This is a genomic window from Cupriavidus sp. 09_S30 (assembly GCF_056930435.1).
Map to the genome: position 1 here is coordinate 500,309 of NZ_JBXOWI010000001.1, position 56,664 is coordinate 556,972.

At 68.7% G+C, this 56,664-nt stretch carries 47 protein-coding genes, 1 other RNA gene and 1 riboswitch (2 of these 49 only partly in view); of the genes, 24 read left to right on the forward strand and 24 right to left on the reverse strand.

From position 1 onward, the window contains the following. Positions 1-1,155 carry the 5' portion of a dihydroxy-acid dehydratase gene (ilvD, locus tag AC1Z3O_RS02415; RefSeq protein ID WP_483513237.1) on the reverse strand. It extends 519 nt beyond the left edge of the window, so the window shows 1,155 of its 1,674 coding nt (coding positions 1-1,155); it begins with the start codon at positions 1,153-1,155; its stop codon lies beyond the left edge, outside the window. A 220-nt stretch (positions 1,156-1,375) separates the two neighbouring features. On the opposite strand from ilvD, the gene AC1Z3O_RS02420 reads away from it, so the two are divergent. Both AC1Z3O_RS02420 and lgt read left to right on the forward strand, forming a co-directional pair. Then, positions 1,376-2,407, forward strand: coding sequence for a LysR substrate-binding domain-containing protein (locus tag AC1Z3O_RS02420; RefSeq protein WP_483513239.1), 1,032 nt, complete (start codon positions 1,376-1,378; stop codon positions 2,405-2,407). Positions 2,408-2,487: 80 nt separating this feature from the next. Next, positions 2,488-3,312 carry a prolipoprotein diacylglyceryl transferase gene (lgt, locus tag AC1Z3O_RS02425; RefSeq protein WP_483513241.1) on the forward strand — a complete coding sequence of 275 codons (825 nt, stop codon included), beginning with the start codon at positions 2,488-2,490 and terminating at the stop codon, positions 3,310-3,312. Between the two features lie 68 nt (positions 3,313-3,380). Here the strand turns inward: lgt and AC1Z3O_RS02430 are convergent, their stop codons facing one another. Both AC1Z3O_RS02430 and AC1Z3O_RS02435 read right to left on the reverse strand, forming a co-directional pair. Then, on the reverse strand, positions 3,381-4,433 hold the full coding sequence (locus AC1Z3O_RS02430) for a M48 family metallopeptidase (protein WP_483513243.1): 1,053 nt from the start codon (positions 4,431-4,433) through the stop codon (positions 3,381-3,383). Between the two features lie 39 nt (positions 4,434-4,472). Continuing rightward, positions 4,473-5,552: a YjgN family protein gene (locus AC1Z3O_RS02435; protein WP_483513244.1), complete on the reverse strand. Its 1,080-nt coding sequence runs from the start codon at positions 5,550-5,552 to the stop codon at positions 4,473-4,475. Between the two features lie 739 nt (positions 5,553-6,291). Here AC1Z3O_RS02435 and AC1Z3O_RS02440 point away from each other — a divergent pair. From AC1Z3O_RS02440 to AC1Z3O_RS02460, 5 genes are all read left to right on the forward strand, one after another. Next, positions 6,292-6,963, forward strand: coding sequence for a GntR family transcriptional regulator (locus AC1Z3O_RS02440; protein WP_483513245.1), 672 nt, complete (start codon positions 6,292-6,294; stop codon positions 6,961-6,963). Between the two features lie 52 nt (positions 6,964-7,015). Then, positions 7,016-8,473: a malonyl-CoA decarboxylase domain-containing protein gene (locus AC1Z3O_RS02445; protein ID WP_483513247.1), complete on the forward strand. Its 1,458-nt coding sequence runs from the start codon at positions 7,016-7,018 to the stop codon at positions 8,471-8,473. An 87-nt stretch (positions 8,474-8,560) separates the two neighbouring features. Further along, on the forward strand, positions 8,561-9,556 hold the full coding sequence (locus AC1Z3O_RS02450; RefSeq protein ID WP_483513248.1) for a Bug family tripartite tricarboxylate transporter substrate binding protein: 996 nt from the start codon (positions 8,561-8,563) through the stop codon (positions 9,554-9,556). A 94-nt stretch (positions 9,557-9,650) separates the two neighbouring features. Beyond that, positions 9,651-10,433 carry an enoyl-CoA hydratase/isomerase family protein gene (locus tag AC1Z3O_RS02455; protein ID WP_483513249.1) on the forward strand — a complete coding sequence of 261 codons (783 nt, stop codon included), beginning with the start codon at positions 9,651-9,653 and terminating at the stop codon, positions 10,431-10,433. A gap of 69 nt (positions 10,434-10,502) precedes the next feature. Next, positions 10,503-12,056, forward strand: a complete 1,554-nt coding sequence (locus AC1Z3O_RS02460) for a malonate--CoA ligase (RefSeq protein ID WP_483513251.1) — start codon at positions 10,503-10,505, stop codon at positions 12,054-12,056. A 98-nt stretch (positions 12,057-12,154) separates the two neighbouring features. On the opposite strand, the gene AC1Z3O_RS02465 is transcribed toward AC1Z3O_RS02460, so the two are convergent. The 6 genes from AC1Z3O_RS02465 to AC1Z3O_RS02490 form a co-directional block, all read right to left on the reverse strand. Next, positions 12,155-12,862 (reverse strand): SIMPL domain-containing protein, encoded by a 708-nt coding sequence (locus tag AC1Z3O_RS02465; RefSeq protein WP_483513253.1) that lies wholly within the window; start codon positions 12,860-12,862, stop codon positions 12,155-12,157. A 132-nt stretch (positions 12,863-12,994) separates the two neighbouring features. Then, positions 12,995-13,819, reverse strand: a complete 825-nt coding sequence (locus AC1Z3O_RS02470; protein ID WP_483513255.1) for a sulfite exporter TauE/SafE family protein — start codon at positions 13,817-13,819, stop codon at positions 12,995-12,997. 103 nt (positions 13,820-13,922) lie between these two features. Next, positions 13,923-14,417 (reverse strand): EVE domain-containing protein, encoded by a 495-nt coding sequence (locus AC1Z3O_RS02475; protein ID WP_483513256.1) that lies wholly within the window; start codon positions 14,415-14,417, stop codon positions 13,923-13,925. 128 nt (positions 14,418-14,545) lie between these two features. Then, a non-coding RNA gene (ssrS, locus tag AC1Z3O_RS02480) (6S RNA) lies at positions 14,546-14,763 on the reverse strand. 283 nt (positions 14,764-15,046) lie between these two features. Then, positions 15,047-15,388, reverse strand: coding sequence for a cell division protein ZapA (locus AC1Z3O_RS02485; RefSeq protein WP_483513258.1), 342 nt, complete (start codon positions 15,386-15,388; stop codon positions 15,047-15,049). Continuing rightward, positions 15,385-15,702 (reverse strand): hypothetical protein, encoded by a 318-nt coding sequence (locus AC1Z3O_RS02490; protein WP_483513260.1) that lies wholly within the window; start codon positions 15,700-15,702, stop codon positions 15,385-15,387. Before AC1Z3O_RS02490 ends, AC1Z3O_RS02485 begins: the two co-directional genes overlap by 4 nt. A gap of 199 nt (positions 15,703-15,901) precedes the next feature. After that, a riboswitch (cobalamin riboswitch) is annotated at positions 15,902-16,150 on the forward strand. Positions 16,151-16,223: 73 nt separating this feature from the next. Here AC1Z3O_RS02490 and AC1Z3O_RS02495 point away from each other — a divergent pair. The 7 genes from AC1Z3O_RS02495 to AC1Z3O_RS02525 all read left to right on the forward strand — a co-directional run bounded on the left by AC1Z3O_RS02495 (position 16,224) and on the right by AC1Z3O_RS02525 (position 23,284). Beyond that, on the forward strand, positions 16,224-18,140 hold the full coding sequence (locus AC1Z3O_RS02495) for a TonB-dependent receptor plug domain-containing protein (protein ID WP_483513261.1): 1,917 nt from the start codon (positions 16,224-16,226) through the stop codon (positions 18,138-18,140). A 21-nt stretch (positions 18,141-18,161) separates the two neighbouring features. After that, positions 18,162-19,166, forward strand: a complete 1,005-nt coding sequence (locus AC1Z3O_RS02500) for a FecCD family ABC transporter permease (protein ID WP_483513262.1) — start codon at positions 18,162-18,164, stop codon at positions 19,164-19,166. Further along, entirely contained in the window at positions 19,163-20,068 is a 906-nt protein-coding gene (locus AC1Z3O_RS02505) for an ABC transporter ATP-binding protein (protein WP_483513264.1), read from the forward strand. The genes AC1Z3O_RS02500 and AC1Z3O_RS02505 overlap by 4 nt, the downstream gene beginning before the upstream one ends. A gap of 2 nt (positions 20,069-20,070) precedes the next feature. Continuing rightward, positions 20,071-20,742, forward strand: a complete 672-nt coding sequence (gene cobO, locus AC1Z3O_RS02510; RefSeq protein WP_483513265.1) for a cob(I)yrinic acid a,c-diamide adenosyltransferase — start codon at positions 20,071-20,073, stop codon at positions 20,740-20,742. 61 nt (positions 20,743-20,803) lie between these two features. Beyond that, a complete protein-coding gene (gene cobT, locus AC1Z3O_RS02515) occupies positions 20,804-21,841 on the forward strand; it encodes a nicotinate-nucleotide--dimethylbenzimidazole phosphoribosyltransferase (RefSeq protein WP_483513267.1) in 1,038 nt (345 codons plus the stop codon). A 49-nt stretch (positions 21,842-21,890) separates the two neighbouring features. Further along, the gene (locus AC1Z3O_RS02520; protein WP_483513269.1) at positions 21,891-22,667 is read left to right on the forward strand and encodes an adenosylcobinamide-GDP ribazoletransferase; all 777 of its coding nucleotides are present in this window, start codon (positions 21,891-21,893) and stop codon (positions 22,665-22,667) included. Further along, positions 22,652-23,284 (forward strand): histidine phosphatase family protein, encoded by a 633-nt coding sequence (locus tag AC1Z3O_RS02525; protein ID WP_483513270.1) that lies wholly within the window; start codon positions 22,652-22,654, stop codon positions 23,282-23,284. Before AC1Z3O_RS02520 ends, AC1Z3O_RS02525 begins: the two co-directional genes overlap by 16 nt. 39 nt (positions 23,285-23,323) lie before the next feature. Here AC1Z3O_RS02525 and AC1Z3O_RS02530 read toward each other — a convergent pair whose 3' ends face one another. The 4 genes from AC1Z3O_RS02530 to cobU are packed head-to-tail and all read right to left on the reverse strand — an operon-like array spanning position 23,324 to position 27,042. Next, positions 23,324-24,271 (reverse strand): cobalamin-binding protein, encoded by a 948-nt coding sequence (locus AC1Z3O_RS02530; RefSeq protein WP_483513271.1) that lies wholly within the window; start codon positions 24,269-24,271, stop codon positions 23,324-23,326. A gap of 19 nt (positions 24,272-24,290) precedes the next feature. After that, positions 24,291-25,352 (reverse strand): threonine-phosphate decarboxylase CobD, encoded by a 1,062-nt coding sequence (gene cobD / locus AC1Z3O_RS02535; RefSeq protein WP_483513273.1) that lies wholly within the window; start codon positions 25,350-25,352, stop codon positions 24,291-24,293. Then, positions 25,349-26,383 (reverse strand): adenosylcobinamide-phosphate synthase CbiB, encoded by a 1,035-nt coding sequence (gene cbiB, locus AC1Z3O_RS02540; protein ID WP_483513274.1) that lies wholly within the window; start codon positions 26,381-26,383, stop codon positions 25,349-25,351. Before cbiB ends, cobD begins: the two co-directional genes overlap by 4 nt. Beyond that, on the reverse strand, positions 26,380-27,042 hold the full coding sequence (cobU, locus tag AC1Z3O_RS02545) for a bifunctional adenosylcobinamide kinase/adenosylcobinamide-phosphate guanylyltransferase (RefSeq protein ID WP_483513275.1): 663 nt from the start codon (positions 27,040-27,042) through the stop codon (positions 26,380-26,382). Before cobU ends, cbiB begins: the two co-directional genes overlap by 4 nt. 198 nt (positions 27,043-27,240) lie before the next feature. Between cobU and AC1Z3O_RS02550 the strand changes: the two genes are divergently transcribed. Together AC1Z3O_RS02550 and AC1Z3O_RS02555 are read left to right on the forward strand one after the other, a co-directional pair. Next, positions 27,241-28,722 carry a cobyric acid synthase gene (locus tag AC1Z3O_RS02550; RefSeq protein WP_483517499.1) on the forward strand — a complete coding sequence of 494 codons (1,482 nt, stop codon included), beginning with the start codon at positions 27,241-27,243 and terminating at the stop codon, positions 28,720-28,722. Between the two features lie 119 nt (positions 28,723-28,841). Next, complete coding sequence (locus tag AC1Z3O_RS02555; RefSeq protein WP_483513276.1) at positions 28,842-30,041, forward strand: PepSY-associated TM helix domain-containing protein; 1,200 nt, start codon at positions 28,842-28,844, stop codon at positions 30,039-30,041. A 161-nt stretch (positions 30,042-30,202) separates the two neighbouring features. On the opposite strand, the gene panC is transcribed toward AC1Z3O_RS02555, so the two are convergent. The 3 genes from panC to AC1Z3O_RS02570 all read right to left on the reverse strand — a co-directional run bounded on the left by panC (position 30,203) and on the right by AC1Z3O_RS02570 (position 32,350). Beyond that, a complete protein-coding gene (gene panC / locus AC1Z3O_RS02560; protein ID WP_483513277.1) occupies positions 30,203-31,051 on the reverse strand; it encodes a pantoate--beta-alanine ligase in 849 nt (282 codons plus the stop codon). A gap of 204 nt (positions 31,052-31,255) precedes the next feature. Continuing rightward, the gene (locus tag AC1Z3O_RS02565; RefSeq protein WP_483513278.1) at positions 31,256-32,137 is read right to left on the reverse strand and encodes a segregation and condensation protein A; all 882 of its coding nucleotides are present in this window, start codon (positions 32,135-32,137) and stop codon (positions 31,256-31,258) included. 24 nt (positions 32,138-32,161) lie between these two features. Then, positions 32,162-32,350 carry a DUF3460 family protein gene (locus AC1Z3O_RS02570; RefSeq protein WP_483513279.1) on the reverse strand — a complete coding sequence of 63 codons (189 nt, stop codon included), beginning with the start codon at positions 32,348-32,350 and terminating at the stop codon, positions 32,162-32,164. Between the two features lie 158 nt (positions 32,351-32,508). On the opposite strand from AC1Z3O_RS02570, the gene AC1Z3O_RS02575 reads away from it, so the two are divergent. From AC1Z3O_RS02575 to bamE, 3 genes are read left to right on the forward strand one after another with little or no spacing between them, the layout of a single operon-like run. Beyond that, on the forward strand, positions 32,509-34,326 hold the full coding sequence (locus tag AC1Z3O_RS02575; RefSeq protein ID WP_483513281.1) for an autotransporter assembly complex protein TamA: 1,818 nt from the start codon (positions 32,509-32,511) through the stop codon (positions 34,324-34,326). Positions 34,327-34,348: 22 nt separating this feature from the next. Continuing rightward, on the forward strand, positions 34,349-38,521 hold the full coding sequence (locus tag AC1Z3O_RS02580) for a translocation/assembly module TamB domain-containing protein (protein WP_483513283.1): 4,173 nt from the start codon (positions 34,349-34,351) through the stop codon (positions 38,519-38,521). 43 nt (positions 38,522-38,564) lie between these two features. Further along, positions 38,565-39,116 (forward strand): outer membrane protein assembly factor BamE domain-containing protein, encoded by a 552-nt coding sequence (gene bamE, locus AC1Z3O_RS02585; RefSeq protein ID WP_483513285.1) that lies wholly within the window; start codon positions 38,565-38,567, stop codon positions 39,114-39,116. Positions 39,117-39,353: 237 nt separating this feature from the next. On the opposite strand, the gene metG is transcribed toward bamE, so the two are convergent. Further along, a complete protein-coding gene (gene metG / locus AC1Z3O_RS02590; RefSeq protein WP_483513287.1) occupies positions 39,354-41,420 on the reverse strand; it encodes a methionine--tRNA ligase in 2,067 nt (688 codons plus the stop codon). Between the two features lie 312 nt (positions 41,421-41,732). After that, a complete protein-coding gene (locus tag AC1Z3O_RS02595; protein WP_483513289.1) occupies positions 41,733-42,371 on the reverse strand; it encodes a YiaD family glycine zipper/OmpA-like lipoprotein in 639 nt (212 codons plus the stop codon). Between the two features lie 324 nt (positions 42,372-42,695). Between AC1Z3O_RS02595 and apbC the strand changes: the two genes are divergently transcribed. From apbC to AC1Z3O_RS02615, 4 genes are all read left to right on the forward strand, one after another. Beyond that, a complete protein-coding gene (apbC, locus tag AC1Z3O_RS02600) occupies positions 42,696-43,784 on the forward strand; it encodes an iron-sulfur cluster carrier protein ApbC (RefSeq protein ID WP_483513290.1) in 1,089 nt (362 codons plus the stop codon). Between the two features lie 123 nt (positions 43,785-43,907). After that, positions 43,908-44,450 (forward strand): superoxide dismutase family protein, encoded by a 543-nt coding sequence (locus AC1Z3O_RS02605; protein ID WP_483513292.1) that lies wholly within the window; start codon positions 43,908-43,910, stop codon positions 44,448-44,450. 163 nt (positions 44,451-44,613) lie between these two features. After that, complete coding sequence (gene dcd / locus AC1Z3O_RS02610; protein ID WP_071014972.1) at positions 44,614-45,180, forward strand: dCTP deaminase; 567 nt, start codon at positions 44,614-44,616, stop codon at positions 45,178-45,180. Between the two features lie 150 nt (positions 45,181-45,330). Beyond that, a complete protein-coding gene (locus AC1Z3O_RS02615; RefSeq protein ID WP_483513294.1) occupies positions 45,331-47,592 on the forward strand; it encodes an Orn/Lys/Arg family decarboxylase in 2,262 nt (753 codons plus the stop codon). Positions 47,593-48,438: 846 nt separating this feature from the next. On the opposite strand, the gene AC1Z3O_RS02620 is transcribed toward AC1Z3O_RS02615, so the two are convergent. The 5 genes from AC1Z3O_RS02620 to AC1Z3O_RS02640 all read right to left on the reverse strand — a co-directional run bounded on the left by AC1Z3O_RS02620 (position 48,439) and on the right by AC1Z3O_RS02640 (position 53,841). Continuing rightward, the gene (locus AC1Z3O_RS02620) at positions 48,439-50,166 is read right to left on the reverse strand and encodes a TRAP transporter large permease (protein ID WP_483513295.1); all 1,728 of its coding nucleotides are present in this window, start codon (positions 50,164-50,166) and stop codon (positions 48,439-48,441) included. After that, positions 50,163-50,705, reverse strand: coding sequence for a TRAP transporter small permease subunit (locus AC1Z3O_RS02625; protein WP_483513297.1), 543 nt, complete (start codon positions 50,703-50,705; stop codon positions 50,163-50,165). Before AC1Z3O_RS02625 ends, AC1Z3O_RS02620 begins: the two co-directional genes overlap by 4 nt. Positions 50,706-50,923: 218 nt before the next feature. Next, the gene (gene argH / locus AC1Z3O_RS02630) at positions 50,924-52,336 is read right to left on the reverse strand and encodes an argininosuccinate lyase (protein WP_483513299.1); all 1,413 of its coding nucleotides are present in this window, start codon (positions 52,334-52,336) and stop codon (positions 50,924-50,926) included. A 135-nt stretch (positions 52,337-52,471) separates the two neighbouring features. Further along, entirely contained in the window at positions 52,472-53,197 is a 726-nt protein-coding gene (locus AC1Z3O_RS02635) for an anti-sigma factor (RefSeq protein ID WP_483513300.1), read from the reverse strand. Beyond that, positions 53,194-53,841: an RNA polymerase sigma factor gene (locus tag AC1Z3O_RS02640; RefSeq protein WP_483513302.1), complete on the reverse strand. Its 648-nt coding sequence runs from the start codon at positions 53,839-53,841 to the stop codon at positions 53,194-53,196. Before AC1Z3O_RS02640 ends, AC1Z3O_RS02635 begins: the two co-directional genes overlap by 4 nt. A 175-nt stretch (positions 53,842-54,016) precedes the next feature. Here AC1Z3O_RS02640 and AC1Z3O_RS02645 point away from each other — a divergent pair, with 175 nt between their 5' ends. Further along, positions 54,017-54,652 carry a ferritin-like domain-containing protein gene (locus AC1Z3O_RS02645; protein ID WP_483513304.1) on the forward strand — a complete coding sequence of 212 codons (636 nt, stop codon included), beginning with the start codon at positions 54,017-54,019 and terminating at the stop codon, positions 54,650-54,652. A 124-nt stretch (positions 54,653-54,776) separates the two neighbouring features. Here AC1Z3O_RS02645 and ppc read toward each other — a convergent pair whose 3' ends face one another. Beyond that, on the reverse strand, positions 54,777-56,664 hold the 3' portion of the coding sequence (gene ppc / locus AC1Z3O_RS02650; protein WP_483513305.1) for a phosphoenolpyruvate carboxylase. 1,229 nt of this gene lie beyond the right edge of the window; the window shows 1,888 of its 3,117 coding nt (coding positions 1,230-3,117); its start codon lies off the right edge, out of view; it ends in the stop codon at positions 54,777-54,779.

Sequence of the window (56,664 nt, forward strand, 5' to 3'; positions counted from 1 at the left end):
GCCCTTCAGGATGGCCAGGTGGCCTTCCTTGTAGAGGGCCTTCTCGATCGGCAGGATCACGTCCTGGTCGGCGCGCGGGGTGTCGGGCACCGCTTCCAGCTCCTCGGCCAGCGTGCGGCCGGTGATGGTCAGGCAGTCGCCGTGCAGCAGGCCGGCCTTGAGCAGGATCTTCATGACCTGGGGGATGCCGCCGGCGCTGTGCAGGTCGGTCGCTACGTACTGGCCGGAGGGCTTGAGGTTGCAGATCACCGGCACCCGGCGGCGGATGCGCTCGAAATCCTCGATGGTCCAGTCCACCTCGGCCGAGTGGGCGATGGCCAGGTAGTGCAGCACCGCATTGGTGGAGCCGCCGGTGGCCATGATCACCGTGACGGCGTTCTCGATCGACTTCTTGGTGATGATGTCGCGCGGCTTGAGGTCCTTCTTGATGGCCTCAACCAGCACGCGGGCCGATTCGGCGGTGCTGGCGACTTTCTCCTGGTCGGGGTTGGCCATGGTCGACGAATACAGCAGCGACATGCCCAGCGCCTCGAAGGAGGAGCTCATGGTGTTGGCGGTGTACATGCCGCCGCAGGAGCCGGTGCTGGGGCAGGCGTTGCGCTCCACCCCCTCGAAGTCCTCCTGGCTCATACGGCCGGCGGTGAACTCGCCCACTGCCTCGAAGGAGGACACGATGGTCAGGTCCTTGCCCTTCCAGTGGCCAGGCTTGATGGTGCCGCCGTAGACATAGATGCCCGGCACATTGGTGCGCGCCAGCGCGATCATGCCGCCCGGCATGTTCTTGTCGCAGCCGCCGATCACCACCACGCCGTCCATCCACTGGCCCTGGGCCGCGGTCTCGATGCAGTCGGCGATGACCTCGCGCGAGATCAGCGAGTACTTCATGCCCTCGGTGCCCATCGACATGCCATCCGAGATGGTGGGCGTGCCGAACACCTGCGGGTTGGCGCCGGCGGTGCGGATTGCGTCGATGGCGGCATCGGCCAGGCGCTGCAGGCCGGCATTGCAGGGCGTGATGGTGGAGTGACCGTTGGCGATGCCGACCATCGGCTTGTCGAAGTCTTCCTTCTTGTAGCCCAGCGCGTAGTACATCGAGCGGTTGGGCGAGCGCGCCACGCCTTGCGTGATGTGCTGGGAGCGTTTGTTGAAAGCCATGGTGGGGTCTCCGGGAAGGGGGCGGGCTGCGCACCGGACAGCACTGGCTGCGCGGGCCGCAATGGCCGGGATATCGGGGCAGCGGATCGGCAGATCAGCGGGTCAACAGTCTCCGGCCCTGTTGTGTCTGACAGCATGCGGCTTGCATTTTTGTGTGTCAAATATATTATTCGAACTCTATTGAGTCGTTTTTCATATTAAAACCGCCGGAGGAACGCACGTGGACCTGCGCCAGCTGCGCTATTTCGTCACCGTGGCGGAGGAGTTGCATTTCGGCCGCGCCGCCCGCCGGCTGGCCATGACACAGCCACCGCTGTCGCAGCAGATCCAGGCCCTCGAGGAAGAGATCGGCGTGCAGTTGTTCCAGCGCACGCGGCGCTCGGTCGCGCTGACGCCGGCCGGCCAGCAATGGCTGCCGGAGGTGCGGCGCGTGCTGGCCGACGCGGCTGCGCTGCCGGGCCTGGCCCAGCGGCTGGCGCGCGGCGAGATCGGCTCGCTCGCGCTCGCCTTCGTCAGCACCGCCGACTACGGCATCCTGCCCGACCTGCTGCGGCGCTTTCGCGCGCGCCATCCGGAGGTGCAGCTGCAACTGCGCGAGGCCACCAGCGATGTCCAGCTCGAAGCGCTGATCGAGGGCAGCATCGATGCCGGCCTCGTGATCCGGCCGCAGCTGCCGGCGCTGCCGCACGGCCTGTGCTACCTGCCGCTGGTACGTGAGCCGCTGGTGCTGGCGGTGCCGGAGGGCTGGCGCGGGAGCGGTGCCGGCGCAAGGGGCAGCGGGAGCGAAGAGGGGGATGTGGGCGATGAGCGCGCGGGGAGCGGAGGCAGCGGGGCGGCGGTCTCGCTGCGCGAAGCGGCGCACGAGCCCCTGATCATCTTCCCGCGCCGCAGTGCGCCAGCGTTTTATGACATCATTACGGGCTGCTATGCGCGTGAAGGGCTGAGCCCGTCCATTGCGCAGGAGGCCATCCAGATGCAGACCATCGTCAGCCTCGTCTCCGCCGGCATGGGCGTGGCGCTGGTACCGGCCTCGCTGTGCAACCTTCGCCGCACCGGCGTGTCCTACCTGCCGCTGCGCGGGGCCGGCCCGCAGATCGAGACCGGCCTGGTGTGGCGTGACAGCGGTGCGGGCGTCAGCCCGGTCCTGCGCTCGTTCATCGATATCGCGACCACGCTGGCGGCTGCCATCGGCGTGTCGCGCGGCGATGGCATAAGCACTGGGCCGGCGGCCGCGCCCACCGGCACGGCATAGCGAACCCAAGGCGAATGCGCCATGGCGAAACACCACCCGCGCAGGCCCTGACAACGACCTGCGCCAACCCAGAACCAACCATGCTGATCCATCCGCAATTCGACCCGGTTGCCATTCACCTCGGCCCGCTCGCCATCCGCTGGTACGGGCTGATGTACCTGGTCGGCTTCATTCTGTTCCTCGTGTTCGGGCGGCTGCGCATCAAGCAGCCGCAGATGGCCGCGCAGGGCTGGAGCGCCAAGGACCTGGACGACATGCTGTTCTTCGGCGTGCTGGGCGTGATCCTTGGCGGGCGGCTCGGCTACGTGCTGTTCTACAAGCCGGACTACTACCTGAGCCATCCGCTGGAAATCCTGCGCGTATGGGAAGGCGGCATGGCCTTCCACGGCGGCTTCCTCGGCGTGATCGTCGCGATGTGGCTGTTCGGGCGGCTGCGCCATCGCCACTGGATGCAGGTGACCGATTTCATCGCACCGATGATTCCCTGCGGGCTGGCCGCCGGGCGCATCGGCAACTTCATCAACGGCGAGCTGTGGGGCCGTGCCACCACGCTGCCCTGGGGCATGATCTTCCCGCAGGCGGGCGACAACATCCCGCGCCATCCCTCGCAGCTCTACCAGTTCGCTGGGGAGGGCGTGGCGCTGTTCATCATCCTGTGGCTGTTCGCGCGCAAGCCGCGGCCGATGGGCGCCGTGTCGGGCGCCTTCCTGTTGGGATACGGCTGCTTCCGCTTCCTGGCCGAGTTCGCGCGCGAGCCGGACAGCTTCCTTGGCCTGCTTGCGCTGAAGCTGTCGATGGGCCAGTGGCTGAGCATGCCGATGATCGTCGCGGGCGTGATCATGCTGGCCTGGGCCTATCGCCGGCAGGGCAGGGCCGATGCGGCCGGCGTCCCGCCGCGCGCCTGAGCACGGTACGTTCCCGGTGAGGCGGCGCGCCCCAGCGGGCGGCCCGCCGGGCCGCCGTGCGGCAGGTTTCAGTCCGCCTTGCGCAGCGCCTCGATGCGTTCCCGCGTAAGCGGGTGGGTCGAGAAGAAGTCACTGCTGCCGCGCTCGCCATCGCCGGACCCATTGCCGGACCCATTGCCGGACCCATCGCCCGACGGTTTCCCGTGCGCGTTCTCCAGCGCCTGCAGCACGTCGGCAAAGGCGGATACCGGCAGCCGGTTCGCACGCATCACGTCGACCGCATAGGCATCGGCCTCGCGCTCGTGGTCGCGCGAATAGCGCAGGCTCAGCACGGCAGCCGGCGCGCCTGCCAGCACGGAAGAGAAATCGCCGAGGAAATAGGCTGCGGCCGCGCCGACCGCCGACGCCTGGATGGCCTGCTGCAGGCCATGGCGGCGTGCCACGTGCCCCGCCTCGTGCGCCAGCACGCCCATCAGGCCCGGGCCGTCGCCGGCCAGTGCCACCAGCTCGTCGGTGACCACGATGTTGCCGCCGGGCAGCGCCAGCGCATTGGCGCCCAGCCGCCCGCCGTGGCGGAACAGGATGCGGTAGTCGTGAGCGGGGTCGGGGGGCAGGCGCAGCGAGGCGAATGCCTCGCGGATGCGGCGCTGTCGGGCCTCGGGCAGTTTCGACGGCGATACCAATCCTTCATCGAGGCTGCGCAGCGCGGCTTCACCTACCTTCTCTTCTAGCGCCGCCGGCACAGCACGGGCCAGTCTGGCCGAAGCCCATGGCAGCAGCACGGCGTAGCCGAGCGCCAGCACGGCAAAGAGGCCGAGCAGGGCCGCCGCGGCAAGGCGCCAGCTGTTCTGCGCGCGCACGACCCAGCCCTCGCGGTGGCCGGTGGCCGCCAGCAGCCCGTCGAAGGCGGCATGGTCGGCGATCTCGCAGTGGGCGCCGTCGGCGAAGGTCACCAGGCGCGGCGCGCGCCTGACACGCTCGGAAACGCGCAGCGTGGACAGCGGGGCGCGCCGCAGCTCGGCGCCGTCGGCATCGCGCAGCACGGCCAGGCCGTCTTCCACCGTCAGCGTGGCAGGCTGCGCGCGTGAAGAGCGGCCATCGAAATAGGTGGAAGCGACCATAGGGTAGGGACGGGGCTGCAGCGGGGCAGCGGCGGCGGCTCAGAGGGCGATGTCGATGTCGTACCAGTCTACGGCCGCATCGCCCAGGGCACCAACCTGCTGGGCTTCACCGGCAATGAAGCTGTCCAGCGGACCGGCGGCGAGCATGGTGACGCAGGCCAGCCGGTAGCGCAGCGCGCGCACACGGGCAAAGGGCGTGAACAGGCCGAGCGTCAGCACGATGCCGATCATATTGGACAGCACGAGGAAGAAGTAGCGCCCGGCGCTGACCTCGCTGCGAAACGCATGTGGCCCGAGCGTGGTGTTGTTCCACACCAGGTTCTGCAGCCTGGCCAGGAAGAAGGGGCCGACTGCGAGCAGGGCCAGGTAGAAGCCGAGCACGGACAGGAACGTGACCAGCGCGAATCCGCTCTTGCCGCCATGGGCGGAGGCGCCGGCGACCGTGCCCAGCAAGGCGGCCGCGATGACCAGGATCACCACCATGGCGAAGGTGCGCAGGTAGACGCCGTAGAAGGCGCCGGCGCCCGCATCGAAGGCGAAGGGCGCGGTGCCGTAGCGGGTGTGCTGGTGCTGGTAGCGCTTGAAGCGCTGGTGGGCCAGCGGCCCCAGCGCGAACAGCGTGAACATGGCCGCGAGCGGCCACAGCAGGAAGACCTTGTAGCCGTCGGCATCGCCGCCAGTGAAAGCGAAGCGCAGGCCGCGGTAGCTGGAGTTGGCCAGCCGGAAGCGCAGCGAGCGCACCAGCAGCGGCGGGAACACGGCTGCCAGTGCCAGGCCCAGCAGCACAGGCAGCCAGGGCGAAGCCTGGCCGGCGAGATTGAAGGCAAGCGCCAGCACGAAGACGATGGCGCGGCCCTTCAGGATGGCCAGCGGCCGGCCGTGATAGTCGAAGGTGCCACCGTCCAGCTCGGTATTGCGGTAGAAGTACTGCAGCGTGCGCACCTTGGCCCAGGCGGAATAGATGCCCAGCGTGACCACGCTCAGCAGGGCGTTCACGATCCAGATGCGGAAGTATTCCGAACCGGACCCGGTGAAGCGCAGCGGCAGGGGGCGGCGCGTGGCGGGCTCGGCGGCGGGTGTGACGCTGCTGGGGGCGACGGTGTCGAGTTCGGATGGCATCGGGGCTTTCCTGTCGATCGGCGGCGCGGGCCGCCCGTGTTTCGTAGCTGCAACCATTCAGACAGCCGGCTGAGCGTCTGTCGATTCACATTGTCGCACCAAGGCGCAGGCGCAGGACCGGAAACCGATGGTTTGCCGGCTGAAATCTCGTCGGCGTGCGGCTCCGCGGTCGTTGCATGTCAGATACATGTTGTTACATCTTTATCGATTTGTAACAACTTGTCGAACGCCTTTCCCCGGCAAATCAAAGGATTGCGCACGCTGGCACGCAAATCGCTACATTGCCGGTTACAAGAAGGATCGAGGCGCGGCAGGGAGTGGATCGCGCCCGCCATAACACGACGTGAACGGAAACGCGCCCCGGCGACGGGCGCATTGCAGGGGGGAGGTGCTGGGCCAGCACCGCAATCCATGGCCCACGCCTGGGCCGGCGGCCACGCCGGACTGCGATGAACGGGTGGGGCACTTGTGGGCGCGGGCGGATGCCGTCGGGAGGCAGGCATCCGTCCCGCCATCTCTATTGCCCGGCCCTGCGCCATTATCTTCTCCGTCGGCTGGCACCCACGTCCTGCGTGCCATTGCCCGCGATCTTCCCCGCCACCTCGACGCTGTGCACGGATGCCGCGGTGCATCATCGAAAGGACTTGCCTCGCGCGCGCCGTTATTCATAATTATGAATTATTGCGTCGCAGGCATCTCATCGTTCCGATGGCCGGCGAGGTATTCCCAGGAGGCATCCATGCGCATCGTGCAGCAAGCCCTGTATCTGGAAGTTGCCGAAAGGTTGCGCGCCATGATCGGCGAGCATGCGCTGCAGTCGGGCGCATGGATCGACGAAGTGGCGCTGGCGGAATCGCTGGGCATCTCGCGCACCCCGCTGCGCGAGGCGCTCAAGGTGCTGGCCGCCGAGGGGCTGGTGCGCCTGGAGCCGCGCCGCGGCTGCGTGGTCAACGAGCTGTCCGAGCAGGACCTCGACGAGATCTTCCCGCTGATGGCGCTGCTCGAAGGCCGTTGCGCCTACGAGGCCGCGCGCAACGCCAGCGCGGACGACCTGGCGGCGCTCGAAGGATTGCATGCCGAACTCGCCGAGCATGCCCGGGCCGGTCGCATCGATGCCTACTACGAAACCAATTACCAGATCCACGAGGCCATCCAGCGCCTGGCCGGCAACCGCTGGCTGAGCGGGCTGATCAGCGACCTGCGCAAGGTGCTGCGGCTGTCGCGGCACAAGAGCCTGAAACTGCCGGGCCGCATCCAGGAATCCTGCGCCGAGCACCTGTCCATCTTCTCGGCGCTCAAGGCACACGATCCCGAGGGCGCGGAGGCGCTGATGAAGACGCATCTGCTGCGCCAGCGCGCCGCGCTCAAGGTGCTGGACGTGGAAGCCCAGGACGCGCCCGCCACGGCCTAGACGCGGCTCGGCCCGTTTCCATTTCTTGCAACGCATCGACGACAGGAGTCCCATGAGCTCACTCGATACCGGCGACAAGGACATCGGCGACAACAAGGTCAGCGCGCCGCTGGGCGGCGATGGCAGCGCGCCCGCCGCCTCGCTGCTTTCGCGCTTCGGGCGCTGGTGGGGGCGCAAGGACGGCGCGGCCTCAAGGGCGGCGGCGGGGGCGACGGGGCCGGCCGGGCCCGCGCCACTCGGCGCACGCGTGTTGCGCCGGCAGCGCGAGCAACTGCGCCTGTGCTTCGATGCGCGGCTCACCGACGGTGCCGCCAACGCGGCCGCCCAGTCCTGGCGCGCCGAGTACGAAGCCGCGGCCGACGAGACGCGCCAGGCGATGCTGGCCGTGCTGGCAGAGGTGGCGGCCAGCGGCAGCGCCGGCGAGCCGGAAGGCGGCAAGGGCGGGACCGCGCTGGCGCAGGCCTTGTCCAATGCGCGTATCCGCTTCTTCAAGCGCATCGCCGCGCTGCATGGCCAGCAGGGGCAGGACGGGACGGCGTGCGGCCTGCATTTCCTGATCGCGCTGCGCGCCGACATGCTGCGCTGGCACAAGCGCGTGCCGGGGCTGCGCGCGCTCGACGAGGACCTGGAGGCCTTGTTCTCCAACTGGTTCGACGTGGGCCTGCTGGAGCTGCAGCCCATCACCTGGGACTCGCCCGCCTCGCTGCTCGAGAAGCTGATCCGCTATGAGGCGGTCCATGAGATCGCCTCGTGGGCCGACCTGCGCAACCGGCTCGATTCGGACCGCCGCTGCTACGCCTTCTTCCACCCGCGCATTCCGCGCGAGCCGCTGATCTTCGTCGAGGTGGCCTTCGTGCCGGCCATGTCGGCCAATGTGCAGGCGCTGCTCGACGAGGCCGCGCCGCTGGAAGACCTGCGCCGCGTCAAGTGGGCCATCTTCTATTCCATTTCGAATACGCAGGCCGGCCTGCGCGGCGTCAGCTTCGGCAACTTCCTGCTCAAGCGCGTGATCGAGGAATTGCAGCGCGAGTTTCCCAAGCTCAAGCAGTTCGCCACGCTGTCGCCGATTCCCGGGTTTGCCGACTGGCTGCGCAAGCAGGACGGCGCGACGGTCGCTGCCGTGCTGGGCGAGAAGCGGCTGGCACGCTGGAGCGAGCAGCACGGCGCCGTGCCTGGCGACGGTGCGGGCTGGCTGGCCACGCTGGGCGAGCGCGCCGCCGATGGCGACGATGCGCTGGCGCGCGAAGCCGGCATGGCGCTGGCCGCGCACTTCCTAGTGCGCGAGCGCAGCCGCGAGGCGCCGGCCGATCCGGTGGCGCGCTTCCACCTGGGCAACGGTGCCTGCGTGGAGCGCATCAACTGGGCCGCCGACCTGTCGAAAAAGGGCCGGGCCCAATCCTGCGGCATGATGGTCAACTATCTCTATGAACCCGACGCGCTCGATGACAATCTGGCGCGCCTGGGCGCCGGCAACCCGCGCATGAGCCGCGCGGTGGCCAAGCTGTTGTAGTCAGTGGGGAGGGCAGCACCCCGGGGGTCAGTAAGCAGTCCGCAGTCGAGTCCGCAGTCCAACAAGAACGATCGAGGAGACAAGAAGATGAATCGTCAGTCCAGACTGACCGCGCGCCTGTGCGCGCTCGCCGTGGCCGGGGCAGCCGGCCTGGGCCTGGTCGCGCCAGCGGCACAGGCCGAGGCCTGGCCGGCCAAGCCGGTCACGGTGATCGTGCCCTTTCCCGCCGGCGGCGGCACCGATGCCTTCGCACGGCCGCTGACCGCACAGCTGTCCAAGCAGCTCGGCAAGCAGTTCGTCATCGATAACCGGGGCGGTGCGGGCGGCACGGTGGGTGCCAGCCTGGCGGCCAAGGCCGCGCCCGACGGCTACACGCTGTTCATCGGCGGCGCCCACCATGCCATCGCGCCCTCGTTCTACAAGAAGCTCGACTACGATATCGAGCGCGATTTCATTCCCATTACCGTGATCGCGCAGCCGCCGCAGGTCATCGTCGTCAACCCAAACAAGGTCCAGGCCGGCACGCTGGCGGAACTGGTCGAACAGGCGCGCAAGAGCCCGGGCAAGCTCAACTACGGTTCGGCCGGCAACGGTTCCGCGCACCACCTGGCGGGCGAGCTGTTCAAGCTGCAGACCAAGACGAGTATCACGCATGTGCCTTACAAGGGGGCCGGCCCGGCGCTGTCCGACCTGATGGCGGGCCAGATCGATATGGTGTTCGACGGCCTCGGCTCCTCCGCCCAGCACATCCGTTCCGGCCGCATCAAGGCGCTGGCGGTGGCCGCACCGAAGCGCTCTGCGGCCTTCCCCAACGTCCCCACGGCAGCGGAGGCCGGCGTGCCGAATTATGATGTGTCGACCTGGTATGCGCTGTGGGCCCCGAAAGGCACACCGCGCGAAGTGATCGACCGGCTCTATGCCGAAACGGAGAAAGCCCTGAATACCCCCGAGATGAAGCAGATCTGGCTCAGCAACGGCTCCGAGACGCCTGCCTACACGCCCGATCAGTTCGGCAAGTTCCTGCATGCCGAGGTCCGGCGCTGGGCGCAGGTGGTGCAGCAGTCGGGCGCGACCATCGACTGATGCCGATGCCGATGCCGATGCCGATGCCAGCCATGCTGCTGCCGCAGCGCTCGCCCGCCAGGCGGGCGCCCTGCCTGCACTCCGGGGGCCGTCGATGAGCGGCCACGTCACCTATGCCCGCGAGGGCCGTGTGGCTACAGTCACGCTCACACATCCCGGCAAGCTCAATGCCATCTCGGCCGCCATGTGGCGCGAATTGGCCGACGCCTTTGCCGCGCTGTCCGGCGACCGCACGCTGCGTTGCGTGGTGGTGCGCGGTGCCGACGGCAACTTTGCGGCCGGCGCCGATATCGCGGAGTTCCCCGTCGAACGCGGCGATGCCGCCGCGGTGCGCCGCTATCACATGGATATCATCGCGCCGGCGCTGGCCGCGGTGTCGGGCTGCCCCTTGCCCACCATCGCCATGATCGAAGGCGTCTGCGTCGGCGGCGGGCTGGAGATCGCCTGCCATTGCGACCTGCGCATCGCCGCCGACGACGCACGCTTCGGCGTGCCGATCAACCGCCTGGGCTTCCCGATGGCGCCGGGCGAGCTGCAGGGGCTGCTGGCGCTGGCCGGGCGCGCGGTGGCGCTGGAGATCCTGCTCGAAGGGCGGGTGTTCGGCGCGGCCGAGGCGCATGCCAAGGGCTTGCTGACCCGCGTGGTGGCGCCCGACGCGCTGGCCGCCGAGATCGATGCCACCGTGGCGCGCATCGCCGCCGGCGCGCCGGCGGCCGCCCGCATCAACAAGGCCACGATCCGGCGCCTGGCGCCCATTGCCGCGCCATTGTCAGAGGCCGAGCTGGCGGCGCACTTCGCCTATGCGGAGAGCCGCGACCATGCCGAGGGCGTGGCCGCATTCCTGGCCCGGCGCGCGCCGGACTTCACCGGGGACTAGCCGCGGCACGCCTGCCATCGTTCCGTACCGTATTCCGTTTCCTCTTCCGCTTCCGCTTCCGATCGCACCATGAACGCCAACCTGTTCGCCCTGTTCGAATCCCGCTTCCCGGCCGACCGCAGTGCCTGCTGCATCGAGACCCACGACGGCCTGTACTACAGCTGGGACGATCTCGACCGGGCCACCGCCAAGCTGGCCAACCTGCTGGTCTCGCTGCAACTGCCGCCCGGCTCGCGTATCGCCGCGCAGGTGGAGAAGTCGCCTGAGGCGCTCTTCCTCTACCTGGCCACGCTGCGCGCGGGCTACGTCTACCTGCCGCTGAACACCGCCTACCAGGAAGCGGAGATCGACTACTTCGTCGGCAATGCCGAGCCTGCCGTGGTGGTGTGCAGCAGCGCCAATTTCCACTGGGTGTCCAAGCTGGCCTTCCGCCACGGCAGCGCCAAGGTCTTCACCCTCGATGAGCACCGCTCCGGTTCGCTGCTGGCGCGCGCTGCCGCGCAGCCCGATACCTTCGAGACCGTGCAGAGCGCGCCGGACGACCTGGCCGCCATCCTCTACACCTCGGGTACCACCGGGCGCAGCAAGGGCGCCATGCTCAGCCACGGCAACCTGTCGTCCAACGCGCTGACGCTGCACGAATACTGGGGCTGGCGCGCCGACGACGTGCTGCTGCACATGCTGCCCATCTTCCATGTGCACGGCCTGTTCGTGGCCTCGCACGGCGCGCTGCTGGCCGGCGCCAAGATGATCTGGCTGCCCAAGCTGGATATGGCCCAGGCACTGAAGCACCTGCCGCGCTCCACCGTGATGATGGGTGTGCCGACCTACTACGTGCGCCTGCTGCAGGAAGCGCGCTTCGACGACGATACCTGCCGCCGCATGCGCCTGTTCGTGTCCGGCTCGGCGCCGCTGCTGCTGGAAACCTTCGACAGCTTCCGCGAGCGCACCGGCCACACCATCCTGGAGCGCTATGGCATGAGCGAGACGGTGATGCTGGTCTCCAACCCGTATGACACGGCGCTGGGCGAGCGCATCGGCGGCACCGTCGGCATGCCGCTGCCGGGCGTGTCGGTGCGTGTGGTAGACGGCGAGGGCAAGGATTGCGCGGCCGGCGAGATCGGCAACGTGGAGGTGCGCGGGCCCAATGTGTTCCAGGGCTACTGGCGCATGCCCGAGAAGACCAAGGAGGAGTTCACCGCCGACGGCTGGTTCAAGACCGGCGATGTGGGCCGTTTCGGCGGGGCCATCGTCAGCCAGGCCGGCGAGCGCGCGGTGCCCGACAACTACCTGACCATCGTCGGCCGCAGCAAGGACCTGATCATCTCCGGCGGATTCAACGTCTATCCGAAGGAGATCGAGAGCTTCATCGATGAGATGCCCGGCGTGGTCGAGAGCGCCGTGATCGGCGTGCCGCATGCCGACTTCGGCGAAGCCGTGGTGGCGGTGGTGGTGGGCAAGCCGGGGGTGCAGATCGACGAGGCCGACATGATCGGCACCCTGAAGGCACGCATCGCCAACTTCAAGGTGCCCAAGCGCGTGCACGTGGTTGACGAGCTGCCGCGCAACACCATGGGCAAGGTGCAGAAGAACGTGCTGCGCCAGCAGTTCGCCACGCTGTAGTCCGCCGCGCAGTCCCGCCGCCTGCGCTTCACCCTGCCGCCGGCGGGAGGGTGAACGCCGTGGGCGAGGTGGGGCGAGACCGTGCGAGACGGGGCGGCTTACTTCAGCATCTGCACCGAGCCGTTCACCGACACGGTGACCTGCGCCTTGCCGCCCTCGACCGGTACCGGCGCCGCTTCCATGGCCATTGCCTTGGCCGCGTACATGCGCGGCATCGGCATGATGGCGCCGCCCTCGTGCAGCGACACCTCGCGGATGGTGTAGCTGCCGTAGCCGAACAGCTTGGTGGTGGCCTGCGCCTTGTCGCGGAAGCTGGCGACGGCTTGCTCGGCGAGCTTGCTCTCGGCCGCTTGGCGCGCCTCGCGCGACAGCGAGAAGGCGATGCTCTGCACCTGCATCTGGCCGGCGAGCTGGCCCGCCAGCCTGGATACCGCGGCGAAGTCGCGCGACTGCAGGATGACCTCGGCGCGCCCGCGCCAGGCACTGATGCGGCCATTGCGGTCGGTGGTCGGATGAATGGTGAAGCCGCCGGATTCGGCCTGCACGCCAGCGGTTCGCTTGGCCTGGGCGATCACCTCCTGCGCGCGTGCCGACAGCGAGGTGGAGATCGCGGCCGGTTCGTTGCCTTCCTGCTCGGCGGCCAGCGTCATGCGCACCGTGTCGGTCGGCACGTCGGTGGCAGCATCGGCGGAGAGCGACAGCACGCCGGATGGCGCCGGCGCATTGTCACCGTGGATGGGGCCGCCCTGCGCTGCCGCGACCATGGCGGTGGAGCCGAGCAGGGTTGCAGCGATCATCTTCTTCATCTTGTTCTCCCAATCGATGTCAAGTCTCGTCAGACGCCGCGCGCAGGCCAACGTTCCATGCCGGCAGCCTCCGCCGTGTATCCACTTGTATCGCCACTCCGGAGCCGCTGCTTGCGCCCGGCCGGATTCCGCCTAGAAGGCGTGCACGCCCTTCCACAGCATATAGGTCGCAAGACTGCACAGCAGCAGGGCGAAGACGCGGCGCAGCTGCCCCACATCCATGCTGTGCGCGGCGCGTGCGCCCAGCGGCGCGGTCAGCACGCTGGCCAGCGCAATCACGACCAGCGCCGGCACGTAGACGTAGCCCAGCGCGCCCGCGGGCATTCCCTGCATGCCGAGGCCGCTCCAGATATATCCGATCACGCTTGCTACCGCGATGGGGAAGCCCAGCGCGGCCGAGGTTGCCACCGCATTGTGGATGGGCACATTGCACCAGGTCATGAAAGGCACCGAGACGAAGCCGCCGCCCGCGCCGACCAGGCTGGACAGGAAGCCGATCACCGTGCCGGCGCCGACCATGCCGCCGGCGCCGGGCAGCTGGCGCGTCGGCGCGGGCTTGCGCGCGCGCAGCATCTGCAGCGCGGAGAAGCCGACGAAGCCGGCGAACAGCAGCGACAGCCATCCCGTCTTGAGCGCGGCGAAGACCTTGCCGCCGCCGATCATGCCCCCCAGCAGGATGCCCGGCGCCAGCGCGAGCGCGATCGGCCAGCGCACCGCGCCGCGCTTGTGGTGGGCGCGCACCGATGACAGCGAGGTGAACAGGATCGTCGACATGGAGGTGGCGATCGCCATGTGCACGATGGCCTCGGCGGGAAAGCGCAGCGCGGTGAAGAGCAGCGTCAGGAAGGGCACCATCATCATGCCGCCGCCGACGCCGAGCAGGCCGGCGCAGAAACCGGTGAAGGCGCCCAGCAGCAACAGCGCGGGAATCAGGACAGGGAGGTCGGCGAGGCTCATAGGTCGGGGAGAAGGCGGGCCGGCGGGGCACCATGTCCCGCGCTCAGGGTGCAGTGTGTCCTGATGCCGCGCTACCTTGCGCTGCGCGGTCGCGCGATGCGCTTCAGCGCATCAGGCGGCCGGTGATGAAGCGCCATTCGGCGGGGGTCACCGGGGTGATCGACAGCCGGTTGCCCCGGCGCAGTACCGCCATCTCGGCCAGTTCCTCATGCGCGCGCAGTTCCGGCAGCGGGATCAGCGCGCTCTTCTTGACGAAGCGCACGTCCACCAGCATCCAGCGCGGCGTCTCCGGCTTGGAGGCGGCGTCAAAGTAGTCGCTGGCACGGTCGAACTGGGTGGGGTCGGGGTAGGGCGTCGAGCAGACCTCGGCCAGGCCGGCGATGCCGGGCTCGGGGCAGGAGGAATGGTAGAACAGCACGCCGTCGCCGATGCGCATCACGTCGCGCATGAAGTTGCGCGCCTGGTAGTTGCGTACGCCGGTCCACGGCAGCGTGCCCCGCTCGGCCAGGGTGTCGATGCTGGCCTCGTCGGGCTCCGACTTCATCAGCCAGTACTGGCGGGCTCGGGAAGCAGTGGCGGGCGGGGCGGAGCGGCTCATCGGCGGATCCTCTCGTTGCGGGTCGGTCGGTCGGACGGCGCGGGCCCGCATGCGGCCGGCATGTGACGGCTGTCTCCCCGGCCGCGGGCAAGAAAAAAGGCGGTGGTCTTAACCACCGCCTTTCTTAAGGGGTCCCCGCCTCGGCCGCTGGATCGGCATCCTGAACCCAAGTGAGGTTCAGAGTGGCTGCGGAAGTCGCATATCGGGTACATCGCCCACTCAGGGAGTCCAAGCTCGGCCCGGACTATGAATAACGCGACGCGCTCGCCCACGCGACATGATCCCGCACCATGCAATGCATATCGGTTCAAGGAGTTTATGATCCTGACGAACCAGGCAGGGAAACTGTCAAACGTCTGACTCTCTAAACTCGCCCTTAGCACGAGGCGCAGGGCGCGATGTCAGACGTTTGCCGTTTCTAACTAGGATGGGATGAGAACGGCGGCCGGGCACGGTAACCCGACCATTGCGCTGCACCTGTCTGTTGCTTCGTGCAGTCTGGCTACACTATACACCGCGCGGTCTCGCAGACCAAGCCCGGCGTGCCAACCCGTTACATTTTGCTTACAGGGCGCGTCATCCGCTGCACATCCCCGCCATGCAGTGCAGACCGCGCTACCGCACGGTCCTCAACCGCGCACGGGCGGCGTGCCCGTGCCCACGTGTGCGTACTGGCGCAGCGCCTCATCGGCGCGCTCATTGAGCTCGCGGATGCGGGCACGCACGGCGTCCACCGGAATCGCACCTTCCTCCTGCTGCTTGCGCCGCGCGGCCAGCAGGTCGGAAGCGAGGCTGATGGCGGCCATCACAGCCACCCGTTCGACGCCCTTGGCGCCGCCGCTTGTCTTGAGGCGCGTCATGCGCTCATCGACCAGGGCCACGGCCTCCAGCAGGGCGGCCTCGTTGTCCGGGGCGATGGCGAAGCGGTAGGCCTGGCCGGCGATATTGACTTCGACTTGCTTGTTGCTCATGCGTGTTCTCCGGGGGCTTGCTGCTTGCCCTGCGCGGCGGACTCGCCGTCGCCGAGCAGGTCGAGCTGGCGCGCATCGCTCGCGGTGGGCAGCTTGTCGAGGATCGACTGGATGCGCAGTTGCGCTTCCTCGATCTTGATGTTCAGCAGCTCGCGGTCCGCGGCCATGGCTTCGCGGTCGCTGCGTAGCTGGCTGGCTTCGGCACGCAGGCGTTCGATCTCCTCGCGCAGCCGCTGGTTTTCCGCCGCCAGGGTGTCCGCATGGTGCAGCACGCGGCCGATCTTGGCGGCGAGTTGTTCGAGTTCGTTGAGCATAGTGCCTGTCAGGTGCAAGGGTGTCAGGGTATCCGGATTTTAGCCGAAGCGCCGCCGCGCACGCGATGCCAAGGCCAGGATTGTGACCCGGCAACCGCGTCGAAGTTGCAAGCATCCTCTTCGCATCGCCCGTGCAACGTCGGCGATCAGGTAGCGACCATGCCGCGCCGCATGCATTGACGCTAGGGGGGAAACTGCCTACACTCGCGCACGTTCCAGGTGCTCGCCATTCCGCTCACGCCGGCATGGCAGTTCAACGGGAAACAGGGAGCCGAGGCCGGCCACAGACCGGACAGGCCAACCTGTGCTGCCCCCGCAACGGTAAGCGACCGCGATCATGACACCCATGTCATCGCAAGGCCGGCCAATCGCCACTGAATCCAAGGTTCGGGAAGGCGGCCGCGCTGATGTCGCCAGCCCGGATACCGGCCTGAACGCGGGCTGCCGCCCTTGTGCGGCACGCCTCATCGCCATTTGGCCCGCGGGGGAACGGGCCCGGCCTTCCTTGCCATCCCTGCATCATGCGTTCATCGCTTTACAGGTCGAACCGCCCGGCTTTGCCCGCGGCGCGTCCTTCCGTTGCCGCCGCATTCGCGGCCCTTGCCACGTCCACCCTGCTTCCCATTGGCGCACGCGCGCAGTCCGGCGACGACCAGTCGTCCGCGCAACCGGCGTCCGCGCAACTGGCGCCGGTCGTCGTCACCGCGACGCGCACCGCGCAGCCCCTCACCGAAGCCTTGCCCCACACCACGGTGGTGACGCAGGAGGACATCGTCAATTCGCAGGCGCCGGACCTGCGCACGCTGCTGCGCAACCAGGCCGGCGTGGAGTTCTCCACCAACGGCGGCATGGGTACCACCACCTCGCTGTTCATGCGCGGCGCGAACTCCAACCAGGTGCTGATCCTGATCGACGGCGTCCGCGTGTCCTCTGCCAGCACGGGCACGGCACAGATCGAGAACATCCTGCCGGACCAGATCGACCACATCGAAGTGGTGCGCGGCAATGTGTCGGCACTCTACGGCTCGGACGCCATCGGCGGCGTCGTGCAGATCTTCACCAAGAGCGGCGCAGGCCAGGCGCCGGCCGCTAACGCGCAGGTGGAGTACGGCAGCAACAATACCCGCCAGGGCACCGTCGGCTACGGCGGGCAGGTCGGCGATACCTCCTTCAACCTGACCGGTTCCGCGTTCAAGACCGATAGCTTTTCGGCCATCAACCCGCAGCAGGCGCCGAAGGCCAATCCCAACAGCAATCCGTATGAGAACCAGAGCTTGTCGGGGCAGGTGAAGCACCGCTTCTCGCCCGACTGGGATGCCGGCATCAGCGGCTACTACTCCAAGAGCAAGCTGTCCTTCGACAGTGCCTTCGGCAGTCCGACCGACGACAACCGCATGAACAGCGAGCTGTACACGGTGCAGGCCTTCGCCAACGGCAAGCTCATGCCCGACTGGTCCACCCACTTCAAGCTGGCGCAGAGCGAAGACCGCAGCGACAGCTTCCTCAACGGCGTGCAGAACGGCACCTTCAACACGCGCAATCGCCAGTTCACCTGGCAGAACGAGTACGCCCTGGCCGCTACCCATACTCTGCTGTTCGGCACCGACTACCTGCAGCAATCGCTCAATGCCAACAGCTTCGGTACCGCCTTCAGCCCCACCCGCAATGTGTTCGCGGTGTTCGGCGGCTACGACGGCCGTTTCGGCAAGCACCAGCTGCAGCTCAACGCGCGCAACGACCACTATTCGGATTTCGGCAACCAGGCCAGCTTCTTCGCCGGCTATGGCTACAACCTGACCAATGCGCTCAAGCTGATCGCCAGCCTCAGCAATGCCTTCCGCGCGCCGACTTTCAACGAGCTGTACTTCCCTAACTTTGGCAATCCCAACCTGCAGCCCGAACGCGCCAAGTCGGCCGAAGCCGGCCTGCAGTACGAGACGGCGAGCACCGGTCTGCTGCGCCTCACGGCCTTCGAGACCCGCTACGACAACCTGATCGTCAACGTGTCGCTGCCCAACGGCTTTCTCGCGCCGCAGAATGTCAATAAGGCCAAGGTGCAAGGCCTCGAGGCCTCGTGGCGCGCGACGCTGTGGGGCACCGACGTGGGCGCCAGCGTGACCTTCCAGAACCCGGTCGACGAACAGAGCAACACGCAGCTGCTGCGCCGTGCGCGCCGGCACGCTGCGCTGGATGTGGGCCGCAACTTCGGCAACTGGCGCTTCGGGGGAGAATGGCTGCTGTCGTCCTTGCGCCTGGACAACGGCTCGCGCACGCTCGGCGGATACGGTATCGTCAACCTCAACGCCCGCTACAACATCAACAAGCAATGGTTTGTCGCCGCACGCGTGGAAAACCTGTTCGACAAGAACTACCAGCTTGCCTTCCCCTACAACACCCAGGGACGGGCGGGCTTCATCACGCTGGGCTGGCGGCAGTGAGTCCGGCTGCGCGAGGTCCGCATGCCTGAGCTGCGCCGCGCGCTGCTGGTCTGGGCCGCGCTCGCGCTCGCGGGGGCGGTGGTATTCGCGCTGTCGCTGGCGATCGGCAGCGTCGCGCTTTCGCCCGCCGAGTTGTGGCACGCGCTGGCCGACGGCGGCGGCACGGCCGGCGCGATCGTGCGCGAGCTGCGCCTGCCACGCGCCGCAGCGGCCTTTGCCTGCGGCGGCCTGCTGGCGCTGTCGGGCGCGCTGATGCAGGTGCTGTTGCGCAATCCGCTGGCCGAGCCCTATGTGCTGGGCGTGTCCGGCGGCGCAGCCACCGGCGCGCTGCTGGCCATGCTGCTGATGGTGCCGTGGTGGATGGTGCAGGCAGGCGCGGCCGGCGGCGCCTTGCTTTCGATGGTGCTGGTGGCCGCGCTGGCGCGGCGCGACCTGCTGCATCCGCAGGTGCAGGGCGGTCATCAGGAAGCCGGCGCCCGGCTCTTGCTGACCGGCGTGATCCTGGCCGCCGGCTGGGGCGCGCTGATCACCCTGATCCTGTCGGTGGCGCCCGAGTCCCGCCTGCGCGGCATGCTGTTCTGGCTGACCGGCGACCTGGGCGGCGTCGCCGCCTACTGGCCGGCGCTGGCGATGCTGGTGGCCGCGCTGCTGCTCATCATGCCGATGGCGCGTGCGCTCAACGTGATGCTGCTGGGCGAGACGGTAGCCCAGTCGCTCGGCGTCAGCGTCGGCCGCGTGCGGCTGGCATCCTTCCTGGTGGCCTCGCTGGCGATTGCCGCGGCCATCACCACGGCCGGCTCCATCGGCTTTATCGGCCTGGTGGTGCCGCACCTGGTGCGCCTGGCCTGGAGCAACGACCAGCGCCTGCTGCTGCCGGCCTCCGCGCTATTGGGCGGCACGCTGCTGATGGCGGCCGATCTCGCCGCGCGCTCGGTAATCGCGCCGGCACAGTTGCCGGTCGGGGTGATTACCGCCTTGCTGGGCGTGCCCACCTTTCTCTTCCTGCTGCTGCGGAGGCCGCGATGACGAACCGTACGGGACCCAGGCCTGCAGACGCCGCTGCCGCTGCCTTGTCCGACGCCGACGCCGACGCCGACGCGAACTGGCAGCGGCCCCTTGCCGCGTGCCCGTCGCTGGCCGTGCAGGGGCTGCGCTTGCAGGCCGGCGCGCGCACCTTGCTGCGTGCGCTCGACATTGACGTGCGGCCCGGCCAGTTGTGGTGCATGGTGGGTCCGAACGGCGTCGGCAAGTCAACGCTGATGGCCGTGCTGGCCGGGCTGCGGCGGCCCGATGGCGGCGGCGTGACGCTGGATGGCGTGGCGCCGCAGCAGATGCCGCCGGCCGCGCTGGCGCGGCTGCGCGCCTACCTGCCGCAAGCGGTGCATGACACCTTCTCGATGACAGTGCGCGATGCGGTGAGGGTCGGGCGCCATCCGCACCTGGCCGGCTGGGGCTTTGCGCGGCGCGAAGACGAGACCATGGTCGAGGCCACCCTCGCTGCCCTCGACCTGGCGGGCCTCGCCGGGCGCGATGTGCTGACACTGTCGGGAGGCGAGCGCCAGCGCGTGGCCCTGGCGGCGGTGCTGGCGCAGCAGGCCCCGCTGATGCTGCTCGACGAACCGGTATCCCACCTCGACCTGCGCCACCAGATCCTGGTGCTCGAGACGCTGTCCGCGCTGGCGCGCGCCGGCAGCCACGCCGTCGTGGCAATCCTGCACGACCTGAACCTGGCGCGCCGCTACGCCACCCACGCGCTGCTGATGGCCGAGGACGGCAGCGCGCGGCACGGCCCGGCGGCCGAGGTGCTCCGCCCCGAACATTGCTCGGCGGCGCTGCGCACGTCCATCGTCGCCGTCAGCGACGGCGTGCATACTGCGCTGATCGCCGACGGCGCTCCGGGGTACGCCCGGACCAACCAAGAGACCTGAACATGACGCAAGCAGACGACAAGCAGGCGGCCACGGCCGCGGACCAGGCCGCCCCGGCCTCCACGACCGATGAAGCCGGCCGCGACGCGCGCCACAAGGCGCGCATGGTGCGCAAGAAGGAGGTGGTGGACGCCAAGATCGCCGCCGCGCAGAGCGAGCGCGGCGTGATCGTGATCACCACCGGCAACGGCAAGGGCAAGTCCAGCTCGGGCTTCGGCATGGTGGTGCGCGCGCTCGGGCACGGCATGCGTGCGGGTGTGGTCCAGTTCATCAAGGGCGCCTTTCCCAGCGGCGAGGAGATGTTCCTGCGCCGCTTTCCGGAGGTTTGCGCCTTCCATGTGATGGGCGAGGGCTATACGTGGGAGACCCAGGATCGCGCCCGCGACGTGGCCAAGGCCGAGGCGGCGTGGGAGGTCGCGCGCGGCCTGCTGCGCGATCCGTCGATCGGACTGGTGCTGCTCGATGAGCTGAATATCGCGCTCAAGCTGCATTATCTTGACGTGGATCGCGTCATCGCCGACCTGCGCGCCCGCCCGCCGATGCAGCATGTGGTCATCACCGGCCGCGGCGCGCCGCCTGAGCTGATCGAGGCGGCCGATACCGTCACCGACATGACGCCGGTCAAGCACGCCTTCGAGCAGGGCATCAAGGCGCAGAAGGGCGTCGAGATGTAAGCCGCTGGACGGCAACGCGCCAACAGGATTCCGCCATACCGTCATACCGAGAGCCTTAGCCATGCAGCTTCCTCAAATCGCCCCCCTCGACGCCGCACTGCGCCCCGCGCTGCAGGCAGCCATCGACGACAAGACCAAGCCGCTCGGCGCCCTTGGCCAGCTCGAGACGCTGGCGTTGCGCATCGGCATGATCCTGGGCAGCACGCGGCCCGAGCTCAAGCGGCCGGCGCTGATCGTCTTCGCCGCCGACCACGGCGTGGCCGCGGCCGGCGTCAGCGCCTATCCGCCGGAAGTGACCGCGCAGATGGTGCGCAACTTCGTCGCCGGCGGCGCCGCCATCAATGTCTTCGCGCGCCAGCACGGCATCGCGCTCGAGGTGGTCGATGCCGGCGTGCGCGCGCCGTTGCCGTCGGCGCCGGGCCTGGTCAACGGGCGCATCGCCAACGGCACGCGCAACTTCGCCGAGACGCGCGCAATGGACCGCGCGCAGCTCGAGATGGCGCTGACCGCAGGCATGGCGCGCGTGCTGAGCCACGTACGGCTGGGCAGCAATGCGATCGCGTTCGGCGAGATGGGCATCGGCAACACCTCGTCGGCGGCCTGCCTGATGAGCCGGCTCACGGGCACGCCCATCGAGCAGTGCATCGGCCGCGGCACCGGCCTGGACGATGCCGGATTGGCGCGCAAGCGCGAGGTGCTGGCCGGCGCGCTGGCGCTGCACGCCGACGTGGTCGAGCCGCTGGACGTGCTGGAGGCCTTCGGCGGATTCGAGATCGCCATGATGACCGGCGCCTTCCTGGCCGCCGCCGCCAGCCGCATGGTGATCGTGGTCGACGGCTTCATTGCCTCGGCCGCGTTGCTGGTGGCGCAGCGCCTCGACCCGGCGGTGCTGGACTACTGCGTGTTCTCGCATTGCTCGCAGGAGCAGGGCCATCGCGCGCTGCTGTCCCATTTCGGCGCCCAGCCGCTGCTGGCGCTCGACCTGCGGCTGGGCGAGGGTACCGGTGCGGCGCTCGCCTGGCCGCTGCTGGTCTCGGCCACGGTCTTCCTGCGCGAGATGGCGACCTTCAGCAGCGCCGGCGTGAGCACCGCGCGCTGAGTGCTCCGGTGCGAGGCCGCCAGGGGCGACACTGAGGAGACAATGGCGCATGGCCGACGAGATCCGCTACTTCCTGACCGCCCTGGGCTACTTCACGCGCCTGCCTTTGCCGCGCCCGCTGGCGCGCTGGGTGGGCTTCGCGCCGCACTACCTGAACGCGGCCGCGCGCTACTTTCCGCTGGTCGGCCTGCTGGTCGGCGCCGCCGGTGCGGTGGTGACCTGGGGCGCGCTGCAATGGTGGCCGCCGGCCGTGGCGGTGCTGCTCGGCATGGCGCTGACGCTGCTGCTGACCGGCGCCTTCCATGAAGACGGCCTGGCCGACTGCGTCGATGCCTTCGGCGGCGCCTTTGCGCGCGAGGACGTGCTGCGCATCATGCACGATTCGCGCATCGGAGCGTTCGGCGCCATCGCGCTGGTGATTGCGCTGCTGCTGAAATGGCAACTGCTGCTGGCCATCCACGCGCGCGGCGGCGTGGCGGTGCTGCTGGCCGTGCTGGTGGCATCGCATGGCGCCAGCCGGGCACTCGCCGCCAGCTACCTGGCCACGCTCGACTATGTGCGGGCGGAGGGCAAGGCCAAGCCGGTGGCACAGCGCCTGGCCGGCGCCGGGCTGGCGTTCGCGCTTGCCTGCGGCGTGCTGCCGCTGCTGGCACTGTCGCCCGCTTTTGCCGGCGCGGCACTGCTGGCGCTGCTGCTGCTGCGCTGGGGGCTGGGGCGCTACTTCGTGCGCCGCATCGGCGGCTATACGGGCGACTGCCTGGGCATGGCCCAGCAGCTTGCCGAACTGCTGGTCTACTTGGTGGCCGCGGCATGGACGTGGTCCTGATCCGCCATGCGCGCCCGGCGGTGGGCGAGGGCATCTGCTACGGCAGCCTCGACCTCGCGCTGGCCGTGCCGGTCATGCCCGCGCCTGCCGCCATGATCCGCGCGCTGCCTGGCTGTTCTCCCGCGCGCATCATTGCCAGCCCGCTCACGCGCGCGGCGCAGACCGCGGCCCTGCTGCGCGACGCATGGCTAGTGGACCGGCCCGGCGCAGCACCACTACCCGTCATCGAACTGGAAGCGTGCCTGCGCGAGGTGGATTTCGGCGCCTGGGAAGGCCTGCCGTGGGATGGCATCGCGCGCGCGCAGCTCGATGCCTGGGCCGCGGACCTGCTCGGCGCGCGGCCGCACGGCGGCGAGAGCACGGGGCAGGCGCTGGCGCGCGTGGCTGGCTGGGCCGATGCGCTGTGCGCGGCCGCGGCAAGCGACGGCAGCAACGGCTCCGGCTGTATCTGGGTGGTGTGCCACGCTGGCCCGATGCGGATGCTGGCAGCACACTGGCTGGGCGTGCCGCTGGTGCGCACGCTGAACTGGCAGATCGGCTTCGGCGCCAGCGCTTGTTTTCGCCTGGGCGGGTACGCGCCCGCGCTGGGCTGGTGGAACAGGCGGGCCGCCGAATGAGGCGGCCCTAGGGGAGAAGGGCGAGGGGGCGAAGGGGGCTCAGCGCGCGGGCCGCTTGCTGCGCGCGTCGTCGAGGTCCTTGCAGAGGATCTCCGCGCCCTGTGCCACGCGCGGGCCGGCGCGGTTGATCAGGTCGCCGTCGATCACGTAGAGATTGCGGCGTGCCACCGCGGTCATCTGCTTCCAGCGCTCCCACATCGCGAAGTCGGCCAGCGGCTGGTCAGGGCGCGTGGCGCCCATGCCGGCCGTGACCATCACCTCGGGATTGCCTGCCACCACCGCTTCCTCCGTCACCGTGGGCACCAGCGGGGCCGCATCGGCAAAGAGATTGCGCCCGCCGCACAAGGCCAGCATGTCGCTGACGAGGTGGCGGCCGTTCAGCGTCATCAGCGGCCGCTGCCAGACCTGGTAGAACACCGTCACCGGCGCCCGGTTCGCATAGGTCTTGCGCAGCGATTCGATGCGCTGGCGGAAGTCGCCCGCGGCGCGCGCGGCCACCGGCGCGGTGCCGAGCAGGGTGCCGAGCTTCTCGATGTCGTCGGCGATGGTCTCCAGCCGGCGTGGCTCGCTGAAGTAGAGGGGCAGGCCGAGTGCGCGCAAGCGGTCGATCTGCTGCTGGGCGTTGCCGTGGCGCCAGACCACGATCAGGTCCGGCTTGAGCGCGGCGATGCGTTCCAGGTCGAGCGACTTGTTGTCGCCGACGCGAGGAATCGCGCGCGCGGCCGGCGGGTAGTCGCTGTAGCTGACCGTGCCGACGATGCGCTCGCCGCCGCCGGCCGCGTACAGCAGCTCGGTCACGTGCGGCGCCAGCGAGACCACGCGCCTGGCGGGTGCGGCCAGGGTCACGGTCTGCCCGGCGTCGTCGACCACGGAAAGGGCGGCATGCGCGGCTGGGCAGAGGCCGAGCACGAGCAGTGCGGCGGCAAGGTGGCGCGGTGCTGGCGTGCGCGCTTTCGGGCGGATGGGGCTGGTGAGGCTGGTGAACATGCAGGGATCCGGAAAGGGTTCAGGCAGCGGTGCCGGGCACGCTGGCGGGCGCCGCCGCGCAGGCGGCCAGGGCCATCTCCAGGGCATCTTGCAGGCGCGCCCAGGCTTGCGGCTGGGCGGGCGGCAGGCCCAGCCGCAGGCTGGCCAGGCAGCCGCCGGCGGCCTCGAAGTGGCGGGTCCACACGCCTTGGCGCGCCAGCGCCGCATGCAGTGCGGCGGCGTGTTCCAGCGGCACCCACTGGAACAGCGGATGGCCGACCGGTTCCAGGCCGGCGCTGCGCAGCAGCGTGCCCAACTGCTCGCCGGCTTGCGCCAGCCGGGCGCGCGTCTGCGCCTGCCAGGCGGTGTCGTCCAGTACCAGCTGTGCCACCGCGCGCGCCGGGCCCGACACGCTCCAGTGTCCGAGCAGGCCGTGCAGATCCGCCAGCAGAGCGGGCGCTGCCAGCACGAAGCCGCAGCGCAGTCCGGCCAGTCCATAGAACTTGCCCAGCGAGCGCAGCACCACCAGGCCGGGCATGCCGGCGCGCGCTGCCAGCGAGCCCGCGGGGCTGCAGTCCATGAAGGCTTCGTCGAGCAGCAGCGTGCCGCCGCGCGCGGCCAGCGCGGCGTGCCATGCCAGCAGCGTGCCGGGCGGCAGCTGCCTGCCGGTGGGGTTGTTGGGATTGACCACCACCAGGTGGTCGAGCTCGGGCAGGACGCCGCCCAGGCCCGGATCGTGGAAGTGCGCCTCGTCGAGTGGCACCACCGTGTGGCCGGCGCGCGCGAAGGCCGGCCCGTATTCGCTATAGCCCAGCGCGGCCACGCCCACGCGGCCGCGCCGCAGCAGCGCGGGCAGGGCGCGGATGGCCGCCTGCGACCCGGCGACGGGCAAGGCGTGCGGCGCGCCATAGGCATGCGCGGCGGCCTCGGCCAGGCCGTCGTCGTCCTCGGGCAGCCGTTGCCAGGACTGGGCCGGCAAGGGCGGCACGGGATAGCCGTCGGGGTTGATGCCGGTGGACAGGTCGAGCCAGTCGCCGAGGGGGCGGCCGTAGCGGGCAGAAGCGGCGCGCAGGTCGCCGCCGTGGCGGATCGGTGTGGTCATGACAGCGAGGGGCAGGTCAGGGGCGCCGGCGGGGTGGCCAGGGACAGCGGCGCCGGCCGCGGCGCATGGGTCCAGTGCGCCAGCGCCAGGCTGGCCAGCGCGCTGGCCGCGGCCAAGCCGAGCCATAGCCACAATGTGCGGCGGACCAGGCGCAGGCAGGCACGAACCTGCGGCGCGCCGGGGGCAAGGCCGGCGCCCAGCGGCGGGCGGGCCTCCCACTGGCCGTGATAGCGAGCCGGGCCGCCCAGCGCTACGCCGATGGCGCCCGCGCCGGCGGCCATCACGGGCCCCGCGTTGGGACTGGACCAGGCAGGCGCCTGCGTGCGCCAGCAGCGCAAGGCCGGGCCGGTAGCGCCCAGCAGCGCATAGGACAGCGCGGTCAGCCGAGCCGGCAGCAGGTTGAGCAGATCGTCGAGCCGGGCCGCGGCCCAGCCGAAATGCAGCAGGCGCGGGGTACGGTAGCCCCACATGGCATCGAGCGTATTGGCCAGGCGGAACAGGACCACGGCAGGCGCGCCGCCGGCCAGGAACCAGAACAGCGCGCCGAACACCGCGTCATTGCCGTTTTCCAGCGCGGATTCGCAGGCCGCGCGCGCGAGCGCCTCGGCATCGGCATCGGCCGTGTCGCGCGAGACGATGCGCGCGGTGAGCTGCCGCGCTGCGGCCAGATCGTCCGCGGCAAGGGCGTCGGCGATCGGCGCGATATGCTGCTGCAGGCTGCGCGCGCCCAGGGCCGTGTAGAGCGCCAGCGCATGCAGCGCCAGGGCCAGCCAGGGGCTGACGCGCTGCGCGGCGGCGACCAGCAGCCAGGCCAGCGCGGCCGGCCCGAGCACCATCAGCGACCAGGCGGCCAGCCCGGCCAGGCGCTGGCGCTCCGGTGGCGCGCGGCGGTTCAGGCGCGCTTCGAGCGCGGCGGCGATGCGGCCGAACCCCACCAGCGGATGCCAGCGCCGCGGCTCGCCCAGCAGGCGGTCCAGGCAGACCCCCGCCAGCGCGGCCGCCACGCAGGCCGGCCAGGACAGCATGATCATGCGGGATCCGCGCCTTTCACCGCCACCGGAATGCCGGCCACCAGCAGGCGCACGCGGTCAGCGGTGGCGGCCAGCTTCTGGTTGAGCCTGCCAAGCTCGTCGACATAGAAGCGGGTGATCGCCCCCAGCGGGACCACGCCGAAGCCGATCTCATTGGAAACCAGGATGGTGTGGCCGGGCAGCGTGGGCAGGGCGCCAAGCAAGGCCTCGATCTCGTCCGTGAACGCCGCGGGCGGCGTGATCAGGCCGTGCTCGGGATAGCTGCGCGCGTCGAGGAAGATCAGGTTGTTGAGCCACAGCGTGGCGCAGTCCACCAGGATGCAGCCGTCGTGGCGCGCGTGGGCGTAGAGGGCATCGGCGAGGTGCAGCGGCTCTTCCACCAGTTGCCAGCCGGCCGGCCGCCTGGCGCGGTGCAGCGCGATACGCAGCTCCATTTCCTCGTCACCGCCGTTGGCGTCATGGCGGGCCGTGGCGACGTAGGTGACCGGGCCACCGGTGCGCGCGGCATGGTCGGCGGCGAGCTGCTCGGCATAGTGGCTCTTGCCCGAGCGTGCGCCGCCCAGCACCAGGGTCAGCTCGCGGGCGGCATGAGCGGCGCCCGGGGCTGTTTCCGCTGCGGCTTCGGGCGTGGCTTCGATGGCGGTGGCCGGGGTTTCCATCCGGGTATTGTAGCCGCCGCCCCACCCGCTGACACGCCGGGCGCCGCGCGGCGCTGCGCCCGGCGGCGCGGTGCGATAATCCGCCCCATGCGACACCAAGTCTCCCTTCCGGGCGCGCCGCCGCAGGCGGAACCCGTACAGCAGGTGCAACCCGCACAACAGGCGCACCCGGCGCCGGACGCACTGCACGGCACCCTGATGGTGCAGGGCACCACCTCCGATGCGGGCAAGAGCACGCTGGTGGCCGGGCTGTGCCGGCTGCTGGCCCGCAGCGGCACGCGCGTGGTGCCCTTCAAGCCGCAGAACATGGCGCTCAACAGCGCGGTCACGGCCGATGGTGGCGAGATCGGCCGGGCCCAGGCGCTGCAGGCGCAGGCGGCCGGGCTGGCGCCGCACACCGACATGAATCCCGTGCTGCTCAAGCCCAGCAGCGATACCGGCGCCCAGGTCATCATCCATGGGCGCGCCCGGCTCGACCTCGACGCGCGCGCCTACCATGCTTACAAGCCGGAGGCGATGAAGGCGGTGCTGGCCTCGCACGACAGGCTGCGCGCGGCCTATGACGTGGTGCTGGTGGAAGGCGCGGGCAGCCCCGCCGAGATCAACCTGCGCGATCGCGACATCGCCAATATGGGGTTTGCCGAGGCAGTGGACTGCCCGGTGGTGCTGGTGGCCGACATCGACCGCGGTGGCGTCTTCGCCCACCTGGTCGGCACGCTGGACTGCCTGTCCGATAGCGAGCGGGCCCGTGTGACTGGCTTCATCATCAACCGCTTCCGCGGTGACATCGGCCTGCTGCAGCCGGGGCTGGACTGGCTGGTGGCGCGCACCGGCAAGCCGGTCTTCGGTGTGCTGCCCTACCTGCACGGCCTGCACCTGGATGCCGAGGACGCCATCGTGAGCGCCCAGGTCGACAAGTCGGGTGGCGGCGCGCAGCCCCTGCGCGTGATCGTGCCCGTGCTGCCGCGCATCTCCAACCACACCGATTTCGACGCGCTGCGCGCCCATCCGCAGGTGGACCTGCGCTTCATCGGGCCGGGCGCGCCGGTGCCGCCGGCGGACCTGATCGTGCTGCCGGGCAGCAAGAGCGTGCGCACCGACCTGGACTTCCTGCGCGCCAACGGCTGGGAGCCGGCGCTGCGCCGCCACCTGCGCTACGGCGGCAAGGTGATCGGCATCTGCGGCGGCATGCAGATGCTGGGCCGGGCGCTACACGATCCGGATGGCCGCGAAGGCACGCCCGGCAGCAGCCCGGGGCTGGGCCTGCTCGACTACGAGACCACGCTTGCCGCACACAAGCAGCTCAAGCGCGTCAGCGGCCGGCTGCTGCTGGGCGAGGAGTGCGGACAGGGCGTGCAATCACCGGCCCAGGCCTCGGTCATGGGCTACGAGATCCACATGGGCGTCAGCAGCGGCGGCGGCCTGTCGCGGCCGGCACTGCGGCTGGACGATGGCCGCGCCGACGGCGCGCTGTCGGAGGACGGCCAGGTGCTGGCCACCTATGTGCACGGCCTGTTCGACGAGCCCTCGGCCTGCGCCGCGCTGCTGCGCTGGGCCGGCCTGGCCGATGCGCAAGGTGTGGACCTGGCGGCGCTGCGCGAGGCGTCGATCGAGCGGCTGGCCGACACCCTGGCCGAGCATCTCGACCTGGAAGCGCTGCTGGCGCCGCTGCGGTCCTAACGTTGGCGCCGGCACCGTTGCAAGCCCTCGCGCCGCATCGCGCTGGCTTCGGCTGCTGCTAGAATCGCGAATTCTTCGCATTCTCATTTGGGCGCGCCCTGCATGCCGCCTCCCCGATCATGGTCACCGGCCGCACGCGCACCGTCCTGAAGAAGATCCACCTCTACCTCGGCCTGAGCTTCGGGCTGATCTTTGTCGTGCTCGGGCTGACCGGCACCGTGATCGCCTGGCGCGACGAGATCGATGCGGCACTCAATCCCGATCTCCTGCGTGCCTCGGCGCCCGCTGCCGGCCCGGCCACGCCGGCCCTCGCAAAGTCGGTAGCGGACAAGCTGGCGGCCGATCCGCGCTACGGCAAGCCGCGCATGCTGATGCTGCCCGACGGCCCCCAAGACGTGTTCGTTGCCTGGTATCCGGTCAAAGGGGCGGAAGGCGCCGTGCCGGGCCGCTCGCGCCAGGTCACGGTCGATCCGGCCACGCTGGCGGTGAAGGGCGAACGCGTCTGGGGCGAGCCAGGCCTGTCGCGGCAGCGGCTGATGCCCACGCTGTTCTTCCTGCACCGCTACCTGCTGTCGGGCGAGACCGGCAAGACGCTTACCGGCGTCACCGCCATGCTGATGCTGTTGACCACGCTGGGCGGGGTGCTGCTGTGGCTGCCCAAGCTGCGCGCACGTGCCTTGCTGCAGGCGCTCAGCATTCGCCATGGCGGCTCGTGGTCGCGCTTCAACTATTCGCTGCACCGTGCCGCCGGCATCTTCGCCGCCCCGGTGCTGCTGGTCATCGCGTTCTCGGGCTGGTACCTGAACCTGCCGAAGTGGGTCACGCCGCTGGTGGGCGCTGTGATGACCGTGACGCCACCCGGGCCCAAGCCGGTGTCGGCATCAGCGCCGTCCGGCGCGCCGGGGCTCGACATCGGGCAGGCCATGGCGGCGGCGCAGGCCGCCTATCCGGAGGCGCGCGTGACGCGCGTGAGCCTGCCGCGCAAGGCCGGCGATGCCTATGAGATCCGCCTGCGCCAACCGGGCGAAGTGCGCCAGGGCAGCGGCTCCACCCGGGTCTGGATCGATGCCGGCCGCGGCACGGTGCTGTCCGTGCGCGACCCGCGGCGCGCGCCGGCCGGCGACACGCTGCTGAACTGGCTGTATCCGCTGCACACCGGCGAAGCGTTCGGCCTGCCGGGGCGCCTCTTCATCACGGTATTCGGCCTGGCGCCGCTGATGTTCGCGCTGACCGGACTGCTGATCTGGCTCAAGCGCAGGCGCGGGCACCGGCACCACCTGACGCGCGAGCAGCAGCGCGCCGGCATGCGCGCGGCCTGAGCCGGGCCTTGGTTGGCCTTGGTTGGTCTTAGTAGGTCTAGTAGGTCTTAGCCGGCAGCGGCGTCATCGTTGGCGCCGCGCCTGGCAAAACGCCCGGCTTTGCCGGGCGTTCTATTTTCCGGCCCGCGTCGGCCGGAGGGGTCGGGGCAGCGCCCGCGGCCTCAGATCTCCAGATTGTCGATCAGCCGGGTCGCGCCCAGCTTTGCCGCGGTCAGCACCACCAGCGGCTCGCCCGCGATGAATTCCTCGCGGGTCGGCGCCTGCAGGTCGCCGCGCTTGCGGATGGCCACGTAGTCGGGCTTCCAGCCACGCGCGCCCAGGCTGGCGAGTGCCTGTGCCTCGACCGCCGCCAGGTCGGTGGCGGCCGGGTTGCCGGCCAGCACGGTGTCGCGCACCTGGTGCAGCGTGCGATAGAGCACGGGTGCCTCGGCTCGCTCGTCCGCGGCCAGGTAGCGGTTGCGCGAGGACAGCGCCAGGCCGTCTTCGGCGCGTACCGTCTCGGCGGGCACGATCTCGATCGGCAGTGCGAACTGGCTGGCCATGCGGCGCACGATCATCAGCTGCTGGTAGTCCTTCTTGCCGAACACCGCCACGCGCGGCTGCGCGCAGCAGAACAGCTTCATCACCACTGTGCACACGCCCTTGAAGAAGCCGGGGCGGAATTCGCCTTCGAGAATGTCGCCCAGGTCATGCGGCGGCTCCACGCGGTATTCCTGCGGCTCCGGGTACATATCGCGCTCGGTCGGCGCGAACAGCACGTAGACGCCTTCCTTCTGCAGTTTCTCGATGTCCTCCTGCAGCGTGCGCGGGTACTTGTCGAAATCCTCGTTGGGGCCGAACTGCAGGCGGTTGACGAAGATCGACGCCACCACCGGGTCGCCGTGCTGGCGCGCCAGGCGCATCAGCGACAGGTGGCCTTCGTGCAGGTTGCCCATGGTGGGCACGAAGGCGACGCGGTTCTGGCCGCGCAACTGGTCGCGCAGCTCGTGGATGGAGGAAATGACTTTCATGAACTTGGCGTGCTGATCGTGATCGGAGAGACCCATGTGCCCTGGCCGGAGCCAGCGGGCGTGCCGGTCTGAGCGCCGGTTGTCGGCGGATTGTAGAACAAGTGGGCGCGCTGCGGGCCAACTGATCCCCGCTTCGGGGCGGTGCGAGGCCAGGAAACCGTTCCGGATTGAGGAAGGATCCCTTTGCCGCTCCGGAATGGACTTTCAGCTGGGCGTATAGGCGAGGCGGACGTAGATCGGCGCGAACGGCTCGGCCTGCGTGATCTCCAGCAGGGACTCGCGCGCCAGTTCGAGGATGGCGATGAAGTTGACCACGACCACCGGCGAGCCCTGGCCCGAGCGGATCGCATCCTCGAACAGTTCGGAGAACTCCATGAAGCGGGCATGCTGCAGCCGCCGCAGGATCTGGCTCATGTGTTCCCGCACCGAGAGCGCCTCGCGCGAGATCTTGTGGTTCTGGTTCAGCTTGGCGCGCTTGAGCACGTCGGCCCAGGCCGCCTGCAGGTCGGTGCAGTCGACGTCGGGAAAGCGCGGCGTCAGGCTTTGCTCGATATAGACCTGCGCGCGCAGGAAATCGCGGCCCAGCTGCGGCACGCCGTCCAGGCGCTGCGCGGCCAGCTTCATCTGCTCGTACTCGAGCAGGCGGCGCACCAGTTCGGCGCGCGGGTCCTCGGCTTCCTCCTCGCTGTCGGACTTCTTGACCGGCAGCAGCATGCGCGACTTGATCTCGATCAGCATGGCGGCCATCAGCAGGTATTCCGAGGCCAGTTCCAGGTTGGTCTTGCGGATCTCGTCGACGTAGCTGAGGTACTGGCGCGTCACCTGCGCCATCGGGATGTCGAGGACGTTGAAATTCTGCTTGCGGATCAGGTACAGCAGCAGGTCGAGCGGGCCCTCGAAGGCTTCCAGGAAGACCTCGAGCGCATCGGGCGGAATGTAGAGATCCTGCGGAAGCTGGAACAGCGGCTCGCCGTAGAGGCGCGCGAAGGCCATGCCGTCGACGGTGTCGGGCGTGGCGTCGCGTTCCGGCGAGACGCTTGGCAGCTCGATGGCCAGCGCCAGCTTGTCCTGGTCGTCAGGGCTCATGGGCCGGCAGGATCCGTGCTGGGCTTAATCCAGCGAGTAGACGTAGGGCTTTTGCGCCACGCGCGAGGCCTGGGTGCGGTCGCGCTCGTCCAGATCGATCGGGGTCTTGTCCCACAGCAGGGCGCGGCCCTGGCGCTGCTCGGCTTCGAGCGAGGGTTGCTCCTGCTTGAGCGTCTTCAGGAACTGGGTGATGTCCGATTCGTAGAGTGCCATGGTGGGAATTCTTTCAGGTAAGGCGGGAACCGCCGCGATTTTACCGTATCGGAGGACCGGTCCGGAGGATTTGCATGGCGCGGGCGCTGCCGATGCCTGACGTGCCCTGCGGTTGTGGTCAAATATCAACTTTGTGAGATCGGCAACTACGGATGAGGATGCGTTTGCGAAGCAAGCCCGAGCCCGGCGCCTGGCGGGCGCTAGCGCACGCGCTGGTGCGGCCGGTGGCGCATGCGCGCCAGCTGGCCCCGGTGGGGCTGGCCTTGCTGCTGGCGCCCATGCCGGCCGGCGCGGTCTACAAGGTGGAGGTGGACGCGCCCAGTGTCTTGCGCGACATCCTGAAGGCCCACCTGGACCTGGTCCGCTTTGCCGACCGCACCTCTCTCTCGGCTGACCAGTTCGACTACATGGTCGAAACGGTCGGCGACCAGGTGCGCCAGTTCGCTTCCACCGAAGGCTATTTCGATGCCACCACCAAGGCGAGAGTGGAAGGCGAGGGTGACCAGCGCGTGGTCCACATCACGGTGGACGCTGGTGCGCGCACGCTGATCCGCCACGTCGACGTCGGGGTCGAGGGCCCGGCCTCGCAGCAGGCGCCGGTGCAGGTCGAGGCCTTGCGCAAGGGCTGGGGGCTGCCTGCCGGGCGGCCGTTCCGCCAGTCCGACTGGGACAAGGCCAAGAGCGATGGGCTGGCGCAGTTGCAGGCCCGCCGCTACTATGGTGCCAAGCTGGCCCATTCGGAGGCGCGGGTCGAACCCGACGAGCAGGCCGCCGACCTGACGGTGCGCTACGCCAGCGGCCCAAGCTACCTGCTCGGCCCCCTGCGCATCACGGGTACGCGCCGCTATCCGGAGCGCATCATCCGCAACGTGAATCCACTCAGCGTGGGGGAACCCTACAGCGCGGAACGCCTGCTGGAGCTGCAGCGCTCCATCCAGCGGCAGCCCTATTTCTCCAATGTGCAGGTCGATCTGGAAAATGCGCCGCCTGCCGACGGCGCCGACACGGTGACCGCGCCCGTCAATGTGCGCGTGCGCGAGCATCCTGAAAACCGGCTGAGCGCGGGCGTGGGCTTTACCACGGACACAGGCGGGCAGGTTTCGGGCCGCTATTCCTACTACAACCTGTTCAACCGCGCCTGGACCCTCGACTCCCAGCTCAGCCTCGAGCAGAAGCGCCAGTACGGGCTGGTCGAGGTGGCGATGCCGCCCGATACCAAGGCTTACCGCAACAGCGTGTACGGTAGCTACGAGCATACGATCGACATCGAAAACACCGACACCACCAGCATGCGCACGGGCCTCAAGCGCTCGCGTTCGCGCGAAAACTACGAGACGACCTACTCGCTCGACTACTACTATGACCGCCTGCTGCCGCTGGGCGAGCAGCAGCAGATCGCCCGGGCGCTGGTGCCCGCCTTCGCCTGGACGCGCCGCAACGTCGACAACCCGGTCTTTCCGCGCCGTGGCAACGTGATCAACACCCAGGTCGGCGTGGCGCTCAAGAACCTGCTGTCGGATGCCACCTTCCTGCGCCTGTACGGCCGGATCCGCCAGTACATCCCGGTCGGCTCCCGCGACCTGATCCTGGCGCGGCTGGAACTGGGCGCAGACCTGACCAAGGCGGATCCGCAGAACGTGCCGGCCACGCTGCGCTGGCGCGCCGGCGGCACCGACTCGGTCCGTGGCTACAGTTTCCAGTCCATCGGCACGCAGAGCGGCGCCAGCGTGCTGCCGGCGCGCTACCTGGGCACGGCCAGCCTGGAGTACCAGTACTGGTTCCGGCCCGAGTGGGGCGTAGCCGTGTTCTGGGACGCCGGCACCGCGACCGACAACCTGCACGGCATCACCATCTTCAACGGCGTCGGCCTGGGCGCGCGCTGGCGCAGCCCGGTCGGGCCGGTGGAGCTCGACGTCGGCTACGGCATCCAGAAGCAACAGTTCCGACCCCATATCTCGCTGGGGGTGGCCTTCTGATGCGCGCGGCCCGGAGCCGGTCATGAGCCGCCTCGACATGCCCCCGGTGCCAGCGCCAGGGCCGGATTCGCCGCCGCCGCGTCCGGCGGCGGCCTGGCGCGTGCTACGGCGCGTGCTGGGCTGGAGCCTGGCCGCCGTGCTGGTGCTCGCGGTGGTGCTGGCCGGGTTGGTGGCTGCGGCCCTGACGAGCGAAGCCGGCACCCGCCAGCTCTGGGCGCTGGCGACGCGCCTGTCGGCCGGCACGCTGTCGGGCCGCGTGGACGGCGGCACGCTGGCGAGCGGCCTGCGACTGCGGCAGGTGGTGTTCGCCAGCGGGCAGACGCGCGTGGCCGTCGACAGCCTGGACAGCCGATGGGCCTTCAGCTGGTCGCCCGCGCGCCTGCACGTGCAATGGCTGACGATCGGCAAGGTGGATGTGCAACTGGGCCCCGCCGCGCCGACCGCCGAGCCGGCCAGGCTGCCGGCCTCGCTGGCGCTGCCGCTGGCGATCGACGTGGACCGGCTGACCCTGCAGCGGCTGGCGCTGCACGACGCCAGCAATGCCAGCGCCGAGCCGCTGGTGTTCTCCGACCTGGCCGGCAACCTGCACTCCGATGGCCTGCACCACCGCGTCAGTGTCGATCGCCTCACGACGCCTTATGGCAAGCTGGCCGCGGACGCCCAGCTCGGCGCGCACGCGCCGTTTCCGCTCAGTGCGCAGGCGCTGCTGGAGGGACGCTGGGAGAAGGAGAGCTTCTCCATCTCGGCCAATGCTGGCGGCACCCTGCAGACCATCACCATCGAAGCGGAGGCCAGCGGCGAGCGCATCCGCGGCCGCGCCAGCGGCGAGCTGACGCCATTCGACAAGGTGCCCTTCACCCGCCTCGACTTGCATGGCGAGCACATCAACCCGCGCCTGTTCAGCCCGACGGCACCCCGCGCCGACCTGTCGGTGGAGGCCGCGCTGAAGCCGGTGACGGGCGGCGTGAATGACACCAGCAGCGGCGCGGTGGCCGGCAAGGCCGCTTCCGCGCCCGCCGCGGCCTCCGTGCCGGCTTCCTCACCCCGTTCCGCGGCCTCGGCCGCCGCCGGTGCGCCCAAGGCCGAAGCGGCGCCGCTGACCGTCGCGGGCGAGGTGGCAATCCACAATGCCGAAGCGGGGCCGCTGGACGCCGAGCGCCTGCCGGTGGAGTCGGTGCGCGCGCAGGTGCGGCTGAACAGCACCGAGCAGGAGATCCGTGACCTGCGGGTGGTGCTGGCCGGCCAGGGGCAGATTGTCGGCGGCGGTTCCCTGCGCGAGGGCCGCGGCGGCTTCGACCTCGACGTGCGCCGGCTCGACCCGCGCGCGCTCTATAGTTCGCTGCAGAGCGCGCGGCTGTCCGGGCCGGTGATCGTGCGGCTCGAGCCGGGCCGCCAGAGCGTGGCCCTGGACCTGGCCGACGGCCCGCTCAAGCTGTTCGCCGATGCCAAGGTGGAGGGCGACAAGCTCACGCTGACCTCGCTGCGTGCCGGCATCGGCCCCGGCGCGCTCGCCGCAGAGGGCGAGCTGGGCTTCGCCGGCGAACAGGCCTTCCGCTTCAAGGGCCGGCTGGCCAGCTTCGACCCGTCGCGCCTGGCCAAGGTGGCGCCGGGCAGCATCAACGCGGAGTTCGCCGCCAGTGGCAGCCTGGCCGGCACGCTGCGCGTCGCACTCGACTTCACGGTGCGCGACAGCGTGTACGCGGGCCGGCCCATGACCGGTGGCGGCAAGCTGCGACTGGCCGGCGAGCGCCTGCTGCCCAGCAGCGCCACGCTGGAGATGGCGGGCAACCGCGCCGAACTGCACGGCAGCTTCGGCGCACGCGGCGACCGCCTCAAGCTGGCCGTCGATGCGCCGCAGCTCGACCGGCTCAAGTTCGGCGTGGCCGGCGCGCTCAAGCTCGATGCCGATATCGCCGGCACGCTGCGCCATCCCGAGATCGCTGCCACCTACCAGGCGCGCGCCCTGGTAGCCGGCCCCCATCACCTGGCCAGCGCCAGCGGCGCGGCGCAGGTGAAGCTGGGCGAGGGCGGCAACCTCGACGGTCCGCTGTCGTTCAAGCTGGACGCGCGCGACTATCGCGGGCCCCAGGCCACGCTGCGCACCATCGGCGCGAGCCTGGACGGCACGCAGTCCAACCATCGCTTTGTGCTGAACGCCGCGGGCGCGGTCAACGGGCACGCGCTGGACATCGGCCTGGCCGGGCAAGGTGCCTGGCGGGGCGCCAAGGGATGGAGCGGCACCATCAGCCGCCTGGAAGAGCGCGGCACTCTCAATGCCCGCCTGCTGGCCCCGGTCGGCTTGATGGTTGCCGAACAGCACGTGACGCTGGGTGCCACGCGGCTGCAGGTCGAGCGCTCCACCGTGGCGATCGACAGCTTCGACTGGGACCACGGGCGCATCCGCAGCCAGGGCCGGCTCGACGGGGTGCAGATCGGCCATACGCTCGAAATGATCGAGGCCCTCAGCGGCGACAAGCTGCCATTGCGTTCCGACATGGTGCTGGATGGCCGCTGGAACGTGGTGCTGGCCGAGACGGCCAGCGGATTCGTCGAACTGAGCCGGCGCAGCGGAGACATCTCGGTCAATGCCGGACGCGGCTACACCACGCTGAACCTGGGGCAGACCATGCTGCGGGCGGAGGCTGTGGGCAACCGGCTGGTGCTGCGCGGGGGCATCGAATCGGGCCGCATCGGCAAGCTGACGGTCGATGCCTCGGCCGGGCTGGTGCAGGAGCAGGGCGTGGCCACCATCGGTCCCGGCTCGCCGCTGGGCGGGCAGGTCGCGGTCGAGGTGCCGCGCATCAAGGCGCTGGAGGCGCTGGCCGGACCGCAATACGCCTTCGAGGGCCGCGCCGATGCCACGGTGCGATTGGCGGGCACGGTGGCGGCGCCGGTGCTGACGGGCACCGTCAATGGCGACGGCCTTGGCGTCACGCTCTATGACCTGGGTATCCACCTGACGGATGGCAAGGTGCGGCTGGTGCTCGACCAGAACGCAGTCGAACTCAGGCAGGTGGAATTCCATGGCGGCGACGGCAAGGTGACGGCCAGCGGCACCGTCAAGCTGGGCGAGGCGAATCCCAACCTCACCGGCAAGATCGTCGCAGACAAGCTGCAGCTGTTCTCCAGTCCCGAGCGCACGCTGGTGGTGTCGGGCGACGCCGCCATCCTCAACGAAAACAAGCAGATCGTGATCCGCGGCAAGTTCACCGTCGACCGTGGCCTGTTCGATATGCCCAAGGCGGGTGCGCCCGAGCTGGGCGACGATGTCGTGGTCGTGCGCCGCAAGGACCAGCGCGAGCTGCGGACCGCGGCGACCCCCCTGCCCGAAACCAAGCCGGCGAGCCGCTTCAGCCCGCTCGTCGACCTGACGCTGGACCTGGGCCGCGACTTCCGCTTCCGCGGCGGCGGCGCCGACCTGCGCCTGGTCGGGCAGCTCGAGGTCAAGAGCGCGCCGCTGTCGCCGATGCGTGCCAACGGCACCATCCGCGTGGCCGAGGGCACCTTCGAGGCCTTCGGCCGCAGGCTGGACATCGAGCGCGGCATCATCAACTTCAACGGGCCGATCGACAATCCCAACCTCAATATCCGCGCAATGCGCCGCAACCAGGAGGTGTCGGCAGGCGTGGAGCTGACCGGCACGGTGCGGATGCCGCGCGTGCAACTGGTGTCGGATCCGGACGTGCCCAGGGAAGACAAGCTGTCCTGGCTGATGTTCGGCTATGGCGCGGAGAATGCCGGGACGGGCCAGCAAAGCCAGCTCAGCGGCGCCGCGCTGGGTGGCGCGGCGCTGGGCATGATCGGCGGGAAGGTGGGCACGAGCGTCGTCCAGCATCTGGGATTCGACGAATTCTCGATCGGCCCGAGCTCGGCCGGCCTGAGCGATCAGCAGGTGGTCAGCATCGGCAAGACGGTGACCGAGAGGATTTCGGTCGGCTACGAGCAGAGCCTGACCTCGGCCAACAACGTGGTCAAGCTGACCTGGGCCCTCTCACAGCGCTGGTCGCTGATCGCCAAGGGCGGGACCATCAACGGCCTGTCCGTCTTGTTCAACCGCCGCTTCGACAACTGGTCCGACCTGTTCCTCGGCCGGCCCAATCGCAGAGGCACCAGTGGGAGCCAGCAGGATGAACGTGCAGAAACCGGCGGTCAGTCCGGCGCCGCGGCCTCCGGCGCGAGCGCGCCGGCGCCTTGAGTCTTTCCCTCGTAACCGTGCATTCGCCAGACGCCTTGCCGCCATGGGACTGATTTCCTCCCTCCTCGCATTGTTCGGCTGCGACCAGCAGAAAGTGGACCAGGCCATGAAACAGGCGGGCGACAGTGCGCGCGCGGCCTGGAACACCATCAAGCCGGACAGCCAGTTGTTCAAGGGCATCCAACCCGGCGTGTCGACCGAGGCGGAACTGCGTGAGCAGGCCGGCCGGCCGGAAATCGTCTGGGAAGAAGAGGACGGCAGCCGGCGGCTGGAATATCCGCGCGGACCGGAGGGCGCCACGACCTGGATGGTGACTGTCGGCGGCGATGGCAAGGTGGCGAAGATCGAGCAGGTGCTGACTGCGGAGAACTTTGCGCGGGTGCGGCCGGGGATGAGCCGGGACGATGTGCGTCGCCTGTTGGGCAAGCCTACCAAGGTGGAGGCTTTTGTGCTCAAGAAGGAGGAGGTCTGGGGGTATCGGTGGTGGGAGATGCCGCAGGAGAAGGCTTTCTTCAATGTGCATTTTGACCAGGGCAGCGGGCTGGTGACCACGACGTCGCGTAGTGATGATCCGTCGCGGACGCAGGGGGGGTAGGGGGGCGGGCCGAGTTTGAACGCCCTTGGCTCCTCGCCCGCTGTCTGTCTCAGTGAGCCATATTGGTTGATCGGGGCAACGGCCTGTTTCGACTCCCCCGCAGGGGGAGTCGAAACAGGCTTTTGCCCCGCAGACCGAGAGCGCAACAACCAAGAAAAAGCGCCGGTCAGTCGAGGACTGACCGGCGCATCGGTATGGATCAGAGGCCCGCCCAGTGGCAGGCAGAATCCGCTACCCTCAACCGATCCTCATGCCCGGCACAGCGCCGCTATGCGGCTCCAGAATATACAGACCCGGCGTCTTCTTCTCGTCAGCCGCCGAGGCCGCCAGCACCATCCCCTCCGACACACCAAACTTCATCTTGCGCGGTGCCAGGTTAGCCACCACCACGGTCATCTTGCCAACCAGCTGCTCAGGCGTGTAGGCCGACTGGATGCCGGAGAAGACATTGCGCGTGCGGCCCTCGCCCAGGTCCAGCGTCAGCTGCAGCAGCTTGTTCGAGCCTTCCACCTTCTGGCAGTCCACGATCTTCGCCACGCGCAGGTCGATCTTGGCGAAATCGTCGATGGTGATGGTGTCGGCGATCGGCTCGATCGCGGCCGCATCGGCAGCCTGCGCCGCGGGCGCGGTGGCCTGCAGCGAATCGCGATTGGCGGCCAGCAGCGCCTCGACCTGCTTGGCATCGACACGCGTCATCAGGTGCGAGTAGGGCTGCACCGGGCGCGAGGCCGACAGCTGCTTGTCGACGGCGCGCCAGTCCAGCGGCTCGATATTGAGGAAGCGCTCCACCCCGGCGGCCATCTGCGGCACCACAGGCTTCAGGAAGACGGTCAGCAGGCGGAAGGCCTCCAGCGAGACCGAGCAGGCCGCATGCAGGGCCGCGCGCTTGCTCTCGTCCTTGGCCAGTTCCCAGGGCTTCTGCGTATCGACGTAGGCGTTGACCGCGTCGGTCAGCTCCATCACCAGGCGCACCGCCTTGCTGTACTCGCGGTTCTCGTAGAAATGGGCGACCTGGGCCGCCGCCTGGCGCAGTTGCAACAGCAGCGGATGGGCCAGCGCGGCCTCGTCGACCACGCCGTCGAAGCGCTTGACCAGGAAGCCGGCCGCGCGGCTGGCGATATTGACGTACTTGCCGATCAGGTCACTGTTCACGCGCGCGATGAAGTCCTCGAGGTTGAGGTCGAGGTCTTCCATGCTGGCGTTCAGCTTGGCGGCGAAGTAGTAGCGCAGCCATTCCGGGTTCATGCCGGTGTCGATATAGCTCTGCGCGGTGATGAAGGTGCCGCGCGACTTGCTCATCTTGGCACCGTCCACCGTCAGGAAGCCGTGGGCGAAGACATTGGTCGGCGTGCGGTGGCCTGAGAAGCGCAGCATCGCCGGCCAGAACAGCGTGTGGAAGTAGAGGATGTCCTTGCCGATGAAGTGGTACTGCTCGGTGTTGGAGTGCGGACCGACCCAGGCGTCGAAGTCCAGGCCCTTCTTCTCGGCCAGGTTCTTGAAGCTGGCGTAGTAGCCGATCGGCGCGTCCAGCCAGACGTAGAAATACTTGCCGGGCGCGCCCGGGATCTCGAAGCCGAAGTAGGGCGCGTCGCGCGAGATGTCCCAGTCGGACAGGGTCGAGGCCTCGCCCTCGGCGCCCAGCCATTCCTGCATCTTGTTGGCGGCTTCCGGCTGGGCCAGGTCGGCCACCCACTCACGCAGGAAGGTCTCGCAGCGCGGGTCGGACAGCTTGAAGAAGTAGTGGGTGGACGTTTTGCGTACCGGGGTCGCGCCGGACACCACGGAGTACGGGTTCTTCAGGTCGGTCGGCGCATAGGTTGTGCCGCATACCTCACACGAATCGCCATACTGGTCCTTGGCGCCGCACTTCGGGCACTCGCCCTTGATGAAGCGGTCCGGCAGGAACATGTTCTTGACCGGGTCGTAGAACTGCTCGACCTCGCGCTCGGCGATCAGGTCCTGCGCCTTCAGCGACAGGTAGATCTGCTCCGAAAGCTGCTTGTTCTCGTCGGAATCGGTGCTGTAGTAGTTGTCGAACGAAACCAGGAAGCTGTCGAAATCGCGCTTGTGCTCGGCCCAGACGCGGTCGATCAGCTGCTTCGGGGTGATGCCTTCCTTCTCGGCCCGCAGCATCACCGGGGTGCCGTGGGTGTCGTCGGCGCCGACGTAGTAGACCTCGTTGCCCATCATGCGCTGGAAGCGCACCCAGACGTCCGTCTGGATGTACTCCACCAGGTGGCCGATATGGATCTGGCCGTTGGCATATGGCAGGGCGGAAGTGACGAGGATACGACGTGCTGTCATGAGAAAGAGCCGGTGAGAAGCGGAATCGATGGAGTCGCGGGGCCCGGCCGGCAAGGCGGGCGGGGCCGTGAAAGGGCTATTCTAGCAAGCGGTGCCCGGCACCGGCGCAGCCGGCGCCGCAGCTGGCCGTGGATTGCACATGGTGGAAGCACCATGCCGGTGCAGCCGCCGCAGGCAAAAAAAAAGCGCCGGTCAGGACCGGCGCAGCTTTCCACAACGGAAAAGGAGGAGAAATCAGGCACCGCCCGGGAGGTCAGCCACCAATCGCGAGCCAGCAACGGTAGCAAGCGGTACCTGATTCTTATGACTCCCTTACCCTTGAATTGGTTTCAAATAAATTTCGACCCGACGATTCTGGGCGCGTCCGGCCTCGGTCGCGTTGTCCGCGACAGGCTGGGTCTGGCCCCGGCCCTCGGCCGCCAGGCGGGCCCGTGGGATGCCTCGGTCACCCAGGTAGCCTGCCACGCTCTGCGCCCGGCGCTGCGACAACTGCAGGTTGTAGTTCGGGTTGCCGGTGCTGTCGGTATGGCCGACCACGGTGGCGTTGACATCCGGATGCTGGGACAGGGTCTGCGCAACCTTGTCCAGCACCGCGCGGAAACTCGGCTTGATCGCGGAACTGTCGGTATCGAAGGTGACCTGGCTCGGGATATTGACCTTGAGCGAGCCGTCCGCCTGTTCGGTGATCTGGGTGCCGGTCCCGGCCGTGTCCTGGTTCAGCTTGCCGCGGATGGCGTTCCAGTTGTAGCCGGCCGCGCCGCCCGCTGCGGCGCCGACCGCCGCGCCGACCAGCGCGCCGGTGCTGTTGCCGCCGATCAGGCTGCCGAGGCCGGCGCCGACGGCCGCACCCACGCCGGTGCCGACAGCGGTGTGCGTGCCCTGTTCGGTGGCGCAGCCGGCCGCCAGCAGCGTAACGGCCGCAAGCGAGACGACGTGGAACTTGAATTTCATATTTTCTCCTTCTGACTGATTCCCGTAAAAAGCCGGTGACCGGAGCGGTCTGCCAAGAGTGGCATCCTAGCCGAAACGCACACGATATCCGTGTTCAGCCGTATCAGGCAACGGTGCCGGGCCGCTTACCCGCCGCGTACCCATTCAGGCGCACTACAATAGGCAGATGCAGATGCCGGCACAAGCCTATCGCTGTGACAGTTGTAAGTGTCTGTAATTCCACGCTCCGCCCAGGGCGATTGCCTGCCGGAGCGCTCCCTGGGAAGCCGCGTGGATACTTTGATACAGTACGCGCCTTTCCCCATTTCCGAAGCGGAGAATGCCTTGAGCCTTACCCCCGACCAGGTTACCGAAGTCCTGCGCAATGTCATCGATCCCAATACGGGCAAGGATCTGGTATCGACGCGGGCGGCCCGCAACGTCCGCGTTGACGGCGCAGACGTGTCGCTGGAGGTCGAACTCGGCTACCCCGGCAAGAGCCAGATGGAGCCGATCCGCCAGATGGTGATTGCTGCGCTGCAGCAAATGCCGGGCATCGGCAAAGTCAGCGTGGCGGTGACGATGAAGATCACCGCCCACACCGTGCAGCGCGGCGTCAAGCTGCTGCCGGGTGTCAAGAACGTGATCGCGGTGGCCTCGGGCAAGGGCGGGGTGGGCAAGTCGACCACCGCCGTCAACCTGGCGCTGGCGCTGGCCGCCGAGGGCGCGCGCGTGGGCATGCTCGATGCCGACATCTACGGCCCGAGCCTGCCGATGATGCTGGGCATCCATGGCCGCCCCGAATCGACCGACGGCCAGACCATGGAGCCGCTGGAGGGCCATGGCGTGCAGGCCAACTCGATCGGTTTCCTGATCGAGCAGGACAACCCGATGGTGTGGCGCGGCCCCATGGTGACCTCGGCGCTGGAGCAGCTGCTGCGCCAGACCAACTGGCACGACCTCGATTACCTGATCGTGGACATGCCGCCGGGCACGGGCGACATCCAGCTCACGCTGTCGCAGAAGGTGCCGGTGACCGGTGCGGTGATCGTCACCACGCCGCAGGACATTGCGCTGCTCGACGCCAAGAAGGGCCTGAAGATGTTCGAGAAGGTCGGCATTCCCATCCTCGGCATCGTCGAGAACATGGCCGTCTACTGCTGCCCGAACTGCGGCCATGTGGAGCACATCTTCGGCCACGGCGGCGGCGAGCGGATGTGTGCCGAGTACGGCGTGGACCTGCTCGGCAGCCTGCCGCTGAACCTGTCCATCCGCGAGCAGGCCGACTCGGGCCACCCGACCGTGGTGGCCGACCCGGACGGCGCGGTGGCGGAGATCTACCGCGCAATCGCGCGCAAGGTGGCGATCAAGGTCGCCGACAAGGCGCGCGACATGAGCAGCAAGTTCCCCAGCATCGTGGTGCAGAACACCTGATGCGCGGCGCGGCCGCCGACGGCGGGGCGGATGCCCCGGCGCGCCGGCTGCGCTTGTCCGCGGCCTTAGCATCGTGCCGCACATTTCCGCGAGTTCCATGAGTTCCGTGAGAGGAGGTCCTGCATGAAGCGCGTATCTTTCGGTCTGGCTTTCGGCCTGGCAACCGCAGCCGTCGCGGCGACCCTGGGCGCCTGCACCACCGGCAACATCCTCGGGCCCTCGACCGCCGTGGCGACGCTCGCGCCCAAGAGCGGCACCGAGACGCGAGGCACGGTCACCTTCACCCAGCAGGGCGACATGGTGCTGGTCAAGGCGGTGGTGAGCGGTCTGCCGCCCAACAGCGAACACGGCTTCCACGTGCATGAAACCGGCGACTGCTCGGCGCCCGACGCCATGAGCGCCGGCGGCCATTTCAACCCCGAGCACATGCCGCACGGCTCGACCGCCTCGCCCGACCACCACGCCGGCGACATCCCCAACCTGAAGGCCGATGCCAGCGGCACCGCGCGGGCCGAATTCATGTTGCGCGACATGGCGGTCGGCACCGGCAAGCACGGCATCATCGGACGTACCGTGGTGGTGCACAAGGATCCCGACGACTACAAGTCCCAGCCCGCCGGCAATTCCGGCGCGCGCATCGCCTGCGGCGTGATCGCGGCGTCCTGAGGCGGCAGGCAGGGCTGCGGCGCGCGCCGCCGGGCCGGCGCGGCGCGCCCGCGCGGGCCCGGCGGATGGCCTGGACCGGCGGCGGATTGGTTGTACAATGCGCCCCAACGCAGGCCCGCCGCTTCCCGCGGCGGCGCCCCCACCCGAAGATCGCCCACCATCGATGAGCATCAAATCCGACAAATGGATCCGCCGCATGGCGGAGCAGCACGGCATGATCGAGCCGTTCGAACCCGGCCAGGTCCGGGAGGCCGACGGGCGCAAGATCGTGTCCTACGGCACCTCGAGCTACGGCTACGACATCCGCTGTGCCGACGAATTCAAGATCTTCACCAATATCAACAGCACCATCGTTGACCCGAAGAACTTCGACGAGAAGTCCTTTGTGGACTTCAAGGGCGATGTCTGCATCATCCCGCCGAACTCCTTCGCGCTGGCGCGCACGATGGAGTATTTCCGCATCCCGCGCAGCGTGCTGACCATCTGCCTGGGCAAGAGCACCTACGCGCGTTGCGGCATCATCGTCAACGTGACGCCCTTCGAGCCTGAATGGGAAGGCTACGTGACCCTGGAGTTTTCCAACACCACGCCGCTGCCGGCCAAGATCTACGCCGGCGAGGGGTGCGCCCAGGTACTGTTCTTCGAAAGCGATGAAGTCTGCGAGACTTCCTACCGTGACCGTGGCGGCAAGTACCAGGGCCAGCACGGTGTCACGCTGCCGAAGACCTGATCGCATACAATGCCGGCGTTCATGCCGGCGAGGCTGCCGCGGGGCGATCCCCCGGGCGCAACCAGACCTGATTCATGAGCCACATGCAGCCGCTCACGGGAACCTCCGGCGGCCATGTGGCTCAAGTCCTTTGTTTAGCAAGGATGCCCGATGAAATTCCGTTTTCCCGTCATCATCATCGATGAAGACTTCCGCTCCGAGAACATCTCCGGCTCGGGTATCCGCGCCCTGGCCCAGGCCATCGAAGAGGAAGGCATGGAGGTCATGGGGCTGACCAGCTACGGCGACCTGACCTCCTTCGCGCAGCAGTCGAGCCGCGCCTCCACCTTCATCGTCTCCATCGACGACGACGAGTTCGTCAGCGAGGACGACCGCCCCGAGGCGGCCGCCATCGAGAAGCTGCGCGCCTTCGTCAGCGAAGTGCGCCGCCGCAACAGCGACCTGCCGATCTTCCTGTACGGCGAGACGCGCACCTCGCGCCATATCCCGAACGATATCCTGCGCGAGCTGCACGGCTTCATCCACATGTTCGAGGACACGCCGGAATTCGTCGCGCGCCACATCATCCGCGAGGCCAAGGTCTACCTCGAGGCGCTGGCGCCGCCGTTCTTCAAGGCGCTGATCGACTACGCGCAGGACAGTTCCTACTCCTGGCACTGCCCCGGCCACTCCGGCGGCGTGGCCTTCCTGAAGAGCCCCGTCGGCCAGGTCTTCCACCAGTTTTTCGGTGAGAACATGCTGCGCGCCGACGTCTGCAACGCGGTGGACGAACTCGGCCAGCTGCTCGACCACACCGGCCCGGTGGCGGCTTCGGAGCGCAATGCCGCGCGCATCTTCAACTCCGACCACATGTTCTTCGTCACCAACGGCACCTCGACCTCGAACAAGATGGTCTGGCACGCCAACGTGGCGCCGGGGGACATCGTGGTGGTGGACCGCAACTGCCACAAGTCCATCCTGCACGCCATCATGATGACCGGCGCGATCCCGGTCTTCCTGATGCCCACGCGTAACCACTACGGCATCATCGGCCCGATCCCGAAGAGCGAGTTCGATCCGGAGACCATCCGCAGGAAGATCGCCTCCCACCCGTTCGCCAGCAAGGCCAAGAACCAGAAGCCGCGCATCCTGACCATCACCCAGGGCACCTACGACGGCGTGCTGTACAACGCCGAGCAGATCAAGGAGATGCTGGCCACCGAGATCGACACGCTGCATTTCGACGAAGCCTGGCTGCCGCACGCGGCGTTCCACGACTTCTACCACGACATGCACGCGATCGGCCGCGACCGCCCGCGCAGCAAGGACGCCCTGGTGTTCGCCACGCAGTCCACGCACAAGCTGCTGGCGGGCCTGTCGCAGGCCTCGCAGATCCTTGTGCAGGATTCCGAGACGCGCAAGCTGGACCGCCATCGCTTCAACGAGGCGTACCTGATGCACACCTCGACCAGCCCGCAGTACTCGATCATCGCCTCCTGCGACGTTGCCGCGGCGATGATGGAAGCCCCCGGCGGCACCGCGCTGGTGGAGGAGAGCATCCAGGAAGCACTGGACTTCCGCCGCGCCATGCGCAAGGTCGAGGGCGACTATGTCGCCGGCATGAATGGCGACTGGTGGTTCAAGGTCTGGGGCCCGGACGCACTGATCGAGGACGGCATCGGCGACCGCGAGGAGTGGATGCTCAAGGCCAACGACCGCTGGCACGGCTTCGGCGACCTCGCCGACGGCTTCAACCTGCTCGACCCGATCAAGGCCACACTCATCACCCCGGGCCTGGACGTGGACGGCGAGTTCAGCGAGCGCGGCATCCCCGCGGCCATCGTCACCAAGTACCTGGCCGAGCACGGCATCATCATCGAGAAGACGGGCCTGTACTCCTTCTTCATCATGTTCACCATCGGCATCACCAAGGGCCGCTGGAACTCGCTGGTGACCGAGCTACAGCAGTTCAAGGACGACTACGACCAGAACCAGCCGCTGTGGCGCGTGCTGCCGGAATTCGTCGGCAAGCATCCGCAGTACGAGCGCATGGGGCTGCGCGACCTGTGCGATGCCATCCACAGTGTCTACAAGGCCAACGACGTGGCCCGCGTGACCACCGAGATGTACCTGTCGGACATGGAGCCGGCGATGAAGCCGTCGGATGCGTGGGCCATGATGGCGCATCGTGAGATCGAGCGGGTGCCGGTGGATGAGCTGGAAGGCCGGGTCACCGCTATTCTGCTGACGCCGTATCCGCCGGGCATTCCGCTGCTGATTCCGGGTGAGCGGTTCAACCGGACGATCGTGCAGTATCTGCAGTTTGCGCGGGAGTTCAATAAGCTGTTCCCGGGCTTTGAGACGGATATCCACGGGTTGGTGGAGGAAGTCGTTGATGGGCAGAAGGCGTATTTTGTTGACTGCGTGAAGTAAGACGGTTGTCTGCCTGCTGCTGCGGGCGGGAATATTGGCTTTGGCAGGACGATGCCGCTCGGTTTAGGCTGAGCGGCATTTTTGTTTTGGGGTGGCGTGGGTATGGTGCTTGGCGCGGGCTTGCGCCTCTGTGCGGGCGGCTTTGGTCTGCGAGACAAAGGCCTGTTTCGACTCCCCCTGCGGGGGAGCCGACTCACTTTCTTTGTCTCGCCAAAGAAAGTAAGCAAAGAAAGGCGACCCGGGTGCGGCGAAACCCCCTCGCGAATTTGCCCCGGCCGCCGCGCCCGTCCGAACTCGCGTCCTTCGGCCGCTCAAACAGCGGACGGGCTTCATCGGCGGCCGGGGCAAATTCGCGAGGCGCCGCACACGGGAGGGAAAGGCCAAACCATCTGGGCGCGGGTGCCACCGGTACGGCTAATTCCGTCGGAATTGCGAGGTCTTCGGTAAAGCGGCAGCGTTCCGCTGCCGCTTTACCCGCCACCCGATGCGAAGCGAGGCGTGGCGTCCTTACCCTGCCGTATGCGGCGCCTCGCGGGCTGGCTGAAAGAGCGGAAAAGAGGGCCCCCTGTCTGAGCATCGCCGTAAGGCGATGTGAGTTGGGGCCCGGCCGCTCTTTCAGCCAGCCCGCGAGGGGAAGTTAAGCCGCATCCGGCGCGCCTTCTTTGCCTACTTTCTTGGCAAGACAAGAAAGTAGGTCGGCTCCCCGCAGGGGAGTCGAAACAGGCCGTTGGCCCGATCAACGCATGCCGCCCAAAAAGAAAAATGCCGCCCAGCCCAAACTGAACGGCATTCCCATCAACAACTCAAATTCCCCGGCATCGCCGCAACCCGGCGACACCATCATCGCTATTTCTTCTTCTCAAAATCGAACTGCGGCGCAGCCGGTTCCTCCTGCGCAGGAGCCGAAGGCAGCTCCAGCGACCCAGGCGCCGAAGCAGTCCCCGTCCCGCCCTTATCGACATCGTTCCCCAACGGAATACTGACCTCCGCCGCATTGCTATGGTGCAGCGACCCCTTGTCCAGCAGCCCCGTCACCATGCCCGGCCAGAACATCACCAGCAGCACCATCACCATCTGCAGCCCCACCCAGGGCAGGGCACCCCAGTAGATGTCCGAGCTCTTCACTTCTTTGGGCGCGATGCCGCGCAGGTAGAACAGCGCGAAGCCGAAGGGCGGGTGCATGAAGGAGGTCTGCATGTTCACGCACAGCATCACCCCGAACCACACCAGCGCAGCCGTGGCCGCCGCCTCGGGATTGCCGCCCATGGAATCGGCCACCACCGGCGCCAGGATCTTGACTGCCACCGGTGCCAGCATCGGCACCACGATGAAGGCGATCTCGAAGAAGTCGAGGAAGAAGGCCAGGAAGAAGATGAACAGGTTGACGACGATGAGGAAGCCGATCCAGCCGCCGGGCAGCGAGCTGAACAGGTGCTCGACCCAGGTGCCGCCGTCCACGCCCTGGAACACCACCGAGAAGCAGGTGGAGCCGATCAGGATGAAGACCACCATGGCGGTGATGCGGGCGGTGGACTGGTAGGCGTCGACGATCAGCAGGCGCAGCTCGGTCAGCTGGCCGGCGCGCAGCAGCAGCCAGACGATCACCAGGTAGACCACCGCCAGCGGGATGCGGAAGGCATGCGAGCCGAAGGCGACCGCGCCGGCGATGATGGTGACGCCGGTGGCGGCCAGGCCGAGGCGGTAGATGTTGCGGTCAATCCGGGTGAAGCCCTTGTCGCGGATCACCGCCAGCACCAGCGCGCCGACTGCGCCCATCGCGCCCGATTCCGTCGGGGTGGCGATGCCCAGCATGATTGTGCCCAGCACGAGGAAGATCAGCACCGCGCAGGGGATGATGCCGCGCAGGCATTTCTTCCACAGCGCCCAGCCCCGCAGCGTGCGGGCCTCGGCCGGCACCGGCGGCAGCCAGTCGGGCTTGATGCGCGTCAGCACGAAGGTGTAGAGGGCGAACAGCGCGATCTGCACCACCGACGGGCCCCAGGCGCCCAGGTACATGCTGCCCACGTCGGCGCTGCCGGCGGAGGTCTTGAGCTGGTCGGCCAGCACCACCAGCACCAGCGAGGGCGGTACCAGCTGGGTGATGGTGCCCGATGCCGCGAGCACGCCGGTGGCGTACTTCATGTTGTAGCGGTAGCGCATCATCACCGGCAGCGAGATCATCGCCATGGCGATCACCTGCGCGGCCACCGTGCCGGTGATGGCGCCCAGGATGAAGCCGACGATGATCACCGAGTAGCCCAGGCCGCCGCGGACCGGGCCGAACAGCTGTCCCATCGAGTCCAGCATGTCCTCGGCCAGCCCGCACTTCTCCAGGATCGCTCCCATGAAGGTGAAGAAGGGGATGGCGAGCAGCAGCTCGTTGGCCAGCACGCTGCCGAAGATTCGGCTCGGCACGGCCTGCAGGAAGCTGACGGGGAAGTAGCCCCATTCGATGGCGAGGAAGCCGAAGGCCAGGCCGACCGCCGCCAGCGAGAACGCCACCGGGAAGCCGATGAGCATAAATACAACCAGGCCGCCGAACATCAGCGGCGGCATATATTCCACTGGAATCATTGCACCGGCCTCTCGTATTTCGATTCGATGCGCACCAGGCCCTTCAGGGCGGCGATGCGCTTGATCAGTTCGGACACGCCCTGCAGGGCAAGCAGGGCGAAGCCGACGGGCACCACCAGCTTGATCGGGTAGCGCGGCAGGCCGCCGGAATTGCCCGATTGCTCGAGGATGCGCCACGAGGGCAGGAACAACGATTCCCAGGAAAGCCAGGCGAACAGTACGCAGGACGGCAGCAGGAAGAGCAGGATGCCGAAGATGTCGATCCAGTGCTGGGCGCGCTCGGAGACGTTGCCGTAGATCAGGTCGACGCGGACGTGCTCGTTGCGCTGAAAGGTGTAGGAGGCGCCGAACATCACAGCCACTGCGAACATGTACCACTGCAGCTCGAGCGGCCAGTTGTCGCTGAGGTTGAAGCCGTAACGCAGCAGGGCGTTGCCTGCGCTGACCAGGCACGACAGCAGGATCATGATGTTTGCAAGCCTGCCAGTGTGCTGGTTTAACCTGTCGATCTGTCGTGACAGACCAAGCAAGTAATGCATGGGTTGTCTCCCCGGTATTTTTTGCGCCGATTAGTTTATCTGTAACAAAATTTTTCGGCGCCTGGGGCTAATACCTAACGCAATGCGCAAGAATTGCGCAGGCATGAAAAAAGCCGCCGGGCTGCTGCCTCGGCGGCTGTTTTCATGCGGCAGGCTTGCGCGAAACCTACGCAGGTTTGCTGCATTGCGCGGGCGCGGTACGCACCCGCATGCGGTGCTTACTGCAAGGCGGCGCGCGCTGCGGCGATGGCGGCGCGCACCTGGTCGGGGGCGGTGCCGCCGATGTGATTGCGTGCGGCGACCGAGCCTTCCAGCGTCAGCACGGCGTGCACGTCGTCGCCGATCAGCGCAGCCTTGTCGCCCAGGCCGGATACCTCGCGCAGCTCGGCCACGGTGAGGTCGGCCAGGTCGCAGCCACGGCCGTCGCAAGCGCGCACGGCGTGCGCCACGGCTTCGTGCGCATCGCGGAAGGGCAGGCCGCGCTTGACCAGGTAGTCGGCCAGGTCGGTGGCGGTGGCATAGCCCTGCAGCGCGGCGGCGCGCATGGCCTCGGGCTTGACGGTGATGCCCGGCACCATGTCGGCGAAGATGCGCAGGGTGTCGGCCAAGGTATCCACCGTGTCGAACAGCGGCTCCTTGTCTTCCTGGTTGTCCTTGTTGTAGGCCAGCGGCTGGCCCTTCATCAGGGTCAGCAGGCCGATCAGGTGGCCGTTGACGCGGCCCGTCTTGCCGCGTGCCAGCTCGGGCACGTCCGGGTTCTTCTTCTGCGGCATGATCGAGCTGCCGGTGCAGAAGCGGTCGGCGATGTCGATGAAGCCGACGCGCGGGCTCATCCACAGCACCAGTTCTTCGGAGAAGCGCGACACGTGGGTCATCACCAGCGCGGCGGCGGCGCAGAACTCGATAGCGAAGTCGCGGTCGGAAACGGCGTCCAGCGAATTGCGGCACACGCCGTCGAAGCCGAGCTGCTGTGCCACGAACTCGCGGTCGATCGGGTAGCTGGTACCGGCCAGCGCGGCCGCGCCCAGCGGCAGGCGGTTGACGCGGCGGCGGCAGTCGGCCATGCGCTCGGCGTCGCGCGTGAACATCTCCACATAGGCCAGCAGATGGTGGCCGAAGGTCACGGGCTGGGCCACCTGCAGGTGGGTGAAGCCGGGCAGGATGGTGTCGGCGTTCTTCTCGGCCAGGTCCAGCAGCGCGCCGCGCAGCGCGCCCAGCAGGCCGACGATGGTGTCGATCTCGCTGCGCAGCCACAGGCGGATGTCGGTGGCCACCTGGTCGTTGCGCGAGCGGCCGGTGTGCAGGCGCTTGCCGGCATCGCCGACCAGCGCGGTCAGGCGCGCCTCGATGTTCAGGTGCACGTCTTCCAGGTCCAGCTTCCACTCGAAGCTGCCGGCCTCGATCTCGGCGCGGATTTGCGTCATGCCGCGCTCGATGGCGGCGCGGTCGTCCTCGGCGATGATTCCCTGCTTGGCCAGCATGGCGGCGTGCGCGAGCGAGCCCTGGATGTCGAACAGCGCCAGGCGCTTGTCGAAGAACACCGAGGCGGTGTAGCGCTTCACCAGGTCGGACATCGGTTCGGAGAAGCGGGCGGACCAGGCTTCGCCTTTCTTGGCAAGTTGGGAGGTCATGGGCGGTCGGTGCGGAGTGTTGCCGCGGCGCCGGCGCGAGGCCTGGCGGGCGACGGAAATTGCAGAAACCGGGATTATATCGCCGCCGCCCGCCGCCATCGTGTCCGCCGGGGCGGCGCCGGCGAGCGCGGCGTTTCAGAGCGTGTTGTCGATCACCTGCCCCTGGAATACCACGGGGCCGCTCGGGCCGGCCGGATCGGGCGAGCCCGTCGGCGGTTCGATGCTGACTGCGAGGGCGGGCGGCCGGCCCAGCGCCGGCGGCAGCGCGAGCCGGGCTTCGCGGCGCTGGCCGAGTACACCCAGCGACTGCGGCTTGCCCCCGGCGGGCAAGGCCCACAGCTGCAGCGCTTGCGTCGGATTGAGCGCGAGGTGATCCAGGCGACGCACCGTGAGCTCGCCGGCGCGGGCGTCCAAGGTGACCAGCATGGCCGCTTGCGCCTGTGCATCGTGCAGCACGGCGATGGCGCTGGCGGCCGGCGGCGCCGTCGCCAGCTGGCGCGCCAGCCACAGATCCAGGCCGATCGCCAGCGCCGCGACCAGCGCCAGGGCGGCCGCGGTGCCGCGCCAGAAGGCAGGCGCGGCAAGCCGCGCGCGCCAGAAGCGCTGCCAGCGCGACGGAGCGGGCGCTTTCCAGCCGAGCCGGTCTTCGATGCCGCACCAGACCTTGTCCACCGGCGTGGCGGGCGGCTGCAGCTCCGCGATGCCCGCCAGCCTGGCCTGCCAGTGCCCGACGGCCGCCTGGATGGCCGGTTCGGTGCGGGCGAGCTGTTCGAGCCGGCTGCGCGCCCGGCCACGCAGCACGCCCAGGGCGTACTGGGCCGCCAGGCGGTCGAGCAGTTCGGGATCGCGGTCGAGCTTCATGCCAGCGGCTCCAGGCAGGCGCGCAGGCGCTCCAGGCCGCGCCGCACCCAGGACTTGACCGTGCCGAGCGGAACGCGCAGCCGCTCGGCCAGTTCCGTGTGGCTGAGGTCTTTCAGGTAGGCCAGCGCGATCGCCTGGCGCTGGTCCGGGTCGAGCCGGGCGAGGCAGCGGGCCAGCGCCTGCGCCTGCTCGCTGGCCAGCGTGCGTGCATCCGGTCCGCCCGCTTCGTCGGCCAGCCATTCCCCGAGATCGTCGTCGAGTGCCACGGTGCGGCCGCCGCGCTCGGGCGCATGCCGGCGCAGGCAGTCCAGCGCGCGATTGCGCACCACGGTGGTCATCCAGGTCATGGGAGCGGCCAGCTCGGGCCGGTAGTCACGGGCGTGGTGCCAGATGCTGACGAAACTCTCCTGCATGACATCCTCCGCCCAGTCGCGCCTGCCGGTGATACGCAGCGCGAGGCCGAACAGTTTCGTTATGCAGGCATCGTAGAGCTGCCGCAGGGCGCGGCGGTCGCCGCGGGCTACGTCCTCCAGCAGGCCGGCCAGGTGCTCCGCCTGCGCCGGCGGCGCATAGCCCGGGGCGGCCTGGTGGGTTGGGGCCGGGGCCGGAGCGGCGGCATGGGCGTCATCGGCAGAGGCAGACACGGCGCGTCCGGGGAGGTGTGGGTCTTCGGATTATAGGCAGGCGCCTGCGCGGCGGCGGCATCTGCCGGCATCCGATCGCATCCAATCGGGCGCCGCGCGCGTACAAGGAACAGGCGCCCAAGTGGCGGCGTCTTTTGCATCTTTCTCTTTGTTCAGATTCCTTCAGGAGATCGTCATGGAACGCATGCAGTCGATATTGCCGCAGGGCGGCAAGCAAGCGCCGGACAGCGACGGCGGGCGGATCGCCGTACTGCCGGACGCACGCCGGCGCGGCTTGCTCAAGGTGCCCGGCCTGTTCGCGCTGGGCTCGCTGGCGGTGGCCAGCCTGGGCGAGTCGATGCCGGCCTGGGCGCAGACCCACTCGGGCAGCACCAAGGACGATATCGCCATCCTCAATACCGCGCTCGGGCTGGAGTACCAGGCGATCGCCGCCTATCAGGTGGGTGCCGAAAGCGGGTTGCTGCAAAAGCCCGTGCTGGACACCGCGGTGAAGTTCCAGACCCACCACAAGGCACATGCCCAGGTGCTCGCCGGCACCGTGTCGAAGCTGGGCGGCAGCCCGGTCATGGCCAAGAAGATGGCCGAGTATGACTTCCCGACCGCACAGCTGAAGACGCAGGCCGACGTGCTGCGCTTCGCCGCCGGCCTGGAGAAGGGCGCCACCGCTGCCTACCTGGGCGTGCTGCCCAACTTCCACAACCGCGAGCTGACCAAGGCCGCCGGCAGCATCCTGGGCGACGAGGCCATGCACTGGGCGGTCCTGCTGTCCGTGCTGGGCGAGGATCCGGTGCCAGGGGCGTTCGTGGGGTGAGGGTGCGGATGGCTTGAGCAGGGACCGGCGAGGGATGCCGGTCCTGGCCGCGTGGCGCGGCGGCACGCGCCGGTCCGCCTGCCCTTGCCGGGGGGAGGGCAGGCGGACCGGTGCAGGGGCGGGGTCAGCCTGTGTTGCGCAGGCCGGCCGCGACGCCGTTGATGGTCAGGTGGATGCCGCGGCGGACGCGGATGTCGTCCTCGTCCTTGCCCGAGCGGTAGCGCTTGAGCAGTTCGACCTGCAGGTGGTTGAGCGGGTCGAGGTAGGCGAAGCGGTTCTTGATCGAACGCGCCAGCAGCGGGTTCTCCGCCAGCCGCTCCTGGCGGCCGGTGATCAGCGTCAGCATCTCGCTGGTCAGGTGCCACTCGGCGCTGATGCGGGCGAACACCGCTTTGCGCAGCGCCGCGTCCTCGCACAGCTGGGCGTAGCGCGAGGCCACCGCCAGGTCCGTCTTGGCCAGCACCATGTCCATATTGGACAGCAGCGTGGAGAAGAAGGGCCAGGCCTTGACCATGCGGCGCAGCGTGGCGAGCGCGGCCTTGCGCGCGCGCTCGTCGGTGCAGCCGTCGAGCATGGCCTTGACCGCGCTGCCGAAGCCGTACCAGCCCGGCAGCAGCAGCCGGCACTGGCCCCAGGAGAAGCCCCAGGGAATCGCGCGCAGGTCCTCGATGCGGCGGTGCTTCTTGTCCATCAGCTTGCGCGAAGCCGGCCGCGAGCCCAGGTTCAGGTCAGCGATCTCGGTGATCGGCGTGGTGGCGAAGAAGTAGTCCTTGAAACCCGGCGTCTCGTAGACCAGGTCGCGGTAGGCGGTGAAGGCGTGGTCGGACAGCTGCTGCATCACCGCCTCGAACGCGGCCAGGTCCTTGGGCGCGTTCTGCGTCGGCAGCAGCGAGGCTTCCAGCGTGGCCGCGATCACCGTCTCCAGGTTGCGCCGGCCGATCTCGGCGTTGGCGAACTTGCTGTTGATGATCTCGCCCTGCTCGGTCAGGCGGATCTGGCCGTTGACCGTGCCCGGCGGCTGCGACAGGATGGCCTGGTAGGTCGGGCCGCCGCCGCGGCCGACGGTGCCGCCGCGGCCGTGGAACAGCCGCAGCCTGACCTTGCGCGACTCGAACAGCTTGACCAGGGCCAGCTCGGCCTTGTACAGCTCCCAGTTCGAGGTCAGGAAGCCGCCGTCCTTGTTGGAGTCGGAGTAGCCGAGCATCACCTCCTGCTCGCCGCCGTGGTGGGCCAGCACCGAGGCGAAGCCGGGCAGGTCCAGCAGCGACTGCATGATGCCGGCGGCGTTGCGCAAGTCTTCGATGGTCTCGAACAGCGGGATCACCATCAGCTCCATGCGCGCCGGGTCGCGGCGGTCGCCCAGGGTGCCGACCAGCAGGCCGGTCTCCTTCTGCAGCAGCATCACCTCGATCAGGTCGGACAGCGTCTCGGTATGCGAGATGATGTAGTTGCGCGCCACGCGCTTGCCGTAGCGGGCGCGCAGCTCGCGCGCCTTGGCGAAGATGGCCAGCTCGGTGCGCGTCTGCTCCGAATACTGGTGCCAGGGCAGGGTCAGCAGGCGCGGCTGGCGCAGTTCGGCCAGCAGCAGTTCCAGCTTGCGCGCCTCGGGCAGGGCAGCGTAGTCGGCCTCCACGCCGGCAGCCGCGAACAATTCGGCGATCACGGCCTCGTGCACGTCGGAAACCTGGCGCATGTCGATCGAGGCCAGGTGGAAGCCGAACACGCCGATGGCGCGCGCCAGCGCATCGATGCGCGTGCGCGCCAGCGCCTCGCCGTGGTGGGCGCGCAGGGAGTCGATCACCACCTGCACGTCGGCGGCCAGGGCCTCGGCATCGGCGTAGGGCGCGGCGTCGGCCACCGGATGGCGCGGCGCTGCCTGGCCGGTGAGCGCCTCGCAGGTGGCCGCCAGGCGCGCGTAGATGCCGATCAGCGCGCGGCGATAGGGCTCGTCGGCGCGATGCTCGGAGCGGTCGGGCGAGGCCTCGGCCAGGGCCAGCAGTTCGGGGCTGGCA

Bases quoted from the DNA above. Each gene is read 5' to 3' on its own strand.
- panC (WP_483513277.1), bottom strand. From the start codon at position 31,051: ATGAAAGTCATTTCCTCCATCCACGAGCTGCGCGACCAGTTGCGCGGC.
- AC1Z3O_RS02615 (WP_483513294.1), top strand. From the start codon at position 45,331: ATGAAATTCCGTTTTCCCGTCATCATCATCGATGAAGACTTCCGCTCC.
- AC1Z3O_RS02580 (WP_483513283.1), top strand. From the start codon at position 34,349: ATGAGCCGCCTCGACATGCCCCCGGTGCCAGCGCCAGGGCCGGATTCG.
- cobT (WP_483513267.1), top strand. From the start codon at position 20,804: ATGCAGCTTCCTCAAATCGCCCCCCTCGACGCCGCACTGCGCCCCGCG.
- AC1Z3O_RS02495 (WP_483513261.1), top strand. From the start codon at position 16,224: ATGCGTTCATCGCTTTACAGGTCGAACCGCCCGGCTTTGCCCGCGGCG.
- AC1Z3O_RS02505 (WP_483513264.1), top strand. From the start codon at position 19,163: ATGACGAACCGTACGGGACCCAGGCCTGCAGACGCCGCTGCCGCTGCC.
- dcd (WP_071014972.1), top strand. From the start codon at position 44,614: ATGAGCATCAAATCCGACAAATGGATCCGCCGCATGGCGGAGCAGCAC.
- AC1Z3O_RS02525 (WP_483513270.1), top strand. From the start codon at position 22,652: ATGGACGTGGTCCTGATCCGCCATGCGCGCCCGGCGGTGGGCGAGGGC.
- AC1Z3O_RS02550 (WP_483517499.1), top strand. From the start codon at position 27,241: ATGGTGCAGGGCACCACCTCCGATGCGGGCAAGAGCACGCTGGTGGCC.
- AC1Z3O_RS02440 (WP_483513245.1), top strand. From the start codon at position 6,292: ATGCGCATCGTGCAGCAAGCCCTGTATCTGGAAGTTGCCGAAAGGTTG.
- AC1Z3O_RS02450 (WP_483513248.1), top strand. From the start codon at position 8,561: ATGAATCGTCAGTCCAGACTGACCGCGCGCCTGTGCGCGCTCGCCGTG.
- cobO (WP_483513265.1), top strand. From the start codon at position 20,071: ATGACGCAAGCAGACGACAAGCAGGCGGCCACGGCCGCGGACCAGGCC.
- AC1Z3O_RS02625 (WP_483513297.1), bottom strand. From the start codon at position 50,705: ATGCATTACTTGCTTGGTCTGTCACGACAGATCGACAGGTTAAACCAG.
- AC1Z3O_RS02635 (WP_483513300.1), bottom strand. From the start codon at position 53,197: ATGAAGCTCGACCGCGATCCCGAACTGCTCGACCGCCTGGCGGCCCAG.
- AC1Z3O_RS02435 (WP_483513244.1), bottom strand. From the start codon at position 5,552: ATGCCATCCGAACTCGACACCGTCGCCCCCAGCAGCGTCACACCCGCC.
- AC1Z3O_RS02555 (WP_483513276.1), top strand. From the start codon at position 28,842: ATGGTCACCGGCCGCACGCGCACCGTCCTGAAGAAGATCCACCTCTAC.
- AC1Z3O_RS02485 (WP_483513258.1), bottom strand. From the start codon at position 15,388: ATGAGCAACAAGCAAGTCGAAGTCAATATCGCCGGCCAGGCCTACCGC.
- AC1Z3O_RS02470 (WP_483513255.1), bottom strand. From the start codon at position 13,819: ATGAGCCTCGCCGACCTCCCTGTCCTGATTCCCGCGCTGTTGCTGCTG.
- AC1Z3O_RS02460 (WP_483513251.1), top strand. From the start codon at position 10,503: ATGAACGCCAACCTGTTCGCCCTGTTCGAATCCCGCTTCCCGGCCGAC.
- AC1Z3O_RS02475 (WP_483513256.1), bottom strand. From the start codon at position 14,417: ATGAGCCGCTCCGCCCCGCCCGCCACTGCTTCCCGAGCCCGCCAGTAC.
- AC1Z3O_RS02620 (WP_483513295.1), bottom strand. From the start codon at position 50,166: ATGATTCCAGTGGAATATATGCCGCCGCTGATGTTCGGCGGCCTGGTT.
- AC1Z3O_RS02605 (WP_483513292.1), top strand. From the start codon at position 43,908: ATGAAGCGCGTATCTTTCGGTCTGGCTTTCGGCCTGGCAACCGCAGCC.
- AC1Z3O_RS02500 (WP_483513262.1), top strand. From the start codon at position 18,162: ATGCCTGAGCTGCGCCGCGCGCTGCTGGTCTGGGCCGCGCTCGCGCTC.
- AC1Z3O_RS02595 (WP_483513289.1), bottom strand. From the start codon at position 42,371: ATGAAATTCAAGTTCCACGTCGTCTCGCTTGCGGCCGTTACGCTGCTG.
- AC1Z3O_RS02465 (WP_483513253.1), bottom strand. From the start codon at position 12,862: ATGAAGAAGATGATCGCTGCAACCCTGCTCGGCTCCACCGCCATGGTC.
- AC1Z3O_RS02530 (WP_483513271.1), bottom strand. From the start codon at position 24,271: ATGTTCACCAGCCTCACCAGCCCCATCCGCCCGAAAGCGCGCACGCCA.
- cbiB (WP_483513274.1), bottom strand. From the start codon at position 26,383: ATGATCATGCTGTCCTGGCCGGCCTGCGTGGCGGCCGCGCTGGCGGGG.
- metG (WP_483513287.1), bottom strand. From the start codon at position 41,420: ATGACAGCACGTCGTATCCTCGTCACTTCCGCCCTGCCATATGCCAAC.
- bamE (WP_483513285.1), top strand. From the start codon at position 38,565: ATGGGACTGATTTCCTCCCTCCTCGCATTGTTCGGCTGCGACCAGCAG.
- AC1Z3O_RS02445 (WP_483513247.1), top strand. From the start codon at position 7,016: ATGAGCTCACTCGATACCGGCGACAAGGACATCGGCGACAACAAGGTC.
- lgt (WP_483513241.1), top strand. From the start codon at position 2,488: ATGCTGATCCATCCGCAATTCGACCCGGTTGCCATTCACCTCGGCCCG.
- AC1Z3O_RS02430 (WP_483513243.1), bottom strand. From the start codon at position 4,433: ATGGTCGCTTCCACCTATTTCGATGGCCGCTCTTCACGCGCGCAGCCT.
- AC1Z3O_RS02575 (WP_483513281.1), top strand. From the start codon at position 32,509: ATGCGTTTGCGAAGCAAGCCCGAGCCCGGCGCCTGGCGGGCGCTAGCG.
- AC1Z3O_RS02490 (WP_483513260.1), bottom strand. From the start codon at position 15,702: ATGCTCAACGAACTCGAACAACTCGCCGCCAAGATCGGCCGCGTGCTG.
- AC1Z3O_RS02520 (WP_483513269.1), top strand. From the start codon at position 21,891: ATGGCCGACGAGATCCGCTACTTCCTGACCGCCCTGGGCTACTTCACG.
- argH (WP_483513299.1), bottom strand. From the start codon at position 52,336: ATGACCTCCCAACTTGCCAAGAAAGGCGAAGCCTGGTCCGCCCGCTTC.
- cobU (WP_483513275.1), bottom strand. From the start codon at position 27,042: ATGGAAACCCCGGCCACCGCCATCGAAGCCACGCCCGAAGCCGCAGCG.
- AC1Z3O_RS02570 (WP_483513279.1), bottom strand. From the start codon at position 32,350: ATGGCACTCTACGAATCGGACATCACCCAGTTCCTGAAGACGCTCAAG.
- AC1Z3O_RS02455 (WP_483513249.1), top strand. From the start codon at position 9,651: ATGAGCGGCCACGTCACCTATGCCCGCGAGGGCCGTGTGGCTACAGTC.
- cobD (WP_483513273.1), bottom strand. From the start codon at position 25,352: ATGACCACACCGATCCGCCACGGCGGCGACCTGCGCGCCGCTTCTGCC.
- AC1Z3O_RS02645 (WP_483513304.1), top strand. From the start codon at position 54,017: ATGGAACGCATGCAGTCGATATTGCCGCAGGGCGGCAAGCAAGCGCCG.
- AC1Z3O_RS02565 (WP_483513278.1), bottom strand. From the start codon at position 32,137: ATGAGCCCTGACGACCAGGACAAGCTGGCGCTGGCCATCGAGCTGCCA.